The organism is Methylobacterium sp. DB0501 (assembly GCF_011043735.1).
In the GTDB taxonomy this organism is placed as follows: Bacteria; Pseudomonadota; Alphaproteobacteria; order Rhizobiales; family Beijerinckiaceae; genus Methylobacterium; species Methylobacterium alsaeris.
On record NZ_JAAKGV010000033.1, the window covers coordinates 1 to 48,488 of the forward strand.

52 protein-coding genes, 5 tRNA genes and 1 pseudogene are annotated in these 48,488 nt (G+C 70.3%); 36 read left to right on the plus strand and 22 right to left on the minus strand.

The annotated features are described in order from the left end of the window. The 4 genes from G4G93_RS31960 to G4G93_RS31975 form a co-directional block, all read left to right on the plus strand. Positions 1 to 600, plus strand: a 600-nt coding sequence (locus tag G4G93_RS31960) for a DNA translocase FtsK (RefSeq protein WP_165091232.1), incomplete at its 5' end; no start/stop codon positions are given. 148 nt (positions 601 to 748) lie between these two features. Next, entirely contained in the window at positions 749 to 1,702 is a 954-nt protein-coding gene (locus G4G93_RS31965) for an outer-membrane lipoprotein carrier protein LolA (protein ID WP_165091234.1), read from the plus strand. Between the two features lie 30 nt (positions 1,703 to 1,732). Then, positions 1,733 to 2,542: an exodeoxyribonuclease III gene (locus tag G4G93_RS31970; protein WP_165091237.1), complete on the plus strand. Its 810-nt coding sequence runs from the start codon at positions 1,733 to 1,735 to the stop codon at positions 2,540 to 2,542. A gap of 108 nt (positions 2,543 to 2,650) precedes the next feature. Then, the gene (locus tag G4G93_RS31975) at positions 2,651 to 4,036 is read left to right on the plus strand and encodes a TAXI family TRAP transporter solute-binding subunit (protein WP_165091240.1); all 1,386 of its coding nucleotides are present in this window, start codon (positions 2,651 to 2,653) and stop codon (positions 4,034 to 4,036) included. Positions 4,037 to 4,048: 12 nt separating this feature from the next. Here the strand turns inward: G4G93_RS31975 and G4G93_RS31980 are convergent, their stop codons facing one another. The 7 genes from G4G93_RS31980 to sdhC all read right to left on the minus strand — a co-directional run bounded on the left by G4G93_RS31980 (position 4,049) and on the right by sdhC (position 8,977). Beyond that, positions 4,049 to 4,663 (minus strand): AprI/Inh family metalloprotease inhibitor, encoded by a 615-nt coding sequence (locus tag G4G93_RS31980; RefSeq protein WP_165091242.1) that lies wholly within the window; start codon positions 4,661 to 4,663, stop codon positions 4,049 to 4,051. Positions 4,664 to 4,849: 186 nt separating this feature from the next. Further along, a complete protein-coding gene (locus G4G93_RS31985; protein WP_165091245.1) occupies positions 4,850 to 5,632 on the minus strand; it encodes a succinate dehydrogenase iron-sulfur subunit in 783 nt (260 codons plus the stop codon). Positions 5,633 to 5,636: 4 nt separating this feature from the next. Further along, the gene (locus G4G93_RS31990) at positions 5,637 to 6,017 is read right to left on the minus strand and encodes a DUF5615 family PIN-like protein (protein WP_165091248.1); all 381 of its coding nucleotides are present in this window, start codon (positions 6,015 to 6,017) and stop codon (positions 5,637 to 5,639) included. After that, a complete protein-coding gene (locus tag G4G93_RS31995; RefSeq protein WP_048432913.1) occupies positions 6,014 to 6,247 on the minus strand; it encodes a DUF433 domain-containing protein in 234 nt (77 codons plus the stop codon). The genes G4G93_RS31990 and G4G93_RS31995 overlap by 4 nt, the downstream gene beginning before the upstream one ends. 31 nt (positions 6,248 to 6,278) lie before the next feature. Then, positions 6,279 to 8,105 carry a succinate dehydrogenase flavoprotein subunit gene (gene sdhA / locus G4G93_RS32000; RefSeq protein ID WP_165091250.1) on the minus strand — a complete coding sequence of 609 codons (1,827 nt, stop codon included), beginning with the start codon at positions 8,103 to 8,105 and terminating at the stop codon, positions 6,279 to 6,281. Between the two features lie 22 nt (positions 8,106 to 8,127). Continuing rightward, positions 8,128 to 8,541 carry a succinate dehydrogenase, hydrophobic membrane anchor protein gene (sdhD, locus tag G4G93_RS32005; RefSeq protein WP_165091252.1) on the minus strand — a complete coding sequence of 138 codons (414 nt, stop codon included), beginning with the start codon at positions 8,539 to 8,541 and terminating at the stop codon, positions 8,128 to 8,130. Between the two features lie 16 nt (positions 8,542 to 8,557). Next, positions 8,558 to 8,977, minus strand: a complete 420-nt coding sequence (gene sdhC / locus G4G93_RS32010; RefSeq protein WP_165091255.1) for a succinate dehydrogenase, cytochrome b556 subunit — start codon at positions 8,975 to 8,977, stop codon at positions 8,558 to 8,560. Positions 8,978 to 9,273: 296 nt separating this feature from the next. Here sdhC and G4G93_RS32015 point away from each other — a divergent pair, with 296 nt between their 5' ends. Both G4G93_RS32015 and mntR read left to right on the plus strand, forming a co-directional pair. Next, positions 9,274 to 10,164, plus strand: a complete 891-nt coding sequence (locus tag G4G93_RS32015) for a LysR substrate-binding domain-containing protein (protein ID WP_165091258.1) — start codon at positions 9,274 to 9,276, stop codon at positions 10,162 to 10,164. Between the two features lie 143 nt (positions 10,165 to 10,307). Then, the gene (gene mntR, locus G4G93_RS32020; RefSeq protein WP_165091261.1) at positions 10,308 to 10,766 is read left to right on the plus strand and encodes a manganese-binding transcriptional regulator MntR; all 459 of its coding nucleotides are present in this window, start codon (positions 10,308 to 10,310) and stop codon (positions 10,764 to 10,766) included. A gap of 22 nt (positions 10,767 to 10,788) precedes the next feature. Here mntR and G4G93_RS36650 read toward each other — a convergent pair whose 3' ends face one another. The 4 genes from G4G93_RS36650 to G4G93_RS32040 form a co-directional block, all read right to left on the minus strand. Next, a complete protein-coding gene (locus tag G4G93_RS36650; RefSeq protein WP_312892313.1) occupies positions 10,789 to 12,075 on the minus strand; it encodes a methyl-accepting chemotaxis protein in 1,287 nt (428 codons plus the stop codon). A 116-nt stretch (positions 12,076 to 12,191) separates the two neighbouring features. After that, positions 12,192 to 13,355: a MaoC family dehydratase gene (locus G4G93_RS32030; protein ID WP_395409614.1), complete on the minus strand. Its 1,164-nt coding sequence runs from the start codon at positions 13,353 to 13,355 to the stop codon at positions 12,192 to 12,194. 34 nt (positions 13,356 to 13,389) lie between these two features. Continuing rightward, entirely contained in the window at positions 13,390 to 13,728 is a 339-nt protein-coding gene (locus G4G93_RS32035) for a DUF167 family protein (RefSeq protein ID WP_165091266.1), read from the minus strand. Between the two features lie 5 nt (positions 13,729 to 13,733). Continuing rightward, positions 13,734 to 14,021, minus strand: coding sequence for a YggT family protein (locus tag G4G93_RS32040; RefSeq protein WP_048452221.1), 288 nt, complete (start codon positions 14,019 to 14,021; stop codon positions 13,734 to 13,736). 110 nt (positions 14,022 to 14,131) lie between these two features. On the opposite strand from G4G93_RS32040, the gene G4G93_RS32045 reads away from it, so the two are divergent. The 11 genes from G4G93_RS32045 to G4G93_RS32095 all read left to right on the plus strand — a co-directional run bounded on the left by G4G93_RS32045 (position 14,132) and on the right by G4G93_RS32095 (position 23,108). Next, positions 14,132 to 14,207 (plus strand) — tRNA-Ala (locus G4G93_RS32045). Positions 14,208 to 14,318: 111 nt separating this feature from the next. Then, positions 14,319 to 14,394, plus strand: a tRNA-Ala gene (locus G4G93_RS32050). 589 nt (positions 14,395 to 14,983) lie between these two features. Next, positions 14,984 to 15,295, plus strand: a complete 312-nt coding sequence (locus G4G93_RS32055; RefSeq protein ID WP_165091268.1) for a metal-sensitive transcriptional regulator — start codon at positions 14,984 to 14,986, stop codon at positions 15,293 to 15,295. A 140-nt stretch (positions 15,296 to 15,435) separates the two neighbouring features. After that, complete coding sequence (locus G4G93_RS32060; RefSeq protein ID WP_165091271.1) at positions 15,436 to 16,803, plus strand: ABC1 kinase family protein; 1,368 nt, start codon at positions 15,436 to 15,438, stop codon at positions 16,801 to 16,803. A gap of 327 nt (positions 16,804 to 17,130) precedes the next feature. Then, entirely contained in the window at positions 17,131 to 17,424 is a 294-nt protein-coding gene (locus G4G93_RS32065; protein WP_165091273.1) for an aa3-type cytochrome c oxidase subunit IV, read from the plus strand. A 197-nt stretch (positions 17,425 to 17,621) separates the two neighbouring features. After that, positions 17,622 to 18,764, plus strand: a complete 1,143-nt coding sequence (locus tag G4G93_RS32070) for a Re/Si-specific NAD(P)(+) transhydrogenase subunit alpha (RefSeq protein WP_165091276.1) — start codon at positions 17,622 to 17,624, stop codon at positions 18,762 to 18,764. A gap of 30 nt (positions 18,765 to 18,794) precedes the next feature. Further along, positions 18,795 to 19,244 (plus strand): proton-translocating transhydrogenase family protein, encoded by a 450-nt coding sequence (locus tag G4G93_RS32075; protein WP_048432898.1) that lies wholly within the window; start codon positions 18,795 to 18,797, stop codon positions 19,242 to 19,244. Between the two features lie 4 nt (positions 19,245 to 19,248). After that, positions 19,249 to 20,649, plus strand: a complete 1,401-nt coding sequence (locus G4G93_RS32080) for an NAD(P)(+) transhydrogenase (Re/Si-specific) subunit beta (protein ID WP_165091278.1) — start codon at positions 19,249 to 19,251, stop codon at positions 20,647 to 20,649. A 220-nt stretch (positions 20,650 to 20,869) separates the two neighbouring features. After that, a complete protein-coding gene (gene recJ, locus G4G93_RS32085) occupies positions 20,870 to 22,663 on the plus strand; it encodes a single-stranded-DNA-specific exonuclease RecJ (RefSeq protein WP_165091279.1) in 1,794 nt (597 codons plus the stop codon). Positions 22,664 to 22,787: 124 nt separating this feature from the next. Next, positions 22,788 to 22,872: transfer RNA gene (locus G4G93_RS32090), tRNA-Tyr, on the plus strand. Positions 22,873 to 23,023: 151 nt separating this feature from the next. Beyond that, positions 23,024 to 23,108: transfer RNA gene (locus G4G93_RS32095), tRNA-Tyr, on the plus strand. 60 nt (positions 23,109 to 23,168) lie between these two features. Here G4G93_RS32095 and G4G93_RS32100 read toward each other — a convergent pair. Then, entirely contained in the window at positions 23,169 to 23,855 is a 687-nt protein-coding gene (locus G4G93_RS32100) for a sigma-70 family RNA polymerase sigma factor (RefSeq protein ID WP_165091280.1), read from the minus strand. 80 nt (positions 23,856 to 23,935) lie between these two features. On the opposite strand from G4G93_RS32100, the gene G4G93_RS32105 reads away from it, so the two are divergent. Further along, a complete protein-coding gene (locus G4G93_RS32105; RefSeq protein WP_165091281.1) occupies positions 23,936 to 24,358 on the plus strand; it encodes an ArsR/SmtB family transcription factor in 423 nt (140 codons plus the stop codon). Here the strand turns inward: G4G93_RS32105 and G4G93_RS32110 are convergent. Further along, positions 24,352 to 24,648, minus strand: a complete 297-nt coding sequence (locus G4G93_RS32110; RefSeq protein ID WP_165091282.1) for a hypothetical protein — start codon at positions 24,646 to 24,648, stop codon at positions 24,352 to 24,354. The genes G4G93_RS32105 and G4G93_RS32110 overlap by 7 nt on opposite strands. Positions 24,649 to 24,844: 196 nt before the next feature. Here G4G93_RS32110 and G4G93_RS36530 point away from each other — a divergent pair, with 196 nt between their 5' ends. Further along, on the plus strand, positions 24,845 to 24,976 hold the full coding sequence (locus G4G93_RS36530) for a hypothetical protein (RefSeq protein WP_281409765.1): 132 nt from the start codon (positions 24,845 to 24,847) through the stop codon (positions 24,974 to 24,976). Between the two features lie 57 nt (positions 24,977 to 25,033). Here G4G93_RS36530 and G4G93_RS32115 read toward each other — a convergent pair whose 3' ends face one another. Beyond that, complete coding sequence (locus tag G4G93_RS32115; RefSeq protein ID WP_165091283.1) at positions 25,034 to 25,177, minus strand: hypothetical protein; 144 nt, start codon at positions 25,175 to 25,177, stop codon at positions 25,034 to 25,036. Between G4G93_RS32115 and G4G93_RS36850 the strand changes: the two are divergent. Further along, positions 25,176 to 25,253: pseudogene (locus tag G4G93_RS36850) on the plus strand (hypothetical protein); the annotation flags it as partial. The gene G4G93_RS32115 and the pseudogene G4G93_RS36850 overlap by 2 nt on opposite strands. Before the next feature lie 135 nt (positions 25,254 to 25,388). On the opposite strand, the gene G4G93_RS32125 reads toward G4G93_RS36850, so the two are convergent. Beyond that, positions 25,389 to 25,703: a cupin domain-containing protein gene (locus G4G93_RS32125; RefSeq protein WP_165091284.1), complete on the minus strand. Its 315-nt coding sequence runs from the start codon at positions 25,701 to 25,703 to the stop codon at positions 25,389 to 25,391. 77 nt (positions 25,704 to 25,780) lie between these two features. Further along, the gene (locus tag G4G93_RS32130; protein ID WP_165091285.1) at positions 25,781 to 26,791 is read right to left on the minus strand and encodes an SDR family oxidoreductase; all 1,011 of its coding nucleotides are present in this window, start codon (positions 26,789 to 26,791) and stop codon (positions 25,781 to 25,783) included. Positions 26,792 to 27,059: 268 nt separating this feature from the next. On the opposite strand from G4G93_RS32130, the gene G4G93_RS32135 reads away from it, so the two are divergent. Together G4G93_RS32135 and G4G93_RS32140 are read left to right on the plus strand one after the other, a co-directional pair. Then, positions 27,060 to 28,073, plus strand: coding sequence for a zinc-dependent alcohol dehydrogenase family protein (locus G4G93_RS32135; RefSeq protein ID WP_165091286.1), 1,014 nt, complete (start codon positions 27,060 to 27,062; stop codon positions 28,071 to 28,073). 99 nt (positions 28,074 to 28,172) lie between these two features. Further along, on the plus strand, positions 28,173 to 29,393 hold the full coding sequence (locus G4G93_RS32140; RefSeq protein WP_165091287.1) for an NAD(P)/FAD-dependent oxidoreductase: 1,221 nt from the start codon (positions 28,173 to 28,175) through the stop codon (positions 29,391 to 29,393). 411 nt (positions 29,394 to 29,804) lie between these two features. Here G4G93_RS32140 and G4G93_RS32145 read toward each other — a convergent pair whose 3' ends face one another. Continuing rightward, positions 29,805 to 30,098, minus strand: a complete 294-nt coding sequence (locus G4G93_RS32145) for a multiprotein-bridging factor 1 family protein (RefSeq protein WP_165091289.1) — start codon at positions 30,096 to 30,098, stop codon at positions 29,805 to 29,807. A gap of 244 nt (positions 30,099 to 30,342) precedes the next feature. Between G4G93_RS32145 and G4G93_RS32150 the strand changes: the two genes are divergently transcribed. The 6 genes from G4G93_RS32150 (at position 30,343) to G4G93_RS32175 (ending at position 35,703) form a co-directional block, all read left to right on the plus strand. Beyond that, positions 30,343 to 30,843, plus strand: a complete 501-nt coding sequence (locus tag G4G93_RS32150; protein WP_395409625.1) for an META domain-containing protein — start codon at positions 30,343 to 30,345, stop codon at positions 30,841 to 30,843. Between the two features lie 209 nt (positions 30,844 to 31,052). Then, on the plus strand, positions 31,053 to 32,183 hold the full coding sequence (locus G4G93_RS32155) for an ABC transporter substrate-binding protein (RefSeq protein WP_246737156.1): 1,131 nt from the start codon (positions 31,053 to 31,055) through the stop codon (positions 32,181 to 32,183). A gap of 247 nt (positions 32,184 to 32,430) precedes the next feature. Continuing rightward, positions 32,431 to 33,312 carry a branched-chain amino acid ABC transporter permease gene (locus G4G93_RS32160; RefSeq protein ID WP_165091292.1) on the plus strand — a complete coding sequence of 294 codons (882 nt, stop codon included), beginning with the start codon at positions 32,431 to 32,433 and terminating at the stop codon, positions 33,310 to 33,312. 5 nt (positions 33,313 to 33,317) lie between these two features. Beyond that, the gene (locus G4G93_RS32165; RefSeq protein WP_165091293.1) at positions 33,318 to 34,157 is read left to right on the plus strand and encodes a branched-chain amino acid ABC transporter permease; all 840 of its coding nucleotides are present in this window, start codon (positions 33,318 to 33,320) and stop codon (positions 34,155 to 34,157) included. 5 nt (positions 34,158 to 34,162) lie between these two features. Next, complete coding sequence (locus G4G93_RS32170; protein WP_165091295.1) at positions 34,163 to 34,972, plus strand: ABC transporter ATP-binding protein; 810 nt, start codon at positions 34,163 to 34,165, stop codon at positions 34,970 to 34,972. Continuing rightward, positions 34,969 to 35,703 (plus strand): ABC transporter ATP-binding protein, encoded by a 735-nt coding sequence (locus G4G93_RS32175; protein WP_165091296.1) that lies wholly within the window; start codon positions 34,969 to 34,971, stop codon positions 35,701 to 35,703. The genes G4G93_RS32170 and G4G93_RS32175 overlap by 4 nt, the downstream gene beginning before the upstream one ends. A 174-nt stretch (positions 35,704 to 35,877) precedes the next feature. Here G4G93_RS32175 and G4G93_RS32180 read toward each other — a convergent pair whose 3' ends face one another. Further along, on the minus strand, positions 35,878 to 37,956 hold the full coding sequence (locus G4G93_RS32180; RefSeq protein WP_246737157.1) for a transglycosylase domain-containing protein: 2,079 nt from the start codon (positions 37,954 to 37,956) through the stop codon (positions 35,878 to 35,880). Positions 37,957 to 38,307: 351 nt separating this feature from the next. On the opposite strand from G4G93_RS32180, the gene G4G93_RS32185 reads away from it, so the two are divergent. Both G4G93_RS32185 and G4G93_RS32190 read left to right on the plus strand, forming a co-directional pair. Next, positions 38,308 to 39,597: a hypothetical protein gene (locus G4G93_RS32185; RefSeq protein WP_206290148.1), complete on the plus strand. Its 1,290-nt coding sequence runs from the start codon at positions 38,308 to 38,310 to the stop codon at positions 39,595 to 39,597. 370 nt (positions 39,598 to 39,967) lie between these two features. Further along, complete coding sequence (locus G4G93_RS32190; protein WP_165091298.1) at positions 39,968 to 41,602, plus strand: ABC1 kinase family protein; 1,635 nt, start codon at positions 39,968 to 39,970, stop codon at positions 41,600 to 41,602. 107 nt (positions 41,603 to 41,709) lie between these two features. On the opposite strand, the gene G4G93_RS32195 is transcribed toward G4G93_RS32190, so the two are convergent. Continuing rightward, a complete protein-coding gene (locus G4G93_RS32195; RefSeq protein WP_165091300.1) occupies positions 41,710 to 41,907 on the minus strand; it encodes a hypothetical protein in 198 nt (65 codons plus the stop codon). Positions 41,908 to 42,491: 584 nt separating this feature from the next. Between G4G93_RS32195 and G4G93_RS32200 the strand changes: the two genes are divergently transcribed. The 6 genes from G4G93_RS32200 (at position 42,492) to G4G93_RS32225 (ending at position 46,590) form a co-directional block, all read left to right on the plus strand. Continuing rightward, complete coding sequence (locus G4G93_RS32200; protein WP_165091302.1) at positions 42,492 to 43,031, plus strand: cupin domain-containing protein; 540 nt, start codon at positions 42,492 to 42,494, stop codon at positions 43,029 to 43,031. Between the two features lie 318 nt (positions 43,032 to 43,349). After that, positions 43,350 to 43,694 carry a hypothetical protein gene (locus tag G4G93_RS32205; protein WP_165091304.1) on the plus strand — a complete coding sequence of 115 codons (345 nt, stop codon included), beginning with the start codon at positions 43,350 to 43,352 and terminating at the stop codon, positions 43,692 to 43,694. Positions 43,695 to 43,787: 93 nt separating this feature from the next. Further along, positions 43,788 to 43,877: transfer RNA gene (locus tag G4G93_RS32210), tRNA-Ser, on the plus strand. A 773-nt stretch (positions 43,878 to 44,650) separates the two neighbouring features. After that, the gene (locus tag G4G93_RS32215; RefSeq protein WP_165091305.1) at positions 44,651 to 45,181 is read left to right on the plus strand and encodes a DUF2059 domain-containing protein; all 531 of its coding nucleotides are present in this window, start codon (positions 44,651 to 44,653) and stop codon (positions 45,179 to 45,181) included. 26 nt (positions 45,182 to 45,207) lie between these two features. Continuing rightward, entirely contained in the window at positions 45,208 to 45,564 is a 357-nt protein-coding gene (locus tag G4G93_RS32220; protein WP_246737158.1) for a hypothetical protein, read from the plus strand. Positions 45,565 to 45,660: 96 nt separating this feature from the next. Next, the gene (locus G4G93_RS32225; RefSeq protein WP_165091306.1) at positions 45,661 to 46,590 is read left to right on the plus strand and encodes an HNH endonuclease; all 930 of its coding nucleotides are present in this window, start codon (positions 45,661 to 45,663) and stop codon (positions 46,588 to 46,590) included. 128 nt (positions 46,591 to 46,718) lie between these two features. On the opposite strand, the gene G4G93_RS32230 is transcribed toward G4G93_RS32225, so the two are convergent. From G4G93_RS32230 to G4G93_RS32240, 3 genes are all read right to left on the minus strand, one after another. Continuing rightward, complete coding sequence (locus G4G93_RS32230; RefSeq protein ID WP_165091307.1) at positions 46,719 to 46,931, minus strand: hypothetical protein; 213 nt, start codon at positions 46,929 to 46,931, stop codon at positions 46,719 to 46,721. Positions 46,932 to 47,042: 111 nt separating this feature from the next. Continuing rightward, positions 47,043 to 48,176, minus strand: a complete 1,134-nt coding sequence (locus G4G93_RS32235; protein WP_165091308.1) for a patatin-like phospholipase family protein — start codon at positions 48,174 to 48,176, stop codon at positions 47,043 to 47,045. A 25-nt stretch (positions 48,177 to 48,201) separates the two neighbouring features. Next, positions 48,202 to 48,488: integrase core domain-containing protein (locus G4G93_RS32240; RefSeq protein ID WP_165091309.1), on the minus strand; the 287-nt coding region annotated here is incomplete at its 5' end.

Here is a 48,488-nt window from a genome sequence, read left to right on the forward strand (position 1 = left end):
ATGGCGCGTGCGGCCGGCCTGCACCTGATCATGGCGACGCAGCGCCCGTCGGTGGACGTGATCACCGGCACGATCAAGGCGAATTTCCCGACCCGGATCTCGTTCCAGGTGACCTCGAAGATCGACTCGCGGACCATTCTCGGCGAGATGGGCGCCGAGCAGCTCCTGGGCCAGGGCGACATGCTGTTCATGGCCGGCGGCGGCCGGACGACCCGGGTGCACGGGCCGTTCTGCTCGGACGACGAGGTCGAGCAGGTGGTGGCCCATCTCAAGCGCCAGGGCCGCCCGTCCTACCTCGACGCCGTCACGGCGGACGATGAGGTCGAGGAGGCGGCCGCCAGCCCGGACACCCCGGTCATGGACCAGGGCAGCTTCGGCGACCCGGCCGCCGACCTCTACGACCAAGCGGTGGCGGTGGTCCTGCGCGACAAGAAGGCCTCGACGAGCTACATCCAGCGCCGGCTGCAGATCGGCTACAACCGGGCGGCCTCGCTGATGGAGCGGATGGAGCGCGAGGGCATCGTCGGCCCCGCCAACCATGCCGGCAAGCGCGAGATCCTGATCGAGCCTGCGCCGCAGGCGGGAGCCGAGGATTCGTGAGCGGCCCCGCCGTCGCATATTCGCCACAGGGGGCGGCTCTATCGTGGCGCCCGGCCCCTGCGGCACACCAGCCCGTCGGGCAGGCGCGGCGTCGGTCCACCGGCGCGGGCCTGCCTGTCCCCGTCCGCCAACACGGAGAATCCTGCCGATGAACGGCCGTCCTCGCTCCGGCCCGCTCCGCGCGGCGTCCCTCGGCGCCGCGCTCTCGGTCGCCGCCCTCGCGATGCCGGCCGTGCTCGTCGCCTCCCCGGCCGAGGCGCAGGTCTCGTCGTTCCTCGACGGCCTGTTCGGCCGCAAGGATCCGGTCCCCGACGCCGCACCCGAGGCGGTCCCCGCCCCGGCGGCGCCCGCCGGCCCCGGCGCCTCCGCCAAGGCGCCGCTGCCGCCGCGTCGGCCCTCCTCCCTCGGCGGGACCAGGAGCGCCGCGCCGGAGCCCGTCGAGACCGCGGCCGTGCCCGCCACCCCCGAGGCGGCACGGCCGGCCCCGCAGGTCGCCGCCGCCACCACCGCGGCCGCCGTCGATCCGGCCAACCCGGCTTCGGTGATCGAGCGCGCCAATGCCTATTTCAACACCGTGTCGACCCTGACCGGCAACTTCGTCCAGATCGGCGCCGACGGGCGCAAGATCGGCGGTAAGCTCTATCTCGCCAAGCCCGGCCGCCTGCGCTTCGACTACGACCAGCCTTCCTCCCTGGAGGTGATCGCCGACGGCACCTCGGTGGCCGTGCGCGACCGCAAGCTCGCGACCCAGGACCTCTACTTCATCTCGCAGACGCCGCTGAAATTCCTGCTGCGCGACAAGATCGACCTCGCCCGCGACCTCACCGTCACCGACGTAGCGGCCGAGCCCGGCGGCATCCGCATCGTGCTCGACGATCGCTCGACGCTCGGCGGCACCTCGCGCATCGCGCTCTACTTCGACGACTCGATGAAGACCTTGAGCCAGTGGCGGATCACCGACCCGCAGGGCTACCAGACCACCGTGCTGCTCTCCAACCTCCAGCGTGGCCGCGCCGTCGACGGCATGATGTTCGTTATCAATTACGGACGGGCGGTCGACAAGGAGCTGGAGGCCAGGATGCAGCAGGCCCGCCCCAACTGATTCTCTTTCGAGTTCGCGAGTACCCGACCGTTGCACCTCACCGTCAGCACCTGGAACATCAACTCGGTCCGCCTGCGCATCGACCTCGTGCGCCGCTTCCTCGACGAGGCGAAGCCCGACGTGCTCTGCCTCCAGGAGACCAAGTGCCCGGACGACCGCTTCCCGCTCAAGGAATTGCAGGGCTTCGGCTACCCGCACGTCGTCTTCGCCGGGCAGAAGGGCTATAACGGCGTCGCGATCCTCTCGCGCCTGCCCCTGGTGACGCGCGAGGTGATGAGCTTCTGCGAGCGCCAGGACGCGCGCCACATCTCGGCTCTGCTCGGGCCCGAGGCGGGTGCCGCCGCCGGCATCGCGATCCACGACTTCTACGTCCCGGCCGGCGGCGACGTGCCCGACCCCAAGCTCAACGACAAGTTCGCCCACAAGCTCTCGTTCATGGACGAGCTGCGCGCCTGGGGCGGACGCCGCCCGTCGGGCCCGGCGATCCTCGTCGGCGACCTCAACGTGGCGCCGCTCGAGCACGACGTCTGGTCGCACAGGCAGCTCCTCGACGTGGTGAGCCACACCCCGATCGAGACCGAGCGCCTGGAATCCCTGCGCGGCGAAGCCGGCTGGATCGACACGATGCGCCACCTGCGCCCGCCGCCGGAGAAGATCTACACCTGGTGGAGCTACCGCTCCCCCGACTGGGCCGCCGCCGACAAGGGCCGGCGCCTCGACCACATCTGGGTCACGCCGGACCTCGCCGGCACCGTGAAGTCGGTCACCGTCGCGCGCCATACCCGCGCCTGGGAGAAGCCGTCCGACCACGTGCCGGTCACGGTCGAGCTGGAGCTTTAACCGCGCTTCCGCTGCGACACGCGGGCCGCGCAACCCGGGCTGCCCCTTCCCTGTTAGCTCAGATCGGGGCCATCGGGCCTCGTTGACGAGGGAGGGCGTGTCCGCGCGATGACGACAGCGTTCCGGCCCGAGCGGATCTTCCTGGTCACCAGCCTGGTGCTGACCGTGGCGGCGGCGGTGGCGCTCTACGTCCTGCAGGCGACCACGCTCACCATCGCGGTGGCGCCCCGGGACGGCACCGAGCCGGCGCTGATGCGCGCCTATGCGGAGGCCCTGAAGAGCACCCACAAGGGTGTGCGCCTCAAGATCCTGCCCTTCGACGACGTGCGCGAGAGCGCCAAGGCGCTCGAGCAGGGCAAGGCCGACCTCGCGGTGGTGCGGCCGGACGTCGACCTGCCGGCCAACGGCCTGACGCTGGCGATCCTGCGCGACCAGGCGATGCTGATCGCCTCGCCGGCGCCCTCGGGCATCACGACCTTTCCCGCCCTCGCCCGCAAGCGCCTCGGCATCGTGGCCCATCGCGACGCGGATCTGTGGCTGCTCAAGAGCCTGATGAGCTATTACGGCCTGACCCTGCAGGAGAATGCCGCCGCGACCGGGCCGGTCCCCGCCGGGCAGGTGCGGCTGGTGCCGATGGCCGAGGAGGACCTGGCCGCGGCCTTCGCGCAGAAGCGCATCGACGCGGTGGTGGCGGTGATCGCCCCGGCCGCCCCGATGGCGCTGCGCCTCGTCGGGATCGTCCAGGCGGCGAGCCGGGCCCGCAAGGTCGATTTCGTCGGGGTCGAGGACGGGCCGGCGATCATCGAGCGCCTGCCCCGGCTCCAGGCGGTGACGGTACCGGCCGGCCTGTTCGGCGGCAGCCCGAAGGTGCCGGAGGAGGAGGTGAAGACCGTCGGCGCCTCGTACCGGCTGATGGCCCGGGCCTCGATGAGCCGCACCGTGGCGGCGGACGTGACCCAGCATCTGTTCGAGCTGCGCTCGCGCCTCTCGGACGCGACGCCGGCGGCCGATTACATCGCGGCGCCCGCCTACGAGACCACCGCCGAGGCGACGAGCGCCCGGCTGCCGATCCATCCCGGCGCGATCGATTATTTCGAGCGCGAGCAGCAGGGCTTCATCGAGCGCTACGGCGACTGGATCTACCTGCTGGCGGTGCTCGGCGGCGGCTTCGGCTCGGCGCTGGCCTGGCTGCGCCAGCGCCTGCGCCGCCTGCGGCGCGAGCGCATCGACGTGGTGATGGACCGCCTGCTCGAGGTCCTGGCCGAGGCCCGGAAGGCCGATCCCGCCGGCCTCGACGCCCTGACCGGCGAGGTCGATGCGCTCGCCGCGGATGTGGTCCGCTACACCCGCGAGCGCGAGACCGACACCCGCACCATGGCGGCGGTGATGATCGCGATCGAGACCGCCCGTTCCACCATCGCGGATTGCCGCCGGCTGGTGGGCCAGGCGGAGCCGCCCCGCCGCCAGGCCTTCCGGCTCAGCGCCGCCGAGTAGTTGCCGGGACGCTCAGCGGACCATCGCCAGCGGCGCGCCGGACTTGGACAGGGCGCCGTCCATCGCACCGCCGGCCGGGCGCAGGCGTGCCGCGACCGTGCCGCCGGGCTGGTAGAGATAGACCTCGCCGTCGCGATAATCCCAGGCGGTGACCTTGGCGAGATCCTTGTTGGCGCAGCCGGTCGAGGATGCCTTATAGAGATCGAGGGCCGGGGTGCTCGCCAGGTTGACGCGGCAGCTCGCGCCGGTCGCGTCCTTGGCGGTCCAGCCGCCGACGACGGCCGAGCGCCCGCCGCCGGACACCACCGGGGGCGCCGGCGGCGGCGCGATCGCGGCCTGCTGCTGCACCGGGGCTGGGCTCGCCTCCGCCATGATCGGGCCGGACGGGTTGGCGACGACCGGGCCGGGCGCGGCGGCGGCGCCCGGGGGCGGCGCCAGCGGCGCCGAGGTCACCGGGCCGGAGGACAGGCCGGGGCCGAGATCGGGTTCCTCCGGCAGCGGCCGGGCACTGCGCGGCGCCGGCCGCGCGGAGGCGTTGAGCCCGGAGTCGAAGCGCGACGAGGAGCAGGCGCCGGCGCTCGCGGCGAGGGCCAGGGCGGCGACGGTGCAGAGGATCTGACGCGGCATCGAGGGGTCCTGCGAGGGCCTTTGGGCGGGCGGCGTATGTCGGGGATCGGTGATCCCCGGGAAATACGATCCCGCGAAGGCGTGCGCAGGGGGTTCCCCAATGACAAAGGCGCCCGAAGGCGCCTTTTCGAGCGGGTGTGGCCGACAGGACCCAGTCGGCCGTACCGCAGGTGCGTTCGAGGTGGATCAGACCTCGCGGGCCACCATCATCTTCTTGATCTCGGCGATGGCCTTGGCCGGGTTCAGGCCCTTCGGGCAGGTATTGGCGCAGTTCATGATGGTGTGGCAGCGGTAGAGCCGGAACGGGTCGTGCAACCCGTCGAGGCGCTCGCCGGTATGCTCGTCGCGGCTGTCGATCAGCCAGCGATAGGCCTGGAGCAGGGCCGCCGGGCCGAGGAAGCGGTCGCCGTTCCACCAGTAGCTCGGGCACGAGGTGGTGCAGCAGGCGCACAGGATGCACTCGTAGAGCCCGTCGAGCCGCGCGCGGTCCTCCGGGGTCTGCTGCCACTCCTTCTCGGGCGAGGGCGTCTCGGTCTGGAGCCAGGGCTCGATCGCCGCGTGCTGGGCGAAGAACGAGGTCAGGTCCGGCACCAGATCCTTCAGCACCGGCATGTGCGGCAGCGGATAGATCTTGACCTGGGCAGACTTGCAGTCGTCGATGCCGAGCGTGCAGGCCAGCGTGTTCTGCCCCATGATGTTCATGGCGCAGGAGCCGCAGATGCCCTCGCGGCACGAGCGCCGGAAGGTCAGGGTCGCATCGACCTTGTTCTTGATCCACAGCAGCGCGTCGAGGACCATCGGGCCGCAATCGTCGCGATCGACGTAGTAGGTGTCGATCCGCGGATTGGCGCCGTCATCCTGGTTCCAGCGGTAGATGCGGAACTCCTGGACGTTCTTGGCCCCGGCCGGCTTCGGCCAGGTCTTGCCCTCGGTGTACTGGGAGTTCTTGGGGAGGTTGAACTGGGCCATCTGTCTATGCCTGATCGGTGCGGTCGAGCCCGAGGGGACGAAGGCGTACCCGTCCGGTCTCGATGGTGAGGAGGGCTCCGGCGAGCAGGTCCGCCCGCGCCCCGTCGATCGCGCGCGCGACGAGGGTGCCGACGCGCCCGGGCAGCGTGGATCCCGTGCGGAGCTGGATGACGCTCGGCGCGGTCGCGTCCGACCGCGCCAGGGCGATCCCGAAATCGAGATCGGCCGTCATGACGGCGCGGCCGGAAGCCCGCGCCCAATCGATGATGTCGGTGTCGGGAGCGTCCTCCACGCCGACACTCGACCGGTGGACAGTGTCGTGTCCCAGCGTCTGAAGGTATGGAACCCAGTCGGGCGTGAGGTTCATGTCGACCACGATCCTCACGCCGCGGGCTCGAGAGCGATCTCGCGCTCCTGCGCCATCCAGGCCGCGTAGCGGAGGGCCTCCAGCACGTCTTCGCGCTCGAGATAGGGATAGGCCGCGAGCAACTCGTCGATGCCGACGCCCTCGCCGAGATTCCCCAGGATCATCGCGACCGTCACCCGCTTGCCGCGGATGCAGGCCTTCCCGGCCATGACGGCCGGGTCGCGGGTGATCCGGGGGAACTCGGTCATCGATCCCTCCACGTCGGCGCTGTGGCCGGCCTCAGTACACGCGGGCCTTCGGCTCGATATACGCGATGTCGTTCGACATCGTGTAGGTGTGGACCGGCCGGTAATCGATCGCGACCTTGCGGGCGTCGGGGTCGAGCCAGGCCAGGGTGTGCTTCATCCACTGCTTGTCGTCGCGGTCCGGGAAGTCCTCGCGGGCATGCGCGCCGCGGGATTCGGTCCGGTTGGCGGCCGATTCCATGGTGACGACGGCCTGGCCAATCAGGTTGTCGAATTCCAGGGTCTCCAACAGGTCGGTGTTCCAGACCAGCGAGCGGTCGGTCACCTTCACGTCCTCGGCGCCGGCCCAGACCTTGTGGATCAGGCCCTTGCCCTCCTCCAGCACCTCGCCGGTGCGGAACACGGCGCAGTTGTTCTGCATTGTCTTCTGCATCTCGAGGCGCAGCTCCGCCGTCGGCGTGCCGCCATTGGCGTAGCGGAAGCGGTCGAGGCGACCGAGTGCCTTGTCGGCGGAATCCTTCGGCAGTTCCGGCAGGCGGCCGCCCTTCTCCACCGTCTCGGCGCAGCGCAGGCCCGCGGCGCGGCCGAACACCACGAGATCGATGAGCGAGTTCGAGCCCAGCCGGTTGGCGCCGTGGACAGAGACGCAGGCCGCCTCGCCGATCGCCATCAGGCCCGGCACCACGTGATCCGGGTTGCCGTCCTTCAGGGTCAGCACCTCGCCGTGATAGTTCGTCGGGATGCCGCCCATGTTGTAGTGGACGGTCGGGATGACCGGGATCGGCTCCTTGGTCACATCGACGCCGGCGAAGATCTTCGCGCTCTCCGAGATGCCGGGCAGGCGCTCGTGCAGGATCTTCGGGTCGAGGTGGTCGAGGTGGAGGAAGATGTGGTCCTTGTTCTTGCCCACGCCGCGACCGGCGCGGATCTCCATGGTCATGGAGCGCGAGACCACGTCGCGGGAAGCCAGGTCCTTGGCCGAGGGGGCGTAGCGCTCCATGAAGCGCTCACCCTCGGAATTCGTCAGGTAGCCGCCCTCGCCGCGCGACCCTTCCGTGATGAGGCAGCCGGCGCCGTAGATGCCGGTCGGATGGAACTGAACGAACTCCATGTCCTCGAGCGCGAGGCCCGCCCGCAGCACCATGGCGTTGCCGTCGCCGGTGCAGGTATGGGCCGAGGTCGCCGAGAAATAGGCCCGGCCGTAGCCACCGGTGGCCAGCACCGTCATGCCGGCGCGGAAGCGGTGGATCTCGCCGGTGGCCTGGTCGATGGCGATGACGCCGCGGCAGCGCCCCTCCTCGTCCATGATCAGGTCGAGGGCGAAATACTCGATGAAGAAGTTGGTCTGCGCCTTCACGGCCTGGCCGTAGAGGGTGTGCAGCATGGCGTGGCCGGTGCGGTCGGCCGCCGCGCAGGTGCGCTGGGCGGTGCCCTTGCCGTAATCGGTGGTCATGCCGCCGAACGGGCGCTGGTAGATCTTGCCCTCGGCGGTGCGCGAGAACGGCACGCCCCAATGCTCCAGCTCGTAGACCGCGGCCGGCGCGTTGCGCACCAGGTATTCGATCGCGTCCTGGTCGCCGAGCCAGTCCGACCCCTTCACGGTGTCGTACATGTGCCAGCGCCAGTCGTCCGGGCCCATGTTGCCGAGGGAGGCCGAGATGCCGCCCTGCGCCGCCACGGTGTGCGAGCGGGTCGGAAAGACCTTGGTGATGCAGGCGGTGCGCAAGCCGGCCTGCGAGCAGCCGACGGTGGCGCGCAGGCCCGCGCCGCCGGCGCCGACGATCACCACGTCGAAGGTGTGGTCGATGATGGTGTACGCCTTGCCGTTCTGGGCCGGCGCGGCGGAAGCGGTGGAGGCCATGGGCGAGGTTCCCGTTCTGGCGTTACGCGAAGGCCCGCAGGCTCACGCGCACGATGGCGTAGAGGCAGGCGACCGCGACGACGACGCAGTAGAAGTTGTTGGCGATGACCGCGGCGATGCGCAGGCCCTTGTCGTGGACGTAGTCCTCGATGACGATCTGCAGGCCCATCCGCATGTGGTTGGTGACCGAGAGGACGCCGAGGATCAGCAGGATCGCCACCAGCGGATGCGACACCAGGGCGACCGCCTCAGGATAGGGCCGGCCGGCCATCAGGGCGACGATCACCACGAAGGCGAGGACGAGGGGCACGTTGGACACCGCGGTGACGCGGTGCATCCACCACTCGCGGGTGCCGTGATGCGCCGCGCCCAGGCCGCTGACGCGGGCCCGCGCGGTGCGGATCGAGGGACGGATGTCGGGGCGGTTGTCGGCCATCGGTTCGTCGTCCTTGTCAGCGCGCCACCAGGGCGACGAGCCAGATCAGCACCGTCAGGGCGACCGAGCCGATCAGGGTGAAGCGGGCCATCGCGATGCGGGTGCCGGGCTCCATGCCGCGGCCGAAATCCCACACCAGGTGGCGGATGCCGCCGAGCATGTGGTGCAGCAGGATCCAGGTATAGACGAACAGGATCAGCCGCCCGAGGATCGAGCCGAAGAACCACGCGACCGGGCCGTAGGCGCCCGGGCCGGCGGCGAGCGCCACGAGCCACAAGGCGAGCAACGCCGTGCCGCCGTAGAGCGCCACGCCGGTGATGCGGTGGGCCACCGACATCGCCATGGTCCAGGTCCAGCGGTAGATCTGGAGATGGGGCGAGAGCGGTCGGACGACCGGTCTGCCGGCGGGGTTCGTGGGCCTTGCGGTGTCCGCCATCGTGATCCTCGGATTCCCTGGTCTGTACCGGCTCTAAACTGGGTCACCTACCGGCTCCGCCGTGCGCGTGCAACGTGGCCGCTGGTCCAGGCAAGTGACAGACGCGTCGCTCTGTTTCCTTGGAACGCGTCCAATTCGCAATGCGGTTCTCGTTGACCCAGGCTTCGTCAACCGCGAAGGATCCTCGCGCCCCTGGTCATCGCGGGGCGGCGCGATCTACCTTCGCGGCCGGCGAAACGATCGGTCGAGGACAGGATGTCCGGCCGCCCGTCGTCGACTGCGCGGGAGGCGCCGCCATGCATTTCGATCTCGTCGACCTCAGCCTGTTCCGCCACGTGGTCGAGGCGGGCTCGATCACCCACGGGGCCGCCCGGGCGAACCTGGCGCTCGCCGCGGCGAGCCACCGCATCCGCAGCATGGAAGCCTCGCTCGGCGCCGCCCTGCTCACCCGGGCGCGGCTCGGCGTCACCCCGACGCCGGCCGGGCGCACCCTGCTGGCCCATGCCCGGCAGATCCTCGGCAACGTCGAGCGGCTGCAGGGGGACCTCGCCGCCTTCGCGGGCGGCGCGGCGGGACAGATCCGGGTGCTCTCCAACACCAACGCGCTGACCGAGTTCCTGCCCGAGGTGCTCTCGGCCTATCTCGCCGAGCATCCGGGGGTGAGCGTCGACATCGAGGAGCGGTTGTCGGACGAGATCGTCGGCCTCGTCGCCGAGGGCGCGGCGGATCTCGGCCTCGTCGCCGGCACGGTGGAGACCGGCAGCCTCGCGACCTATCCGTTCCGCCGCGACCGCTTCGTGCTGGTGGTGGCGGCGGATCATCCCCTGGCGGCACGCCCCTCGGTGACCTTCGCGGAGGTGCTGGGCCACGACCTCGTCGGGCTCGACCGGGCGAGCGCGCTGACCCGCTTCCTCGCCGGAAAGGCCGGGCGCAGCGGCCAGCCCCTGCGCCTGCGCGTGCAGCTGCGCGGCTTCGACGCGGTCTGCCGCCTCGTCGAGTGCCGGGTCGGCCTCGGCATCGTGCCGGAGACGACCGCGCGCCGGGCCGCCCGCACCATGGCGATCGCCACCGTGGCGCTGGAGGATCCGTGGGCGGTCCGCGACCTGACGATCTGCCTGCGCGATCTCGCCGCCCTGCCCCCCTTCGCCCAGGACTTCATCGCCCACCTGCGGGCGCCCGGGGAGTGAGGGGCGCCCGCTTCCCTTGCTCCGCGGCCCTCAGGCCAACGGCCCGGCGCGCCAGCCCCCGTCGTGGGGCCCTGCACACCCGGCCGATCCTCGGGTAAGAGTGCGACATCCCGAGCCGATCGACGAGGCGACGACCCCATCCCATGCACGATCCCGCGCACCCGCCCGAGCCCGCCTCACTGGTCGATGCCGAGGCGCATTCCGCCGGCTTCCGGCAGGTGCGCGAGGCGCGCCGGCTCGAGCTGGTCGAGGATTACGTCGAGCTGATCGCCGACCTGATCGGTGACGGCGGCGAGGCGCGGCAGGTCGACATCGCGGCCCGCCTCGGCGTCGCGCAGCCGACGGTGGCCAAGATGCTCAAGCGCCTGGCCGAGGACGGCCTGGTGCAGCAGCGGCCCTATCGCGGCGTGTTCCTCACCGAGGCCGGCCGCACCCTCGCCGCGGAGGCGCGGGAGCGCCACCGCATCGTCGAGTCGTTCCTGCTCGCCCTCGGCGTGAGCCCGGACGTGGCGCGCTGCGACGCCGAGGGCATCGAGCACCACGTCAGCCGCGAGACGCTCGAGGCGTTCCGCCGCTTCACCGCCGCCCGGACCACGGCCTGAGCGGCGGGACGCGTCGAGCTCGTCAGGCCGCCCGGACGCTCTTCAGGAAGGCATCCGTCTGCGCGCTCAGATCGCGCGAGCGGTCCGAGACGTCGGACGAGGCGGCGATCACCCGCTCGGCGGTCTTGCCGGTCTCCTCGGCGGAGGCCGACACGCTGGCGGTGCCGCTCATCACCTCGCCGGCCCCGGAGGCGGCCTGCGAGACGTTTCGGACGATCTCCTGAGTCGCGGCGTTCTGCTCCTCGACCGCCGCGGCGATCGCCGTGGTCACGCTGCTGATCTCGCGGATCCGCGCCCCGAAGCCGCCGATCGCCGACACCGCCTGTGCCGTCGAGTCCTGGATCCGGGTGATCTGCGAGGAGATCTCCTCGGTCGCCTTGGCGGTCTGGTTGGCGAGTTCCTTGACCTCCGCGGCGACGACCGCGAAGCCCCGCCCCGCCTCGCCGGCCCGCGCCGCCTCGATCGTGGCGTTCAGCGCCAGCAGGTTGGTCTGCCCGGCGATCGACGAGATCAGGCTCACCACGTCGCCGATCTTGCTCACCGCGCCACTCAGCTCCTGCACCAGGCGCGCGGTTCCGTCGGCCTCGACCACCGCCGCCTCGGCCAGGGCCGCCGAGCCCTGGACCTGGCGGCCGATCTCGGTGACGGAGCTGCCCAGCTCCTCCGAGGCCGCCGCCACCGTACCGATATTGGTCGAGGTGTGCATGGCCGAACTCGCCACCGCGTTCGAGCGGGCGCTGGTCTGGTCGGCGGTCCCGGCCATCGCGGCGGCGGCCGTCTGCATCTCGGCGGCGGCCTTCGACAGGCTCTCGAACAGGGCCGAGGAATCTCGGGCGAAGCCCGCGACCATCGCGTCGATCCGCTTGGCCCGCGCCTCGTCGTTGAGCTTGATCTCCATCTCTTCCTGGATGTCGACCAGCGAACCGCAGATCCGCAGCGGGACGCCGTTCGCGTCGTAGGCCGCGCCGCCGGTGGCCCGGAACCAGCGCGGCTTCCCGTCCGGCATCACGATCCGGTACTTGACGTCGTAGGCGCCCTGGTTCTTGACGTCTTTGATCGCCGCCGCGAAGGCAGTCATGATGCGGTCGAGGTCTTCCGGGTAGATCCGGCTCGACCAGGATTCGAGCTTGTCCGGATATGACTCGGCCGTCGTGTAGCCGACCACGCGGCGGAATTCCGGCGTCCAGGTGACCCGGGTCTTCGGATGCGTGAGGTCTCCCTGGTGTGGGATGACCTCCCACAACCCGACGCCGGCGCGCGTCGCAAGCAGTTCGAGGAATCCATCCTTGCGGGAGAAGCGCGTCAGCATAGGGTCACCGGTCGTCCTGTTCCGCGACCTGTATACGAGAGGACGGTAAAGGCGCCGTTACGTCACCGCACCGGCGCCTTGGCCAGGCGCACCCGGCCGCCCGGGCTGGGCCGGCGTCAGCGCGGCATCAGGGCCCAGTAATCGAGGTCGAGGATCACCGCCGGGTCGTAGCCGTCGCCGGTCCTGTCCGGATGGGCGCCGCAAGCCTGATTCTTGGTCGCGACCGTGCGCAGGCGAAGCGCCCCGACGTCGCGACGCCCCGGCAGGTCGGCCACCGCCAGCACCTCGCTCCAGGCATAGACCGTGTCGCCGGAGAACAAGGGCGCGACGTGGCGCCCGGCATTGATGCCGGCGATCGAGAAGGCGTTGCCCAGCCCGTTGAAGCTGAGGGCCCGGGCGAGCGAGATGACGTGGCCGCCATAGATCAGCCGCTTGCCGAAGCGGGTGTCCTTGGCGGCGTAGCCGTCGAAATGGACCTTGGCGGTGTTCTGGAACAGCCGGGTGGCGATCTGGTGCTCGGCCTCCTCGACGGTCATGCCGTCGACGTGGTCGATGCGCTCGCCCACCGTGTAGTCGCCGAAGCGGTGCGGGCTGCCGGCGAGGCCGAGGTCGTAGCCTTGCGCGTCCAGGGGCGGCAGGCCGGCGGCCAGGTCCTCCGGCGCCACCGCCTTGGCCAGCGCCGGCACCGCCTCGTCCGTGATCGTCGCCTCGGGGTCGCGCTTGCGCACCAGCACCCAGCGGCAATAGCTGAGCACCGCCTCCCCTGCGGCGTCGTACCCCGTGGAGCGGACATAGACCACGCCGGTCTGCCGGTTCGAGCTCTCCTTGAGGCCGATCACCTCCGAGACCGAGTTCAGCGTCTCGCCCGGATAGACCGGCCGCAGGAACCGCCCCTCGGCGTAGCCGAGATTGGCGACCGCGTTGAGCGAGATGTCCGGCACGGTCTTGCCGAAGACGACGTGGAACACCAGCAGGTCGTCGAGGGGCGCCCGTGCGTAGCCGAAGGCCGCCGCGAAGGCATCGGAGGATTGCACCGCGAAGCGCGGGCCGTAGAGCGCGGTGTAGAGCGCCACGTCGCCGACGGTCACGGTGCGCGGCGTAGCGTGGCGAATGGTTTCCCCGAGGCGGAAATCCTCGAAGAAACGGCCCGGATTCGTCTTCATCGTCGCCCCTCTGCGAAGAGTCTTCGCCTCTCGTGCGAGAGCCTGCCGGGCGAAGGCGCCGGGCAGGCTCCGGATCGTGTCGGGCCGGGAGCGGGCTTTGCCGTCCGGCCGGTGCATCGCGGGAGAGATGAGGGGCAGCCCCGCCGGCCGGTCAAGCCCTACCGGCGGGTGGGCCGCCGATCAGGCTCGCGAGCCTGTCCGCCAGGGCCGGCCCGTCGCCGGCGACGCGGAACAGCTTGATCCGGGCGGTCGCCCCGGTGGCGAGGGTCACTGCCGAGGCCGGCAGCCCGAGGGCGCGCCGCAGCACGTCCCGGACCGCCGCGTTGGCGGCGCCGTCCTCCGGCGCCGCCCGTACCCGCACCTTCAGCACGGGCAATCCGTCGTCCCGGGTCTCGACGCCGTCGAGCCCGTCGCGCCCGCCCCGCGGGGTGGCCCGGACCCGGACCTCGATCCCCGAAGGCGTGACCCGCCAGGGCGCGGCTTTCGCCACCCCGATCACGCCATGCCGGCGAAGATCTCGAACATCAGGTTGCGCAGGAAGAACAGGCCGAGGACCAGGATGATCGGCGAGATGTCGATGCCGCCGAGGTTCGGCAGGATGCGCCGGATCGGCCGCAGGGCCGGCTCGGTCACCCGGAACAGGAACTCCCCGATCTGCGACACGATCGGGTTGCGCACGTTGACCACGTTGAAGGCCACGAGCCAGCTCAGCACGGCACTGGCGATGAGCAGGTACACGTAGAGCGTGATGATGTTGTCGATGAGCCAGAGAATCGAGCGCATGCGCGGTCCGTGCGAGCCCGGGGCGCCCGGCGCGCAGTCGCGACGCGGCGAGGCCACCAAGGGAATTGACAGGCTGAGAAAGGGCGGCCTAAAAGGCACCCGCCTCGGACGGGGCTGTAGCTCAGATGGGAGAGCGCCGCAATCGCACTGCGGAGGTCAGGGGTTCGAATCCCCTCAGCTCCACCAGGCCTGCCTCGCGTGGTTAACGCAGGGTTGGTCGGGTGGCGGGGCAGGTGGCACGGAGCCACCGGGTAAGACAGGTCGCGTCAAGCGACACGATCGATACCCGCTTTCGGCGGGGCTGTAGCTCAGATGGGAGAGCGCCGCAATCGCACTGCGGAGGTCAGGGGTTCGAATCCCCTCAGCTCCACCAAATCTTCCGGTTGGTGGCAGTTTTACTGAGATATGATTTGACCGGGCATCGGCGAAGGCCAGGCCTTGGCGTCCATGCGTCCGGTCATGACCGGCGCGCGGGACGCGGCCGCCTCGCCCGATGCCGTCGGCTGCTTCGAGGTGCCGGGCCGCCCTCCGCCGCGTGCGAAGACGAGCATCCCGCACCGCGTAAGAGAACGCCTCCGCCACGCTCGATCCGCTCCACCGGCATGACGGCCCTGCCCGCGAGTTGCGACGGCGGCCCTTCGACCGCTGCACGTCTATCGCAGTTCCCCTTCAACGCCTTCGAGCCCCTCGGCGAGGAGCCGGTGCCCGGGCCCGTGGGCCCGGACTCAGGCGCCTGGAACGATCAGATGTCTGCGGCCCCGGTCACCAACGGCAAAGACCTCGTCATCGGGACGGGCCGCGCGCGGGGCGCGCCCCGAGATTGAGCTTGACCTGCGCGCCCCTGATAGGGGATCGATTGCCGTTCCTTAGGGACAGGGCGGCATTCGATCACCAGACCCGACGTCGCCCGGGCCGACCGCGCCCTCCCGGGTGAGCGGCCCCTCGGTCGGGGAAGGCACATCATGGATTACCAGTACGTCGACGGCCGGCTCCAGATCCGCCGGACCGAAGAGGAAAAAAAGCCGATCCTCCAGCGCCTCAAGCGCATCGAGGGGCAGGTGCGCGGCCTCCAGGCCATGGTCCAGGAGGACCGCTACTGCCTCGACGAGGTGCAGCAGATGAACGCCATCACGGCGGCGGTGCGCGAGGCGGTGCTGCAGCTCATCAGCACCCATCTCGACGCCTCCGTCGCCTACGCGGTGCGCGCCGAGGATCATGACGGCGCCGTCGAGGAGATGGTGCGGGTGCTGCGCGCGGCCCTCCGGCAGACCTGACGGTTCGGGCTGACGGTGGTCGGAGGGAGCGGGACCCCGCGCTGTCCGGTCGCCCTGGCGGTGCCGGGACCCGGGCTTATCTAGGCCCCATGTCCGCTGCGCGCGACTCCGCGCGCCTCCTCGCACGAGCCTTGCCCTCCATGTCCGCCTCCGACAGCGAAGCCAATCGCTTCTCCGCCCGCGCCGCCCGCTACGCCAAGGTCGGCGCCAATGTGGGCGGTGTCGCCGCCCGGATGGCCGGTGCGCGGCTTCTCGGCCGCAAGGGCGAGGACATGTCGAGCGCCGCGGCCCTCGCCCAGGCGCTCGGCGGCCTCAAGGGCCCGATCATGAAGGTGGCGCAGCTTCTGGCCACGGTGCCGGACCTGCTGCCGCCCGAATACGCCTCCGAGCTGCAGAAGCTGCAATCCGAGGCGCCGCCGATGGGGGCCGCCTTCGTCAAGCGCCGCATGGCTGCCGAACTCGGGCCCCAGTGGCAGGGCCGCTTCGGCAAGTTCGAGCTGCGCCCGGCCGCCGCCGCCTCCCTCGGCCAGGTCCATCGGGCCGAGGCGCTGGACGGCACGCCGCTCGCCTGCAAGCTGCAATATCCGGACATGCAATCCGCCGTCGAGGCGGACCTGAAGCAGCTCGAGCTCGCCTTCGCCCTGCACCGGCGCATCAGCTCGGTCATCGACACCCGCGAGATCGCCAAGGAAATCGGCGACCGGGTGCGGGAGGAGCTGGACTATACCCGTGAGGCCAAGCACGCCGCGCTCTACGCCGAGATCCTGGGCGGCGTCGAGACGGTGCGGGTGCCGCTCGTCCATCCCGACCTGTCGACGAGGCGCCTGCTGACCCAGGGCTGGCTCGAGGGTGAGAAGATCCTGAACTTCACCGCCGGACCGCTGGAGGTGCGCAACCGCCTCGCCCACGCGATGTTCCAGGCCTGGTGGCATCCCTTCAGCCGCGCCGCGGTGATCCACGGCGACCCCCATCTCGGCAACTACACGGTGTTCTCGGAAGACGACGAGCCGCAAGGCATCAACCTGCTCGACTACGGCTGCATCCGCATCTTCCATCCCCGCTTCGTCGGCGGCGTGGTCGACCTCTACAAGGGCCTGCTCCACGGCGACGAGGCGCGCATCGTGCATGCCTACGAGAGCTGGGGTTTCCGCAATCTCACCCGCGAGCTCGTCGACATCCTCAACATCTGGGCGCGCTTCATCTACGGCCCGCTGCTCGAGGACCGGGTCCGCACGGTGGCGGACGGCGTCAAGCCGGGCGAGTACGGCCGGCGCCAGGCCTTCGAGGTCCATCGCGCCCTCAAGGAACGCGGGCCCGTGACCGTGCCGCGCGAATTCGTGTTCATGGACCGGGCGGCGGTGGGCTTGGGCGCGGTGTTCCTGCACCTGCGCTCCGAGCTGAACTATCACCGGTTGTTCGAGGCGCAGATCGACAGCTTCTCCCTCGACGATCTCGCCGCGCGCCAGCACGCCGCCCTGGAGAAGGCCGGCCTGCCGCAGCCGGCCTGACGGCAGGAGCCCCACGGCGCGGTGCACCGTCCTGATCCGACAAGCGGCGCGGTGCGCCGCCCGGGATCTAGAAAGAGGCGCGGTGCACCGCCATGCACCCTCGAATCGGAAAAAGGTGCGGATCCGCACCTTCGGCCTTCGCGCCGCGGCAGCCCCGGATCATGGTCCGGGCCGCCTTCTGCGCCGAAGACACGAGTTCCCGCAACGATTTGCGGTTCGCCCGGGCACGACCGCTCCCCACGCTCGGCCCGCATATCGGCTGATTGCCGGGACCTTGGGCATGCGCTAAAGCCCGGCCAACGAGCACAAGACGGGGTCTACCGCATCATGGCCAACATCGATCACGCCACCGACTCCGCCTACAGCCCGGAGATGGACGGCCCGACCCACGAGGCCACCTATCGGGGCTTCGTCACCTTCGTCGAGATCGCCACCGGCGTCGTGATCTGCTGGGTGCTGTCGCTCGCCGTCGGCGGCGTGCGCGAGGCCTGGGTCACCGCCATCGTCGGCGTGGTGCTCGGCGGCCTCGCCGGTGCCATCGGTGCCCTCTCCCCCGGGATCGGCTGGCGCGCCCCCGCGGCCGTGGCGGTGCTGCTCGCCCTGCTGCTCGCATTCTACTAGGGGGCGGGCGGCCTGCCCGCCCTTTCCTCGTCGCGCATATAAATTGTGCGTGACTTAATCGTTAAAGATTTGTAACTGAAGCCGTTCCCTCGCGCGAGGGGACGGCTTTACAGTTGTGGGGCAGGCGTGGCCTTGTACATGCCGACCCATAGGGGGGATCGGCGCACCGCGCCGGGTATCGACCAAAGGAAGTCTGAATGCGGATCGCGGTCCTATCCGAGACCGATCCGGCGGAGCCGCGGGTCGCGGCGGTCCCGGAAACGGTGAAGAAGTACAAGGCTCTGGGGGCAGAGGTGACGGTGCAGTCCGGTGCGGGCCTGAAGGCCGGCGTGCCGGATGCGGAGTACGAGGCCGCCGGCGCCTCGATCGCGCCCGACGCCAAGGCCGCGGCCGAGGGCGCGGACATCGTCCTCAAGGTGCGCCGCCCCGCCGCCGACGAGCTGCCGGCGCTCAAGCGCGGCGCGATCGTCGTCGCCATCATGGACCCCTACGGCCACGAGGCCGAGGTCAAGGCGATGGCCGATGCCGGCGTCGCGGCGATCGCCATGGAGCTGATGCCCCGCATCACCCGCGCCCAGGTGATGGACGTGCTCTCGAGCCAGGCCAACCTCGCCGGCTACCGCGCGGTGGTGGACGGCGCCGCCGTCTACGGCCGAGCGCTGCCGATGATGATGACCGCGGCCGGCACCGTGCCGGCCGCCCGCATCTTCGTGATGGGCGCCGGCGTCGCCGGCCTGCAGGCCATCGCGACCGCCCGCCGCCTCGGCGCGGTGGTGACCGCCACCGACGTGCGCCCCGCCGCCAAGGAGCAGGTCGAGTCGCTCGGCGCCAAGTTCGTCGCCGTCGAGGACGAGGAGTTCAAGCAGGCCGAGACCGCCGGCGGCTACGCCAAGGAGATGTCGGCCGAGTACCGCAAGAAACAGGCGGAACTCGTGGCGAGCCACATCGCCAAGCAGGACATCGTCGTCACCACCGCGCTGATCCCAGGCAGGCCGGCGCCGAAGCTCGTCACCGCCGACATGGTGGCGGCGATGCGGCCGGGCTCGGTCCTGGTCGACCTCGCGGTCGAGCGCGGCGGCAACGTCGAGGGCGTCAAGGCCGACGAGGTCGTCGAGACCGAGAACGGCGTGAAGATCGTCGGCTACGCCAACGTGCCGGGCCGTCTCGCCGCCACCTCGTCGAGCCTCTACGCCCGCAACCTCTACGCCTTCGTCGAGACGCTCGTCGACAAGGCCGCGAAGGCGCTGGCGGTGAAGTGGGACGACGAGCTCGTCAAGGCGACCTGCCTGACCCGCGACGGCGCCGTCGTCCACCCGAACTTCCAGCCCAAGGCGGCCTAAGGCCGCTCGCCCGCAATCGGAGGAGACCTCATGGCTACCCTTCCCCCCGACCAGGCGGCCGAGCAGGCGCGTGCCGCCGCCGCCGCCGCCCGCAACGCGGCCGACATCGCCGCCCGCGCCGCCGACCAGGCGGCGATCATCGCCGACAGCGTCGGCCACGGCGTCGCCGCCGCGACCCACGGCGCCATCGACCCGACGGTGTTCCGCCTCGCGATCTTCGTGCTGGCGATCTTCGTCGGCTACTACGTGGTCTGGTCGGTGACCCCGGCCCTCCACACCCCGCTGATGTCCGTCACCAACGCGATCTCCTCGGTGATCGTGGTCGGCGCGCTCCTCGCCGTCGGCGTCCCGCTGATCGAGAAGGGCACCGGCTGGGCCCGCTTCTTCGGGTTCATCGGCCTGGTCTTCGCCAGCGTGAACATCTTCGGCGGCTTCCTCGTCACCCAGCGCATGCTCAGCATGTACAAGAAGAAGGCCTGAGGCGATGTCGGAGAACGTCTCCTCGCTCCTCTACCTCGTCTCCGGCGTCCTGTTCATCCTGGCGCTGCGGGGCCTGTCCCACCCGACCACCTCCCGGCAGGGCAACCTGTACGGCATGATCGGCATGGGCATCGCCATCCTGACGACGCTGGTCGGCCATGCGCCGTCCGGCGTCGGGGCATGGTTCCTGGTGCTGCTCGGCCTCGGCATCGGCGGCGGCGCCGGTGCGGTGATCGCCAAGCGCGTGCCGATGACGGCGATGCCGCAGCTGGTCGCGGCCTTCCACTCCCTCGTCGGCCTCGCGGCCGTCGCGGTGGCGGCCGGCGCCCTCTACGCGCCGCAGGCCTTCGGCATCATCGAGAACGGCGCCATCCACAAGCAGTCGCTGTTCGAGATGGGTCTCGGCGTCGCCATCGGCGCCATCACCTTCACCGGGTCGGTGATCGCGTTCCTGAAGCTCGACGGCCGCATGTCGGGCAAGCCGATCATGCTGCCGCAGCGCCACCTCATCAACATCGTGCTGGCCGTGGTGCTGGTCGCGTTGCTGATCGGCTTCATCGGCGGCGGCAGCAAGGCGCTGTTCTGGCTGATCGTGATCCTGTCCTTCGTGCTCGGCGGCCTCCTGATCATCCCGATCGGCGGCGCGGACATGCCGGTCGTGGTCTCGATGCTCAACTCGTATTCGGGCTGGGCGGCCGCTGGCATCGGCTTCACGCTGGGCAACCTCGCGCTGATCATCACCGGCGCGCTGGTCGGCTCGTCGGGCGCGATCCTGTCCTACATCATGTGCCACGCGATGAACCGCTCGTTCATCTCGGTGATCCTCGGCGGCTTCGGCGGCGACGCCGCGGCGGCCTCCGGTGGCGGCCAGGTCGAGACCCGGCCGGTCAAGCAAGGCTCGGCCGACGACGCGGCCTTCATCATGAAGAACGCCGAGAAGGTCATCATCGTGCCGGGCTACGGCATGGCGGTGGCGCAGGCCCAGCACAGCCTTCGCGAGATGGCCGACCAGCTCAAGAAGGCCGGCGTCGACGTCAAGTACGCCATCCACCCGGTGGCGGGCCGCATGCCGGGCCACATGAACGTGCTCCTCGCCGAGGCCAACGTTCCGTACGACGAGGTGCACGAGCTGGAGGACATCAACGGCGAGTTCCCGCAGGCCGACGTGGCCTTCGTGATCGGCGCCAACGACGTCACCAACCCGGCCGCCAAGACCGATCCGCAATCGCCGATCTACGGCATGCCGATCCTCGACGTGGAGCGGGCCAAGACCGTGCTGTTCATCAAGCGCGGCATGGGCTCGGGCTATGCCGGCGTCGAGAACGAGGTGTTCTTCCGCGACAACACCATGATGCTGTTCGGCGACGCCAAGAAGGTGGTCGACGAGATCGTCAAGAACTTCTGACGGTCGGCCCGTCGGGGCCGACGCGCCGGAGCTTCGCTCCGGACCGGGAAAGCGGGGCCTCGTGCTCCGCTTTTCGCGTTTCCGGAGGCTCGCGCGGCTGAACCCTCCCCCCTCTGCGGGGAAGGGTTGGGCGCCCTTCCGCGAGCCCGCGCATCACGCGCCCATAGGTGTCGCCCGGCTGCGGCAGCATCCGCCCGCGAATCCCGCTACACTCCTGTCCGTGTCCACGCTCCTCGACCTGCCCCGCCCGCTTCTCGACGTTCACCGCTCCGCCCTCGGGCGGCCCTGGCACGAGCGCTGCGCCTCGGCGCAGGCGCAGAGCCTCGCGGTCGCCATCGCGCAGGGCCACGGCCTGCCGGAGGTGCTGGCCCGGGTGCTGGCCGGCCGCGGGGTCGACCTGCACGCCGTGCCGGGCTTCCTGGAGCCGCGCCTGCGCGACCTCCTGCCCGACCCCGCCGTGCTGGTCGACATGGAGGCGGCGGCCGACCGGCTCGCACTGGCGATCCAGAGGCGCGAGAAGGTCGCGATCTTCGGCGATTACGACGTCGACGGCGCGGCGAGCGCCGCCCTGCTGGCCAGTGCCCTGCGCGACCTCGGCGTGCCCTACCGGCTCCACATCCCCGACCGCATCACGGAAGGCTACGGCCCCAACGTCGCGGCGGTGCGGATGCTCGCCGAGGAAGGCGCCACCCTCCTCGTCACCGTCGATTGCGGCACCGCCGGCCACGAGCCGCTCGCCGAGGCCGGCCGCCTCGGGATGGACGTGGTGGTGCTCGACCATCACGGCGCACCCGAGGTGCTGCCCCAGGCCCGTGCGGTGGTGAACCCGAACCGCCTCGACGACCTGTCGGGCCTCGGCCATCTCTGCGCCGCCGGCGTGGTCTTCCTCACGCTGGTGGCGCTCAACCGGCGCCTGCGCCGGGACGGCCTCGCCATCCCCGACCTGATGGCCGGGCTCGACCTCGTGGCGCTCGCCACCATCGCCGACGTGGTGCCGCTCCACGGCCTCAACCGCGCCTTCGTGCGCCAGGGGCTGGCGGTGATGCGCGGGCGCGGCCGGCGGGGCCTCGCCGCCCTCCTCGACGCGGCCGGCCTCGGGGAAGCGCCGCAGGCCTGGCATCTCGGCTTCCTGCTCGGCCCCCGCATCAATGCCGGCGGGCGCATCGGCGATTCGACGCTGGGCGCCCGCCTGCTGCTCTGCGAGGACCCGATCGAGGCCGCCGGCATCGCCGCGCAGCTCGATGCGCTCAACCGGGAGCGCCAGGCGATCGAGGCCGCCGCCGTGGCCGAGGCCGAGGCCGAGATGGGGATGCGCCTCGAGCGCGATCCCAACCAGCCGGTCCTCGTCGCCGGCAGCCCGGACTGGCATCCTGGCATCGTCGGGCTGATCGCGGCGCGGCTCAAGGAGCGCTTCGGCCGCCCGGCCTTCGCCTTCGCGCTGCGCCAGGACGGCACCGCCACCGGCTCGGGCCGCTCGATCCCCGGCGCCGATCTCGGCCGGGCGGTGCGGGCCTGCGTCGAGGCCGGGTTGGCGGCCAAGGGCGGCGGTCACGCCATGGCGGCGGGCGTGACCCTCGCCGCCCTCGACCTCGACCGCTTCCGCGAGGCGCTCTCCGGCGATCTCGCGGCGTCCGTGGCCGAGGCGCGCCTCGGCGAGGCGCTGCTGATCGACGGCCTCGTCTCCGCCGGCGGCGTGCAACCGGACCTGGCCGACGCCGTCGAGCGGGCCGGTCCCTTCGGCCAGGGCGCGCCGGAGCCAGTCTTCGCCCTCGCCCGCCACCGTGTCGCCGATGCGCGGGTCGTCGGGACCGGCCACGTCAAGGCGCAGCTGCGCGGCCGGGACGGCGTCGCGGTCGGTGCCATCGCGTTCCGGGCCGCGGAATCGCCGGTCGGGCGGCTGCTGCTCTCGCATATCGGCCGTGACATCCACGCCGCCGGCACCCTCTCCCGCGACCGCTGGCGCGGCGCCGACCGGGTCGAGCTGCGGCTGTGCGACGTGGCGGAGGCCGGCTGAGCGACCGCGTGCGATCGTCGACTTTGTCGCCCGAACCGGGTCTGTATCCGGCTTGACACCCCCCGGCGGCCCCACCATAAGGGCCCCGTCGCCGAGAGGCGGCCCCTGCCGGCGACGGCAGCGTGGGGGAATGTCCCGAGCGGCAAAGGGGGCGGACTGTAAATCCGCTGGCTATGCCTTCGTAGGTTCGAGTCCTACTTCCCCCACCACTTTGTCTTTCAGTTTCGTTCCACGATTTCCGGTGCCGTGAGGCTTTCCATCGTGGGAATCGCTGGGGTTGTGCTCACCTTGACAGGTGCAGGCCTCCCCATCATAAGGACCCGCCGCCGACGCGGCGGCCCCTGCCGGCGACGGCAGCGTGGGGGAATGTCCCGAGCGGCAAAGGGGGCGGACTGTAAATCCGCTGGCTATGCCTTCGTAGGTTCGAGTCCTACTTCCCCCACCATTTCTGCTTTGCATGTCCGGCAGCAGGCAGCGGGGCGCGACGATTGTCGCGCCCGCGGGATCATTGCTCCGTCACTTCTCCCAAAGCCGCCAGCAACGCCGCCCGGGCCCGGCTCACCCGACTCTTCACCGTGCCGACCTGGCAGCCGATCCGCAACGCCGCCTCCTCGTAGGTGTAGCCCTCGGCACCGATCAGCAGCAACGCCTCGCGCTGGGCTTCGGGCAGGGCCTGCATTCGTTCCTGGACCACCCGCAGGGTACTTGCATGATCCTGGTCGGCCGGCGCGGACAGTTGACCGGCCAGGATCCCGTCACCGTCCTCGACTTCCCGGCGCCCCTTCCGCAATTCCGTGTAGAACTGGTTGCGCATGATCGTGAACAACCAGGCGGTGAAGTTGGTGCCGGCCTGGAAGCGGTGCTGGTTGGCCCAGGCCCGGGCGCAGGTTTCCTGGACCAGGTCGTCGGCCCGCACCACGTCATGCGACAGGGAGAGACCGAAGGTGCGCAGGGCCGGCAAGACTGTCATCAAAGCGTTGCGGAAGTCGAAGCTGATCGCCTCCCCTCGTGCCGCCAGGGCTGCCTCGAAACGGGTCAGAAGTTCGGCGAGGCGCGCCGGCAGCACGGCTTGGTCAGTCGTGCGGAAATATTCCTGCAGAGGTTTCCTGAGATGATCTTGGATGATGTGGGTGGAGAGCGCGCCGGAGGGCGGTGGCAACTCGGACGGGAGCGCGGTCGAATCGGTCTTCATTATCGCCGGCGGGCCCCTGATTGCGACGGAATTCCCTCTTTTTAGCGGTTCGAATTTCGATGGCAATAGAAGCTTGACCGATGCTCGATGAAACCGGCGCCCTCGCGGCCCTCATCGCCCTGGCGCAGGAGACGCGGCTGCGCGCCCTGCGGACCCTGCTGCATGCCTTTCCCGAGGGGATGCCCGCCGGACGGCTCGGCGCGGCGCTCGGCTGCGCTCCCTCGACCCTGACCTTCCATCTCCGGCAACTGCAGGAGGCCGGTCTGGTCGAGTCGCGTCGCCAGGGCGCATCCGTGATCTACACCGCGCGCCCCGCGGGCCTTGCAGGCCTGACCACCTACCTGACCGAGGCCTGCTGCAACGGCCGGCCTGACGCCTGTCTCCCCGATGCCGGCCGGCCGGCCTCCGCCTCGCGCTGCGGCGAGGGGGCGCCGGCCTGCGCCGGGCCGGTCCCCGGCGAGGGACCACCCGGCGGACCGGGGGCGTCCGGTCCCGGTCAGTAGCGGTCGTAGGACCGCCGCTCCTCCCGGTAGCGCATCGCCCGATAGGGCCGGTCGTCGCCCCAGCGCTCCGCCTTGCGGCGCCAGCCATGCGCCGGCGCCCAGGCCGGCGGACCGCCGCGGACCTCGCCGTAGCCGCCCCGGCCCCAAGAGCTGCCCCGGCCCCAAGTGCCGCCCCGGCTCCAAGAATCGCGAGCCCAAGGGGGATCGGCCTGCGCGGCGGTGGTGGCACCGAACAGACCGGCCGCCGCGGCCATAGCGGTGAAGGCGAGGGGAAGAACGCTCCTGCGCATCGACACATCTCCAGTGAACCGCGGAAGCGCGGCTCGATCTACGCCAGCAACGGCGGTCTTGCGGAAACCGTTCCGCAATCTCGGGCTTCGATTTCTTAGCAATGTGTTTCCGGATGATTGCCGAACGACGCGCCGAGGGCGCGGGACCACTTCGCCGCGAATGCCGTTTTCTGGTCACCTTCGACAGCAGACCGCCATGAAGCAGGTCACGATCGCCCTGCTCGCCGCCGCGACGCTCGCCTCGACGACGCTCGCCTCGACGACGCTCGTGGGCACGGCCTGGGGCGACGGAGCGGACCGGAGCCGCGTCCCGCTCGCCCGGCCATGAGATGCAGGAGCGCGGCAGCGTGAAGGGCAGCCCCGGGGCATCCGGTTACGCGCCCGGTCACGAGATGAAGTCCGACACGACCGGCACCACCTCGCGCAGCGGCACCGGGGACATGAAGGCCGGCACTTCCGGCTCCACCACCCGCCGCTGACCGGCCCGGCCACGGCCCGAGGGGCGCGATTCCACCGGCAAGAGCGGCATCACCCGGCGCCCCGACCCCCGCCTCTGCCGCGTCGCCGCCCTGTCCGCCCCGAGCGAGTGCCGCCAGCGGTACTTCCGGCGCCACGTCGGCCACCTGCCGACCGTCGGCGGGATGGTGCAGTTCGACCGCTCCCGAGACAGGGGGCCGGCCGACGAACGCCACCGCGGTGAGGCTGCGGGCGACGATCGACGACGCGGCCGTCCCCGGCGCTCAGTCCGCCGCGGTGAACAGGATCACCTCCGCCCCCTCCCGCGACCGGCCCCGGTGCTCGGCGCCGACCGGCACCACGCAGCACTGGCCGGGGCCGAGATGGAGCGTGTGGTCGCGGAACTCGACGCTGAAGTCGCCGCTCCACACGATGGCGGTCTCGGTCGTCCGGTCGTGGCTATCCCAGCGGCCCTCACCGCCGCCGGCGACCCGCACCAGCCGCACCGCGACCCCGCCGAGCAAGGTCGTGCTCTCGCGCTCGCCCCGCTCGGCCAGGCGGCGGAACCCTTCGGCGAAATCCAGGCCGCCGTGACTCATGCCGTCCTCCCTGAGGTCCGAAAGGCTGCCCGAAGGCCCGCCGGCTGTCGAGCGGGCCGCCGGCGGGCCCTCCCGTCTCACCCGCGCCCGCTGCGCCGCGCCGCCGCGAGCGCCGCGCCGCCGATCAGGCCCGCCGCCGCGATCATCCCGATATGCAGCCACATCGGATCGGCGGCGACGACGCTGCTCTTGGCCCGCGCGTCGAACCGGCCGTGGGCGCCGTGGTCGCGCTTGGCGTCGACCGGGTCGAACAGGTTGTCGGGTCGTCCCGTCCGTGCGGCCTGCGACGTCATCTCGCCCCGGTAGCCGTGGCGGGCGAGGTAGTGGTCGGTGAGGGCGGGTGCCGCCTGCGCGCCGAGGATCGCCAGCCAGGACGGCGTGCCGATCCAGAGTTCCCGCGGCGCGTCGTGAGCGGCGCGGACGATCTCCTCGGCGATCGCCTCGGGCTGGAAGATCGGCGGCACCGGTTCGAGGCGGCGCGGCAGGCGCGAGCGGGCCCAGTCGAATTGCGGCGTGTTCACCGCCGGCAGCTGCACCATGGTGAGGCGGACGTGGCTGCGGTGGTGCAGCAACTCGGTGCGCAGGCTGTCGACGAAGCCGCGGACCGCCGCCTTGGCGGCGCAATAGGCCGATTGCAGCGGAATCGACCGGTAGGCGAGCGCCGAGCCGACATGCACGATGGTGCCGCGATCGGAGGCCTTCATATGCCGCAGGGCCGCGAGGGTGCCGTGGACCTGGCCGAGATAGGTCACGTCGGTGACGCGCTGGAATTCCTCCGCGGTCATCTGCTCGACCTCGGCATAGACCGTCACCATCGCGTTGTTGATCCAGACGTCGATGCCGCCGAACTCCTCGACGAAGGCCTCCGCCGCCCGGTCGACCGCCTTCGCGTCGGCGACGTCGGCGCGGTAGCCGAGCGCCCGTCCGCCGACCGCCTGGACCTCCTCGACCGCCGCGGCGATCCCCGCCCGGCCCCGCGCCACGATGCCGACGTTCCAGCCCCGGCGCCCGAAGGCCACCGCGACCGCGCGCCCGACCCCGGCGCTCCCGCCGGTCACCACCACGGTGGGGCGCGAATTCCCGCTCATGCGACTGCTCCCGATGACATTGCGTCAGCCCCGACAACGCGCCCGGGGCGCTTCGGGTGCAGGGCCTCGCGGAGACGGGCGATGCCGGCACCGTGGGGCAAGAGATCGGGGGCAAGAGATCGGGGGGCAAGGCATCGAGGAGCGGCCCGACCGCTCCGGCGGGGCGGCGCGCCCGAAAATCCGCGCTCCCGCCTCGAATCCCCCCGTTCCCGTTCTACCTCCGTCTCCGCATCCGTCGCCCGCCGCGGCGACCGGTCAGGAGGAGTGGATGAAGGCCTTCGTCGTCCGACAGCCCGGCGGCCTCGACCGTCTGGAGATCGCCGAGCGGCCCGATCCCGGGCAGCCCGGCCCCGGCGAGATCCGGGTCGCGATCCACGCGACCTCGCTCAACTTCCACGATCTCCTGGTGGCGAGCGGGCGCTCACCCGCCGCCGACGGCCGGATCCTGATGTCGGACGGGGCCGGACTCGTCGAGGCCACGGGCGAGGGCGTCACCGATTTCGCGCCGGGCGATGCGGTCGTTTCCTGCTTCTTCCCGCACTGGGCGGACGGGCTGCCGCAGAGCCCGGTCGGCAATTTCGCCCAGGTACCCGGCGACGGGGTCGACGGCTTCGCCCTCACCCACGCGGTACGGCCGGCGGGCGCCTTCACCCGCGCGCCGCGGGGCTGGAGCCATGCGGAGGCCGCCACCATCACCACGGCCGGCCTCACGGCGTGGCGGGCCCTCGTCGGCGACGGCGGGCTCAAGGCCGGCGACATCGTGCTGGTGCTCGGCACCGGCGGCGTCTCGATCGCGGCGTTGCAGATCGCCAAGGCGATGGGCGCGGCGGTGATCGTCACCTCCTCGTCCGACGCCAAGCTTGAGCGGGCGCGGACCCTGGGCGCCGACCACACCCTCAACTACCGCACCCACCCCGACTGGGGCCGGCAGGTGCGCGACTGGACCGGCGGGCGCGGCGTCGACCACGTGGTGGAGGTCGGCGGGCCCGGAAGCCTGGCGCAGTCGATCGAGGCGGTCCGGGTCGGCGGCCACATCGCGCTGATCGGCGTGCTCACCGGCCGGGGCGGCGAGGTGCCGACCTCGGCGCTGATGGCCAAGCAGGCCCGGCTCCAGGGCCTGATCGTCGGCAGCCGGCGCCAGCAGCAGGATTACGTCGCGGCCCTCGACCGCACCGGGATCCGTCCGGTGATCGACCGCACCGATGCGTTCGAGCAGCTGCCCGAGACGTTTCGCCATCAGGAGAGCGGGAGCCATTTCGGCAAGCTCTGCGTCGCCTGGTAATTCCGGCATGATGATCCCGCGCCGCGGCACGAGGCTCGTCCGGCTCGCCCGCGCGGCTTTAGCTCGACGCCGTCGCGGCTTCCGGGGTATGTCGATCCGATGAACGGAATCGTGGTGGTCGGCACCGGCCAGGCCGGCTTTCAACTCGGCGCCTCCCTGCGGGAGAACGGCTATGCCGGGCCGGTCACCCTCGTCGGCGACGAGGCCGGCCTGCCCTACGGCCGGCCGCCGCTGTCGAAGGCCTACATGCTGGCCAAGACCGACGCGGCGGGCCTCCGCCTACGGCCGGACGCCTTCTTCGCCGAGCATCGGCTGACCCTGCGCGCGGGGGAGCGGGCAGTTGCGATCGACCGGGCGGAGCGCCGGCTCCACCTCGCCTCCGGGGAGGCGCTCGCCTTCGATCACCTCGTCCTGGCGACGGGATCGCGCAACCGGCCGCTGCCGGTGCCCGGCGCCGATCTCCCGGGCGTCCACCAGCTGCGGACGCTCATCGACGCCGACGCCCTGAAGGCGGCGCTCGCCGAGGCTACGTCGGTTGCGGTGGTCGGGGCCGGCTTCATCGGGCTCGAATTCGCGGCGGTCTGCGCCCAGAAGGGTGTTTCCGTCACGGTGATCGAGGGGCTGGAGCGCCCCCTCGCCCGGTCGGTCTCGGCCGGCATGGCGGCCCTGATCGAAGCCTCCCACCGCGCAGCCGGCGTCGCATTCCTGTTCGGGAGCGCGGTCGCGCGGATCGCCGGGCCCGACCGCGCCCGGGCGGTCGTCCTCTCCGACGGGTGCGAGGTCGCGGCCGACCTCGTGCTCGTCGGCATCGGCGTGGTGCCGAACGCCGATCTGGCGGCCTCGGCGGGTCTGCGGGTCGAGAACGGAATCGCCGTCGACGCGATGCTGGCCACCGAGGATCCGGCGATCTCGGCCATCGGCGACGGTGCCAGCTTCCCCTCGCCCCACGCGGAGGGCGCGCGGGTGCGCATCGAATCGGTGCAGAACGCCGTCGACGGCGCCCGCTGCGTCGCCGCCCGCCTGACCGGCCGGCCCGCCGCCTTCACGGCGGTGCCGTGGTTCTGGAGCGACCAGGGCCCGCTCAAGCTCCAGATCGCCGGCCTGTGCCAGCCGCACGATCTCGCGGTGCGCCGGGGCGATCCCGAGCGGGGGGGCGTCTCGGTGTTCTGCTACCGGGGCGGGCGCCTCGTCGGCGTCGAATCGCTCAACCGCCCGGCCGACCACATGATCGCCCGCCGCCTGCTCCAGGCCGGCCGGAGCCCGACCCCCGATCAGGCGGCCGATCCCGGCTTCGACCTCAAGGCCCTCGCGCTCGGCTGAACGCCCATGCTACGCCGCGTGCCATCTCACCGGAGGTGTGCCCGATGTCGTCCGCTCCAGCCGTCGGTATCCAGGCCAGGGGGCCCGGAGGCACGCTCGAAGGCACTTGGCAGCCGGCGGCGCCCGGCGCGCCGGTCGTCCTGATCGTCCGGGGTCCCGGCCTGGACCCTGTCGAAGGCGGCGGCGTACGATTGAACGCGTCGCGGCGTCCGGAGCGACCAGGGCCCGTTCGAGGTCGTACCCGCTTCGAACACGAACCGGGTTCGCCCGCAGCGAAACAGCAGCGGCGCGGCTCTCGCGCTCGTAGCGCGCACCGATCGCGGTCGTCTGCGACGTCGAGTGCCACAGGGCGCCGCCGGCAAGGAGGCAGAGGAGACCGTCTGCGAGAGGCGGCGGCAGCCCCGCGCCCGCTCAGCGATCGTTCTCGGTGGTGAGCTCGCTCGGATGGATGCCCTTGTCGGGCGCATCCTCCGGCCGCAGCCGCGCGTCAGGATAGGCGCCGTCCGTCAGTTCCACGCCGGCGGCCACGAGAGCGCCGCGGATCGCGGTCCGCTGCTGGGGCGAGGCCGGGTAGCGGCCCGCCTCGAACGCGCGGATGTTCGCCGCGTCGACGTTGGCGCGCAGGGCCAGCTCGTCCTCGGACCAGCCGAGCAGGTCCCGTGCCCGGCGCAGCTGCGCCGCCGTGATGTCGTCTCCACCGTTCACTGAGAGCCGTCCCCCGCTGCCTCGTGGATCATCTGCGCCGCACGCGACGCCTTGGCTAACGGCGAGGCCCCGCTTTCGTTGCCACACCGGCAAGCTTTCGCGAGTCCTGCCACATTACGGCCAAGCTTGCCGCATAAATGCAACAGTCGTCGGCAAGATGCCGAACCGAGGCGGCCGCTCCCGCGGCCAGGGTTGCGGGCGCGGGACGGCCTCTCTAGGGTCTGCGACCAACACGACAATACGGATGGGGAATGCGATGAAGGCGATGCAGGTTGCGCTGGCCGCCGGTGCCGTCGCGCTGTTGGCGTCGGCGACGCAGGCTTCGGCGCAGAACATGCTCGGCTACGGCCAGAAGAACCGGGACAAGGCCAACGCGCCGCAATACATCCCGCCGCCCAAGGCGCAGGAGAAGGTCTTCCCGCTCGATTCGACCTGGACCGCGGTGAGCCTCAACGGCAAGCCGTTCGCCGGCGGCGAGCGGCCGAGCTTCATCATCGACAAGCAGTACCGCGCCCGCGGCTTCGGCGGCTGCAACACCTTCGCGGCGACCGCCTTCCCGCTCAAGGAGCAGCACCTGGCGGTCGGCCCGCTCGCGCTGACCAAGCGCAACTGCGACAAGGCGGTCGGCGCCTCGGAGATGCAGTTCCTGACGGCGTTGCGCACCTCGGGCCAGTGGGACCTCGTCGGTTCCCAGCTGGTGATCAAGAGCCAGGCCGGCGAGCTGCGCTTCGACCGCGCGCTCTGATTATCCTTTCGCAGCATGTCGGGACGGCCCTGCCTCCGGGCGGGGCCGTTCGCGCATGTGCGTGGGGCTCGGAATCGATTTACCGCCGCCGTCCAGTGCTTTAAGGCCCTCTTCGATCCGACGCCGGAGGCTTGGCCGTTTGATGCGGCTCCGGCGTCCGCGCGGACCAACCAGAACAGCGGATGCGAGGAGGAACCGGGATGCGGGCGATGTCGAGGAGAGTGCTGCTCGCGGCGGCGTTGCTGGGCGGCAGCCTGGTCGGGGCGCAGGCTCAGGACAAGTCGCCGGTGAAGCTCGGCGCGATCGAGATCCTGACCGGCCCGAACAGCCGCTACGGGATCGCCATCCAGCGCGGCTTCGACCTCGCGCTCGCCGACATCAACAAGGCCGGCGGCGTGCTCGGCGGCCGGCCGCTGGCCATCGCCTACGAGGATTCGGCCGGGGCCAAGGAGCAGGCGCTCAACGCCGCCCGCAAGCTGATCGGCCGCGACAAGGTTCCGCTGATCCTCGGCCCCACCCTGTCGAACGAGATGTTCGCGGCCGGCCCGGTCGCCAACGAGCGCAAGGTACCGATCGTCGGCACCTCGACGACGGCCAACGGCATCACGGCGATCGGCCCCTACGTCTTCCGCACCTCGCTGCCCGAGGCCGACGTGATCCCGGTCACGCTCAAGACCGCGCAGGCGAAGTTCGGCATCAAGCGCGTCGCCGTGATGTACGGCAACGACGACGCCTTCACCAAGTCGGCCTACGACGTGATGAAGGCCTCGCTCGAGAAGCTCGGCATCGAGACCCTGACCACCGAGACGTTCGGCTCCAAGGATTCCGACTTCTCGGCTCAGCTCACCAAGATCAAGGCGCTGAACCCCGACGCGATCGTGCTGTCGGCGCTGGTCGAGGCGGCGTCGGGCATCGAACTCCAGGCGCGCCAGCTCGGCATTCCCGAGAAGGTGTTCTTCATCGGCGGCAACGGCCTGAACTCGCCCAAGCTCGGCGACATCGCCGGCAAGGCGGCGGACGGCACCCTCGTCGGCAGCCCGTGGTTCGTCGGCAAGCCGGACGCGGCCAACCAGGCCTTCGTCAACGCCTTCAAGGACAAGTACGGCGGCGATCTGCCCGACCAGTTCGCGGCCCAGGCCTACGACACCCTGTTCATCGTCGCCAAGGCGATCGACGCGGCCGGCGCGCCCGACTCCGAGAAGATCAAGGATGCGCTGATCAAGGTGAAGTACACCGGCGTCATGGGCCCGTTCTCCTTCTCGGAGACTCGCGACCCGGCGGATACCTCCGGCGTGGTGGTGCTGGTGATGAAGGGCGGCAAGTTCCAGCTGCTGCAGTAACGATCCCGATCGTTGCAAGCCGAGGCGCGGTCCTCGCCTTTCCCCGCCCGCGGGGAGAGGCGATGCGCACGGCTTGAAGCGTGCGACGACACCCCCCGCAACGACACGTGCTTGCGGTCGGACGCCCTCGCCCCCACCGATTGACCCGCCGCGCGATAGCGGCCACGTCGCACCCTCGTCATCCTGTTCGGCCCGACAGCCGAAAGCCGTGGGCGCCGGGCGCGCCAATAGATTCCAAGCCCCCACCATGCTTGAGCAGCAGCTCGTCAACGGCGTCGTGCTCGGCGCGACCTACGCCCTCTTCGCCATCGGCTTCACGCTGATGTTCGGGGTGATGGGCGTCATCAACCTCACCTACGGGGTCTACTTCGCCCTCGGCGCCTTCGCGGCGCTCTGGAGCACGCAAAGCCTCGGCCTGCCGATCTGGGCGGCGCTGCCCGTCGGCGCGCTGATCGCCGGGCTGATCGCGGTCGTCCTCGACACGCTGCTCCTCACCCGCCTGCGCAAGGCGAAGGCGCCGGAACTCGCGTCGCTGATGGTGACGCTCGGCGCCACGCTCTTCCTCTATGCCGGCATGGCGGCGGCCCTCGGCACCGAGATCCGGCGCTTCCCCGCGGAGGTGTTTTCCGGCGGCGCCTACAGCCTCGGCGACGTGCGGGTCGGCACGACCCAGATCCTGATCCTCGTCGCGGCGATCGTCCTGATGCTGGCCCTGCTCGCCCTCGTGCGCGGCTCGCGGATCGGGCTTGCCATCCGGGCGGTGGCCGAGAACCCGGACGCCGCCGCCCTGATGGGCATCAACGGCGCCCTGATGCTGCGGGTGGTGTCGTTCCTGTCCGGCGCCATCGGCGGCGCGGCGGGCGTGCTCGTCGGGCTCAACTTCAACGCCATCCAGCCCTTCATGGGCGAGCACATGATGCTGCGCGGCTTCGCGGTCATCATCGTGGGCGGGCTCGGCGACCTGCGCGGCGCCCTTCTCGCCGGCCTGCTCCTCGGCCTCGCCGAGGTGCTCACCGCCGCCTACCTCTCTTCGACCCTCAAGGACATGATCGCCTTCGCGCTCCTCGTCGCCACCCTGTGGTTCCGTCCGCTCGGCCTGTTCGGCCGCGCCGCCGCCAAGCGGGCCTGACCGTCATGTGGGAAACCCTCGACGATTTCTACTGGACCTACCAGAGCCTGATCCACGCGGTCGGGGTGAACGGCATCCTGGCCCTCTCGGTCTACGTGGTGCTGGCGGTAGGCCAGCTCTCGCTGGGACAAGCCGCCTTCATGGGCGTCGGCGCCTATACGGGCGCCCTGCTCACGGTAAAGTTCGGCGTGCCGTTCGGCGTCGCGATGGTCGGCGCCGCCCTGGTGCCGGCCCTGCTGGCGCTGGTCGTCGGCGGGCCGACGCTGCGGCTCACCGGCGTCTATCTCGCGATCGCGACGATCGGCCTCGGCGAGATCACCCGCATCGTGTTCCTCAACTGGGACTATGCCGGCGGAGCGCTCGGGCTCTCGAGCATCCCGGAGCGCGGCGGGGTCGCGGCGATCTACGGCACGCTCGCGGTGCTGCTCGTCGGCCTGACGCTGGTGGCCCGCTCCCGCGTCGGCCGCGCCATGGAGGCGATGCGCGAGGACGAGGCGGCGGCCGGCGTGATGGGGGTGAACCTGCCGCGCTACCGGCTGGTGGCGCTCGTCGTCTCCTCGGCGATGGCCGGGGTGGCGGGGTGCCTCTCGGCCCACGTCTCCTCATTCATCGGCCCCAACGAGTACGGCTTCGAGGCCGCGGTGACGATCCTGAGCTACGCGCTCCTCGGCGGCATCGGCTCGCCGCTCGCGCCGGTTCTGGGCTCGACCATCCTGACCCTGCTGCCGGAGGTGCTGCGCCCGCTCGCCGATTTCCGCCTGATGGTGAACGGCCTCATCATCGTGCTCGCCGTCCTCTTCATGCCGCGGGGCATCCTGCCCTGGCGCATCGCGCGGACGGGCTGACGACCATGACTCAGCACGATCGGGCGCTCCTCACCGTCCAGGGTCTGACCCGCCGCTTCCAGGGCCTCGTCGCGGTCGATTCGGTCGACTTCGCGGTCCGGCCCGGCACCGTCCACGGTCTGATCGGCCCGAACGGCGCCGGCAAGACCACTCTGTTCAACCTCGTCTCCGGGGTGCTCGCGCCGAGCGCCGGCAGCGTCCGTCTCGGCGACCAGCCCCTCGACGGGCTGGCGCCCTACCGGCGCACGGCTCTGGGGCTTGCCCGCACGTTCCAGAACATCCGCATCTTCTCCGAGATGACGGTGCTGGAGAACGTGATGACGGGCCTGCACACGCGCCTGTCCTCCACCTGGGGCATCCTGCTGCGCGGCTCGGGCTTCCGGGCCGAGGAGCGCCAGGCCAAGGCCAAGGCGCGCGACCTCCTGGCCTTCGTCGGCCTGTCCGAGGCGGCCGACATCCGCGCCGGCGACCTGCCCTACGGCGACCAGCGCCGGCTCGAGATCGCCCGGGCGCTCGCCTGCGAGCCGCGCCTCGTGCTCCTCGACGAGCCCGCCGCCGGCATGAACCCGGCCGAGACCCATGCCCTCCTCGGACTCCTGCGCCGCCTGCGCGACGAGCGCGGCCTGACCCTGCTGCTCGTCGAGCACGACATGCCCCTGGTGATGAGCCTGTGCGACCGGCTGACGGTCCTGAATTTCGGCCGCCGGATCGCCGACGGCACGCCGGCCGAGGTGCGCGCCCACCCGGCGGTGATCGAGGCCTATCTGGGCACCGGCAGCCACGAGGTCAGCGTGAGCCGGGGAGCTTTGTCGTGAGCGAGCGTGCCTCAGCCGAACTTCTCGCGGTCGATGGTCTGCGCCTCGGCTACGGCCGGGCCGACGTGGTCCACGGCATCGGCCTCTCGGTCCGGCGCGGCAGCATCGTGTCGCTGATCGGCTCGAACGGCGCCGGCAAGACCACGATCCTGCGCAGCCTGTCGGGCCTGATGAAGCCCCGGGCCGGGCGGGTGCTGTTCGGCGACGAATCCCCGGTCGACATCGCCGGCGAGGCGGCGCACCGCATCGCCCGGCGCGGCATCGTGCAGGTGCCGGAAGGCCGCCAGGTCTTCGCCAACATGACGGTGGCCGAGAACCTGCGCCTCGGGGCCTACCATGTCCCGGGCCCGGAGGCCGCGCGCCGGCAAGCGGCGGTCGAGGCGCGCTTTCCCCGGCTCGCCGAGCGGCTGCGCCAGCAGGCGGGCTACCTCTCGGGCGGGGAGCAGCAGATGCTGGCGATGGGGCGCGCCCTCATGGCCGAGCCGGTCCTGCTCCTCCTCGACGAGCCCTCGATGGGCCTCGCTCCCCTCATCGTCGACGAGATCTTCTCCATCATCGCGTCCTTGCGGGCGGAGGGACGCACCATCCTGCTCGTCGAGCAGAATGCCAGCGCGGCGCTCGCCATCGCCGATTACGCCTACGTGCTGGAGACCGGCCGCATCCGCCTCCAGGGCCGGGCGGCGGAGATCGCCCGCAATCCGGAGGTGACGGCGGCGTATCTGGGGGTGTGAGACGAAGTCCGGATCCCTTCGGACGTCGTCTCACCGGCCCGCGCGGTGGAGCCGGAGGCTCCCCACGCCTGAGCGACGCCGACTTTCGCATGGCGAACGCGATCGCGCAGCAATCGCCGAGCCATCGATCGACAGTCGTATGATACCAAGGGTCGTTTCCGACGACCGCCGATATCACTGCCAGAGACCCGCCTTGCGCGCCTTCGCGCTCGCCTCCGCCGCCTGCAATTCCGGCGGAGCCCCCGGCGCCGCCCGGCCGGCGCCGTTGAACAGCACGACCTCGGACAGGTCCTGATCGCCGGCGCGGCAGCGGTAGAGATCGGCGGCGCCCGCCGGCTGGCAGGTCACCTCGCGCCGGCGCAGGTACTGGCGGAATTCGCGGGCGAGCGCGCCGCCCTGCCCCTCGACGCCGGCGAGACGCACCGCCTGCCCGTCGAGGCGCAAGCGGCCGGTATCGATCACCCGCGGAATTCCGCGCAGCGCCGGGGATGCGGAGGGGCGCTCGCCCGGATTCTGCCAGGCCGGGCGGGACGCCGTCCGGGGGATGCCGCTCGTCTCGCGGGCGGCCTCGCGCGGCTCTGCGGCCAGCGGCGCCGGTCTGGCCTTGGCGACCTGCGCCGCGACGTCCTGGAACAGAGCCTCCGGCCCGTCGCCGGCCCCGTTCTCGGGCGCACCGCCGGAGAGGTAGGTGCCGACCAGAAGATCGCCGGCCGTTCCGACATACAGCCCGTCCCGGTTCGCGTCCTCATCGGCGCCCACCGGCGGCCGGGCGAGGCCGGTGAGCAGCGTGAGGAGCGCCGTCCGCCGCTCCGCCGCCGGCATCGGCCCGGCGACGAGGCGGTCATAGACCGGGCGGCCGTCACGGCCGAGATGGCGCAGGCTGGCCGACGCCGCGCGGCGGGCCTCCGGCGAGTCGGCGAGGGGCAGGCCACCGGCGACCACCGCCTGCACCCCGCCATCCGGCCCGAGGACCAGGAGGCCAGCCCGGGTGCCGCCGCGCCCGGCGGCGTCGAGGCGGCGCTCCACGGCCTTCTCGGCCGCGTCCTGCAAGCTGCGGTCGAGGGTGGTGCGGATGACGGCCTCGCGCGGCGTCTCCCGGCCGAGGCGGCCGGCGGCCTCCGTCAGGACGAGGTCGGGGAAGCCGCTGCGGGTCGCCGGCGTCGCGCCGACCGGGCTGAGAGCGTCGAGCGCCCGCCCGGCCTCCGCGCTCTGCGCGGCCGAGAGCGTCCCCATCATCACCATGCCGTCGAGGACGTCGCGGCCGAGCCGCCGCACGGCCAGCACATCGCGGTCGGGCTGCAGGTCGGGCGCGAGCGACAACCCGGAGAGATAGGCCGCCTCGGCGGTGGTCAGGGCGGCGGCCTCCTTGCCGAACAAGGTCCTGGCCGCCGCATCGATGCCGGTGAGGCCGTGACCGAAACGAGCAAGATTGAGCGCCCGGGCGAGGATCCGCGGACGGTCCTCCCGGGCCTGGAGCCACAGCACTAGCATCGCCTCGCGCACCCGGTCGGCGAGGCTGCGCGCCTCGCCCGGCGCGGCCCCGATGAGGTCGCGGCGGACGAGCCGCTGGGTCAGGCGCGGGCTGCCGGCCCGCGGGCCGTCGCTGATCGTGCCGCGAAACGCCTGGCCGATCACCGCGGCGACGCCCGAGGCGTCGAGGCGGTAGGTGTCGTCGAACCACGGATCCTGCGCGGCGAGGAAGGCCTGGCGCATCGTCGGCGCCACCGCGTCGAGGGCGAGCGGCCGCCCCTGCCGGGCGCCGCGGCGGGCGATCGGCGTGCCGTCCTCCGCCTGCACGGTGAGGGTGGCGTCCGGGATGCGCGGACCCGTCAGCGGCGGCAGCGTTGCGGCGCACCAAGCCAGGAAGAGCGCGCCCGCGCCCAGCGCGCTCACGGTCGTGAGCAGGAAGGCGCGCCCCCAGGGCAGCGCCCCCGCCCGTCGCGCCGTGCCGGCGACGCGGGCCGCCAGCGGATGGGCGCCGAGGCGTCCGGCCGCCTCCTGCCAGGCCGGCACGACCCGGCGCAAGGGCGCGGCGGCCGCCGACAGGACCGGCTCGAGGTGGCCCGCGGCGGTGCTGCCGGCCCGGGCCGCGCCGGCGCGCAACTGCGAGACGCTCTCCAGGACGCTCTCGGAATACGGTTTCCGCCCCGCGGCGAGGTGAGACGGAGGCGGCGTCTCCCCGGGCTGCGCCTCCCGGGACCCCGGCGGCGGGCTGGCGAGGTCGAGCCAGTCCCGCCCAGGCTGCGTCGTCATCGGCTCCGCCACCATCCTGCGCGATCACCTCCGGTTCCGGTGCCGACGTGCCCACCGTCCGGCACGCGGACGGCCCGGGCCGCGCAACGGCTACGGTCCCCAGCAACGTTGGCCCTAGGGAAACAGTTCCGGGGAAATCCGGTGTCGCGACGCCTCTGCCGGCGGCGGACCAGGTCCCTCGTCCCGGCCGGTCGTGATGCCGCAAGTCTTCATTCGCAAGCTTGACCTTATCCGAACCTGCTGCGTCGGAGTATCCGCGAATAGTTCGGAACGATCATTTGAAGTCGGCGTTTTGAAGCATCTTCAAGGCGCAACGGGTTCAGATCCCGGCGCAGAGGGAGGCGACCGAACATGAACAGACTGACAGTTGGACTGGCCGCGCTGCTCCTCAGCACTTCGGCTTACGCGCAGACCGCCGGCAGCCCGGCCGCGGGCGGGGCCCAGGGCCGCGGCGGCGAGATGAGCCAGTCCGGCCCGAAGGCGGGGCCCGCTGCGGGCACGCAGGCCCGCGGCGAGATGGGCAAGGGCGAGATGGGCAAGGCCGACGGCCAGGTCGGGATGCGCGCCGAGCAAGGCCGCCAAGGGGCCGGCCAAGGTGCCGGCATGGACCGCAAGGACACGGCCGATCGTAACGACCCGTCCGACCGCAAGGACATGGCCGACCGCAAGGGCGACCGGGACGGGATGCGCGGGGGCGACCGCGACAACCGCCGGGCGATGGACGAGCGCCGCGACGGCGACCGTCGGCTGGACCGCCGGGACGAGCGTGCCGAGCGCTTCGAGCGTCGCGAGGGCCGGGCGGGCTTCCGCAGCGAGGCGCGCGAGGACCGGTTCACGACCGTCGGCGGCCGCCGCTACGTCACGATTTCCGGTCGACGGGTGCTGTACGGCTCGCCCGAATACCGCCGCCTCGTCGTGGTCGAGCAGCGCGAGCAGCGCGTCCGCCCCGGCCGGGTCGAGTACGTGACGATCTCCGGGCGCCGGGTGAGGGTCGGCTCGCCCGAGTATCGCCGTCTTGTGATCCGCGAGAAGAGCGGCCCCCGCCGCTACGTCGTGGTGCGCGGCCAGCGGGTCATCTACGGCTCGCCGGAATACCGTCGCCTGATCGTGTCGGAGCGCACCGGCCCCGACCGCTACGTGACGATCTCGGGCCGGCGCGTCCTCATCGGCTCGCCCGAGTATCGCCGCCTGTCGGTCAGCGAGCGCTCCAGCGTCACCGGCAGCGTCCGCAGCCGTGAGGACGTGCGCAGCAGCGAACGCCGCGAGGACCGCCTGACCCGTGGCGAATCCCGCCGCGACGGGATGACTGACCGCGAGCGCAACCGCGACCTGTCGCGGGGCGAGATGAAGGACGGCAAGGACCGTCGCGAGATGGGCGAGCGTCACGGCGCCCGGCCCGAGCAGGCGGCGGGCAACCAGCCGGGCCGCAATGCCGGCGAGCGCGGCATGAACGAGCGTCAGGCCAACGACCGCCAGATGGGCGGCCGTGGCACCGGCCCCGAGACCACCGGCAGCACCCAGCGCGGCGCGCGTCCGGGCCAGGAGGGCGGCGCCAGCAAGGCGATGCCGGAGGGCGGTCCCAAGGCCGGCCCGTCGACGTCCGGCCAGCCGGCCGGCGCGGGTGCCGGCGGCCGGATGTAATCCGCCGTCACGTCGCCTGACCGAACGCTGAGAGAGGCCGGTCCCGGGGCAACCCGGGGCCGGCCTTCTCGCATGCAACCTCGCCTGCGCCCGGCGCCCGCGTCCGGACCGCGACCCCGGATGCGATTGTGCTGGTCCGGGTGTTGCGCTACCGCCGTAAGCCCTCGCCGGCCGCCCCTTTCCCGCCCGGTTGGCGCCGTAGGGAGGCGCCGACCGCGCCGCGGGGAATAGGATGGCCCGGACGGACCGGGGTCGAGAGGACCAGGATGCCGATGCGTGCGCCCATCCCCATCGTCGGCCCGGGCGTTTCCCGCGCCCGGCCCGCTCCGGCCGGCTTCACCCATTCCAGCCGAGCAGAGTCGACGCGCAGATGCTGAAAACCGCCATCGTCGCGGCGCGCGACCGCCAGCGCCTCCAGGAAATCGCCGGCATCCTGATCGGCTTCGGGGTCAACAAGGTCGTCGACCGCCTCGGCCTGCGGGCGATCCCGCGGCTCGCCTGGCGCAGCGCCCCGGCCGTCGACCTCACGCGCCTGTCGCAGCCCGAGCGCCTGCGCCGGGCGATCGAGGCCCTCGGCCCCACCTTCATCAAGCTCGGCCAAGTGCTGGCGAGCCGCGCCGACCTCTTGGCGCCGCAATGGACCGAAGAGCTCGGCAAGCTGCACGACAAGGTCGCGCCCCTGCCCTGGGAGGTGATCCGGCCGCAGCTCGAAGCCGATCTCGGCGCCCCGCCCGCCGAGATCTTCTCGGAGTTCGACACCAACCCGATCGCCTCGGCGTCGATCGCCCAGGTCTACCGCGCCAAGCTCGAGACCGGCGAGGAGGTGATCGTCAAGGTCCGGCGGCCGGGGCTCCAGAAGATCATCGAGGCGGACCTGCGGCTCCTGTCGCACGCCTCGCGCATCGTCGAGACCGAGTGGCCCGAGATGGCCCGCTACCGGCCGACCGAGCAGATGCGCCACATCGCCAACGGCCTGCGCGAGGAACTGGACCTCGCCAACGAGGGCCGCAACTGCGAGCTGCTGGCGGCGCTCTTTCCCGACCGCGACGACGTCGTGTTCCCGAAGGTCTACTGGGAATACACCTCCGAGCGGGTGCTGGTGCAGGAATTCATCCACGGCATCCCGCCGACGGACACCAAGCGCCTGGAGGAGGCCGGGCTCGACCGCAAGGTGCTGGCCCAGCGCGGGGTCGACGCCTTCCTGCAGATGGCGATGATCGAGGGCCTGTTCCACGCCGACCCGCATCCGGGCAATCTGCTGGCGATGCCGGGCAACCGCATCGCCTTCATCGATTTCGGCATCGTCGGCCGGCTGTCGCAGCGCCGCCGCTCGCAGCTCCTGATGCTGATCGGCGCGATGCTTCAGGAGGATGCCGACGGGCTGATGGCGGTGCTGCTCGACTGGACCGGCGCCAGCAACCCGGACCTGACCAAACTCGAGGCCGCCTCGCAGGCCTTCGTCACCCGCCACAACGGCGCGACGCTCAATCTCGGCCTCGTGCTCACCGACTTCATGACCATGGCGCGCGAGAACGATCTGGCGATGCCGACCGACCTCGCCATCCTGTTCAAGGGGCTGGTCACGGCGGACGGCGTGATGCGCCAGCTCGATCCCGCCTTCGACCTGTTCGCGGCGGCCGGCCCGACCGTCAGCCGCCACATGCGGTCGCAATTCTCGGTCAAGGACCTGAAGGGCCGGTTCCAGGGCCTGGCGACCGGCCTCTACGGCGCGGCTTCCGAGCTGCCCACGCTGATCCACCTGATGCTGGTGCGCCTCAAGCAGGGGCGGGTCACGGTGGAGATCGAACTCAAGGGCATGGACAAGCTGACCCGCGGCATCGAGCGCGCCGCCGCCCGGGTCGCGGTCGGCCTCGTGGTCGCGGCCTTCGCCACCCAGCTCGCGCCGCGGCTGATGGAGCACGGCACCCCGGCCTTCGCCACCATCGGCATCCTGGTGCTGACGATCGGGATCGGCTGGATCCTGCTGCTCGCCAGGAATCGCTGATCCGGCGGATCGCTGATCCGGTGTATCAGCGATCCGGCAACCACTGACGCGGCCAGGGGCCGCCCGGAAGGACGGCCCCTGGCCTTGCGTCGCGTCTGTCGTTCCGCTCAGGCGGCGAGGCGGCGGCCGCGCCGGCGCGCGTGCAGGTCCTGCGCCGCCCTCGTGGCGTGGCGCGGGCTGCGGAACACTTGGCCCTCCAGGGTGTGGAAGTCCGGGTGGGCGGAGAAGAAGCGGAAGCCGTCGGTCTCGGGAACGACGATGCCGGCGGAGGTCTCGCCGACCTCGACGATGCGGGCGGGCTGCATGGGCGAATATCTCCGGTCGCGGTCGCACGGGGGCGCCGCGGAAATCACGTCACGGGATTGTCAAGCAAGAGTTGGGCCGGTCTTCGGCGGCCCGGGCGGACGGCGCGCGTCAGGCGCGGCGGCCGCCGCGGCGACAGGACGCGCGACGGAGGAAGGCCGGAACGGGGCGGCCGGGGAAGGGCATGCGGCAACGCAGCATCGCTGTGTGTCTCCGGTTCTCCGGGTTGGCCCGTCGGCGCCGCGCAGGCGCCGGGGTGCTTTAGCGTTTGGTCTCGCGGCGCAATCAGCCTCAAATCACCGCGGCGGCGGGGCCGATGGCCGGCCCCGATCGCCAGGACACCATCGGCCGATCGGGGCCGGCTGTCAACGGGAATGTTCTTTTTATGGAACAGTTTGAAAGACAAGAAGCTTCCAGCAGCGCGCAAAGACGGAGCATGAACGTTGCGCCCCGGCTTATTTCAACGTCAGAGGCTCGTGTGCGATCAAGTATCGTTCTATAAAACAAACGACACGCGATGCCGCCGCACTGGCGCGTCGCCGCGCCGTGGCGCAGGATGCGGGCCTGCCCTTTCCGGAGAGCCGTGATGACGGACGAGCCGCACGACCATTCTCATCCCCAGGACCATTCTCACGATCACCCCGCGCGAGATCATCACGGGGACGAGGCGACGCGCTGGAAGCATGACGGCGTCCGGGTGATCACCGGCGACAAGCTCGACCCGAACACCGCCCAGACGCCGGGCATGTTCCGCCAGGCGGCGATCAACCACGCCCGCGTCGGGGCACAGAAGATCTGGGCCGGCACCGTGGCGATCGAGCCCGACGCCAAGACCGGCGTGCACCACCACGGTGCCCTCGAGAGCGTGATCTACGTGGTGCGCGGCCGCGCCCGGATGCGCTGGGGCGAGCGCCTCGAATTCGTCGCCGAGGCGGGGCCCGGCGACTTCATCTACGTGCCTCCTTTCGTTCCGCACCAGGAGATCAACGCCTCCCCGGACGAAGCGCTGGAATGCGTGCTGGTGCGGTCCGACAACGAGGCGGTGGTGGTCAACATCACCGATATCGAGCCCGTCGAGCGACCGGAGGCGGTGTACTGGGTCGATCCGATCCACAGGCATCCGTGACGCCGCCCTACCCCCACGCGGAGGCCGGAGGGGCAGGACAACGCCGGAGTCTAGTTTCGGTTCCATGTGTGCGGTTTGAAACAGCCCGCAGTCTCCCGCAGGCGGGTGTCGCAGGTTTCGCTCCGATCTCGCGCCTTCTGCATTGCGTCCGGGACGACCCGGCGAAACCGGGGTCGGAACCGGTCCCCGCAACGACGGTGGCCCCGGCGCATCAGGTCTCGGGACGACTTTGATGCCGACGATTTCGCGCCTGCGGTTAATCCGTTGTTAATCACGCCGGGCGACTCTGAGGGCAATCCAGAACTCTCGAGGACCCTCATGCCCGCGCAGCAGGCCCGCCCGCCTTCCCCTGACGATTGCCCGGTTTCCCTCGACGTGCTCGGCACGCTCTATCGCGGCGACGCCGAGGTGGTGGAGACCGTCCTCGCCGACATCCCGTCGCGCACCCGCGCCCGCCTGGCGGCGTATCTCTATGGCAAGAGCCACCTCCACGCCCTGGGCCTGCGCGTCGCCTCGGCCTGCAGCGAGACCGATCTGGTGCGGGTGGCCGGAACGGCCGGGGCGGTCCTGTTCGCCCAGTCCCGCACCGCGCCCCGCGCCGCCGAGGTCCGTCACCCCGGTCAGCGCCGCATCAGCCTGGCAGGCAGCCGCTCCGTCGCCTGACGCGCACCCGGCGATACGATTTCTCGCCGATCCCGCTTGTGGTTCGGCGAGAACCCATGCTAATGCCCCGCCTGCGCTGGCGACGGCGCCCGCGGAGAGGTGGCAGAGCGGTTGAATGCACCGCACTCGAAATGCGGCATGGGCGCAAGTCCATCGGGGGTTCGAATCCCTCCCTCTCCGCCAGCCCCTGTGTAACGCACACCATAGTTTGTCCTTTTTGGGTGCGTTTTAGTCCACGATCTCAGCATAGTTTGGCCACTGCGCACAAGCCCTCTTGAAATATAAGGGCTTTTTCCGACAGGGTATCGCGCCTCGCTTCGAGGCCGCTGACAGCGAATTCACACAATCCCTGAACTGGCCGCACTTGTTCTGACATCTCAAGCTGCGACGCAATCGACGCGCCCTTACCGCTGGGGTGCGACACGGCCGAGCGATGCACTTGCTGTCCTGAACGATTGGCCGGCGCTGGCGCATGTTGCAGAAGAGTCGCACTTGCATTGCAGCCACGCTCGTTCGGCTACGGCGAACTTTCGATGTCGGAAGGCCCTGCATTGTGCGCGTCCAAGAAGGCTTCTGTCCGCCGACGGTGGAGCGTGCCCCAGGCGATATCCGAGCCTATGACCAGGCAAAGCGCCGGCTTCAGGCTGAACCTCATGACAGTGACGACCACGTCTCTCGTTCTCGCGACTCGTAAGGAGGCCAACCCGGCCTCCTCATCGCTGCGCAGCAAGCCTACCAGGATCCTCTGAGACGAGAAGACGCCGACGTTGGCGAACCCGCTACAAGGCTGCGGAGGTCACTATCTCGGCCTGCCGTCCATGGAGATCGACGATCGCCGACAGCGGCGGTATGACGGCGCGTCCCGAGGTTGGATCACGACCGGAGGGGCTAATGTCTCGACCTGACTGCCGGAGATGCGCAAAACGCCCTCTCCTCCTCTGACGCGAGGTTCCGCGATGCGCATTCTCGTTTCCGCCCTCGCCCTCGGCCTCTCCCTCGCCGGCCCCGCTGCTGCACAGGCCCCCGCCCGTCCGCTCCCGGCGACGACTGCTCCCGACGCGGCGACGGTCGCAGCGGCGCGCGAGGTCGTCGCGAAAATGCAGGGCGACCGCGACGCTGCGCTCGCCTCGATGGGTGGCCCGATGGTGGGGCTCATCCAGCAGATGGGCGTCAAGGATCCCGAGCGGGCGCAGGTCATGGTGCGCGAGGTCATCTTGCCGGTGATGACCGCCCACTACGACGAACTCCTCGACATCCAGGCCCGCAGCTTCGCCGGGGTGCTCGGCGCGAACGACCTCAAGGCCGTGTCGGCGTTCTATGACACCCCCGCCGGCAAGGCGTTGGCGAAGGCCCAGCCGCAGCTCGCGCAGGCGCAGCTCACAGGCATGACGCAATGGATGGGTGCCCTTGCCCCGGAGATCCAGAGCAAGCTCGTCCAGGCGATCAAGGCGCACGGCTGGGACAAGGCTGCGCCGACCGCCCGCTGATCGCTACCGGCCCGGAGACCTGCAGCATGCGATTTGCCGCCGTCATCCTGACCCTCGGGGTCGTCGTACCCGTTCCAGCCATGGCCGGCGGGCCCATCGAGGCCGGCACGACGACCGTACGCACCGAGAGCTTCGCACGCCCACCCTATTCGGGGGCGACGTACTACATCTACGAGCGCGACGGGCGCACGATCTGCACCAAGCTCGCTGTCTGCAACAAGTACGATCAGTGCACCACGCGGAACGTACCAGGGGTTTTCCGGGATGGAGAGGACGCCGACGGGAGCGAGTCCGCCTCCACGAGTCCGGCCGTCGCCATTCCGTCGACGTCCCTGGTCAAGCACGTGTGCCTGACCCGCTTCGGCCTCGCCGGCCAGCGATGACCGTCACCCGCCATCGAAGAGGTCGCAGACAATCTTTGATTGGACGGGTGTCGGGGATGCCTTGTCAGATCGAGGCGCTCGGGCAACTCTACGCCCATGGTTCGCCTCTATATCGGCATCACCGATCAGGATTGGTTCGACGCACTCTCAGCCGCGCCGCCGGATGAGGTCAATTTCTGGCAACCAAGTGGCAATCGGATGTTCCGTGCGCTACGTCCAGGCGAGCTGTTCCTGTTCAAACTGCACGCACCCCGCAATGTGATCGCCGGTGGTGGCGTGTTCTCTCATGCATCGCTCGCCCCCCTGTCGATGGCCTGGTCAGCCTTCGGGTCCAAGAACGGCGTTGCGAGCCTCGATGACATGCGCCGACGGATCGCGCGCTATCGCCGGGATGTCTCCCTGCTCGACCCACGGCAGGACCCGGTGATCGGTTGTCGCGTGCTCACCCAACCGTTCTTCTGGCCTGAGGAACTCTGGCTGCCGATCCCCACGACATTCTCGCTGCAGACCCAGCAAGGGCGCGGGTACAACACAGAGGATGCTGATGGGCGTGCGCTCTGGGAGGCCGTCGTGGAGCGGATCTCAATGGCCGCGCGAACGTCAGCGCCAGAGGCCACCACGCTACCACGATACGGCGCGCCGGCCCTGGTACAACCGCGGCTTGGCCAAGGGGCGTTCCGCCTGGCTGTGACGGACAGCTACGAGCGACGTTGTGCGGTGTCGGGTGAGCGTACGCTGCCAATCCTAGACGCCGCACACATCCACCCCTTCGCTGATGGCGGCACGCATGAGGTGGCCAACGGCCTACTGCTGCGCACGGACATTCACCGGCTGTTCGATCTTGGCTACGTCACCGTATCAGAGGATTACCATTTCGAGGTGAGCAGACGGCTCAAAGCTGACTTTGACAACGGGCGGCACTACTACGCCCTGCACGGGCAGCCGTTGAGGTCACCGCGGCGCGGTGCAACCAAGCCCTCAGACGAGGTTCTGCTGTGGCATCGCGAGCATCGCTATCGCGGTTGAATTACCAGCCCTGTCGCTCCCATCGCGCTGTGATGCCACGGCCTGGATCTGCTTCCCCTGCTCAGCCGCCATCACTCACACCTACCCGATTTACCGGGCCGTCATACCCGGAGGCGGCCTCGCCCCTGCTACCCATCCAGCAAGCGACGCAGTTCCAAGTTCCAGATCACCGATGAAGCCGCCACGATCTCGATCCGGTGGATGGCTGGGATGTTCATCGCCTTCTGCGAGAGCGGCCGCACCCCGCTCAGCAACGGCCTCGCGACCGACTGCATCGCCCGTGCGGCCGCCGCATGCTGCCGGATCGTAATCACGACCCCAAATCCCGATCGCTTCACCACCGACGCGCTCCACGTCCTCAGGTCATCAGGGGAGAGCGAGGCTCGATCATTAATTTTTTTATTATAAATTAATAGTCCGAAAAAGTGGCTTACGAGCCAAAATCCATTCTTTTATTTGGTGGCCGAATCAATGAGCGATTTGATATCTTCAGCAACCGCTTTTCGGGTTTTGCGAGCGGAAACATAATAACCTAATTGAGGTAGCGCGACCCAGTCGCCAGACGGTGGCTGATCTTCTTGCAAAGCAAGTCGCTCCAGGCCGCTATTATCGCGCTCCATCCAAAGATCAACTAGCGCGTCTCCTATTGCAGCGAGAACATCTTCTACATCTGCATCAAGAAGGAGCGCATCGTTCTGTTGATCAAAATCCAGACAGAGTGATGCTACAGGGTCGGAGCGGTTTAGAGGGATAGAATCCGACCACTCTAAAGATTTTGCAAACATTGGAATACAGTATACATGCGTCACGCGCGTCGGACGAACCGCGTGAATGATCTTCGTCGCAGACGCTCGTCTGGCAGAATCGTCAAGGTCAGTGACGCGCATTAGCACGGGTTCGCGATAATCAAGACAAAGGGTTTGGCTTGCACTGCCTCGACGAAATATCAAGACATCGTCTGCATCATCTTCATAAAATGCACTGTAAACCACACGAGCAAATTGGTCGTCTGTTGGCTGTATAATATAAGCCCGGACGATACCAGCTGAATTAGTGATATTACGCACTACATCGCAGATCTTGCGCAATCTTTTTTCCATTTTAACAGGGTCACTTGGTCCTAGCTGGCTTGAGAAATAGTCAGCTACCCGTGTTCGGCCGGCCCTATAAAGTTGAGCACGCTTATCCATAATCTCGTGGAAGTCGGTGGATTTTATAGGCGTCTTCACTTGCATCGGGTGAAGATCGTCGATGCGTCTACTTTCCAGGTCGCCGCGCCCCCACATTGCCGCAGAAACAATACGTCTGACTACCTGGATTAGTCCGGGCTCTCCGTCGCCCGGCCACAGCGTTGCTTCGTCAACAAACTCATCAACAACTCGGAATCCGAACGTCGGAATAACTGTTGGTAGTTTAGCTCTTTCCTTATCCAGGGTCCAAGCTGGAAAGTTTGAGAGGAGACCACCATCGACGAAGGCCTCTCCTTTGATGCGCCTTGGCTTAAACACAAGAGGGTAGCAAGCTGATGCCATCGCCGCTTCCGCTACTCCCATCGTAGGATGCGATGCAGTGTCGAAAACGGTCATCTTTCCGGTCGATTGTTGTTGCCCCCTAAAGACCGGACGGGGTCTCCTGGGTTGATCGGGTGATGAACTCGCGCGGCGAGCGGTAGCCGAGCGCGCGATGAGGATGAAAGTCGTTATAGTGCGCCAGCCAAACGGGGAGCTGGCGCAGCACGCTCGCGGCATCCGGTAGCACCGAGACACGCACGTAGTCGCGTTTCAAGGTTCGCACGAACGCTTCGGCCATGCCGTTGCTCTGCGGGCTCTCCAGCGGCGTCGTCTTCGGTATCAAGCCGAGTTCGCGGGCGAAGCGGCGGGTATCGCGGGCCACGTAGC

Bases quoted from the DNA above. Each gene is read 5' to 3' on its own strand.
- G4G93_RS31965 (WP_165091234.1), top strand. From the start codon at position 749: ATGAACGGCCGTCCTCGCTCCGGCCCGCTCCGCGCGGCGTCCCTCGGC.
- G4G93_RS31975 (WP_165091240.1), top strand. From the start codon at position 2,651: ATGACGACAGCGTTCCGGCCCGAGCGGATCTTCCTGGTCACCAGCCTG.
- G4G93_RS31980 (WP_165091242.1), bottom strand. From the start codon at position 4,663: ATGCCGCGTCAGATCCTCTGCACCGTCGCCGCCCTGGCCCTCGCCGCG.
- G4G93_RS31985 (WP_165091245.1), bottom strand. From the start codon at position 5,632: ATGGCCCAGTTCAACCTCCCCAAGAACTCCCAGTACACCGAGGGCAAG.
- G4G93_RS31995 (WP_048432913.1), bottom strand. From the start codon at position 6,247: ATGACCGAGTTCCCCCGGATCACCCGCGACCCGGCCGTCATGGCCGGG.
- sdhA (WP_165091250.1), bottom strand. From the start codon at position 8,105: ATGGCCTCCACCGCTTCCGCCGCGCCGGCCCAGAACGGCAAGGCGTAC.
- sdhD (WP_165091252.1), bottom strand. From the start codon at position 8,541: ATGGCCGACAACCGCCCCGACATCCGTCCCTCGATCCGCACCGCGCGG.
- sdhC (WP_165091255.1), bottom strand. From the start codon at position 8,977: ATGGCGGACACCGCAAGGCCCACGAACCCCGCCGGCAGACCGGTCGTC.
- G4G93_RS32015 (WP_165091258.1), top strand. From the start codon at position 9,274: ATGCATTTCGATCTCGTCGACCTCAGCCTGTTCCGCCACGTGGTCGAG.
- mntR (WP_165091261.1), top strand. From the start codon at position 10,308: ATGCACGATCCCGCGCACCCGCCCGAGCCCGCCTCACTGGTCGATGCC.
- G4G93_RS36650 (WP_312892313.1), bottom strand. From the start codon at position 12,075: ATGCTGACGCGCTTCTCCCGCAAGGATGGATTCCTCGAACTGCTTGCG.
- G4G93_RS32030 (WP_395409614.1), bottom strand. From the start codon at position 13,355: ATGCACCGGCCGGACGGCAAAGCCCGCTCCCGGCCCGACACGATCCGG.
- G4G93_RS32040 (WP_048452221.1), bottom strand. From the start codon at position 14,021: ATGCGCTCGATTCTCTGGCTCATCGACAACATCATCACGCTCTACGTG.
- G4G93_RS32055 (WP_165091268.1), top strand. From the start codon at position 14,984: ATGGATTACCAGTACGTCGACGGCCGGCTCCAGATCCGCCGGACCGAA.
- G4G93_RS32060 (WP_165091271.1), top strand. From the start codon at position 15,436: ATGTCCGCCTCCGACAGCGAAGCCAATCGCTTCTCCGCCCGCGCCGCC.
- G4G93_RS32065 (WP_165091273.1), top strand. From the start codon at position 17,131: ATGGCCAACATCGATCACGCCACCGACTCCGCCTACAGCCCGGAGATG.
- G4G93_RS32070 (WP_165091276.1), top strand. From the start codon at position 17,622: ATGCGGATCGCGGTCCTATCCGAGACCGATCCGGCGGAGCCGCGGGTC.
- G4G93_RS32075 (WP_048432898.1), top strand. From the start codon at position 18,795: ATGGCTACCCTTCCCCCCGACCAGGCGGCCGAGCAGGCGCGTGCCGCC.
- G4G93_RS32080 (WP_165091278.1), top strand. From the start codon at position 19,249: ATGTCGGAGAACGTCTCCTCGCTCCTCTACCTCGTCTCCGGCGTCCTG.
- G4G93_RS32100 (WP_165091280.1), bottom strand. From the start codon at position 23,855: ATGAAGACCGATTCGACCGCGCTCCCGTCCGAGTTGCCACCGCCCTCC.
- G4G93_RS32105 (WP_165091281.1), top strand. From the start codon at position 23,936: ATGCTCGATGAAACCGGCGCCCTCGCGGCCCTCATCGCCCTGGCGCAG.
- G4G93_RS32110 (WP_165091282.1), bottom strand. From the start codon at position 24,648: ATGCGCAGGAGCGTTCTTCCCCTCGCCTTCACCGCTATGGCCGCGGCG.
- G4G93_RS36530 (WP_281409765.1), top strand. From the start codon at position 24,845: ATGAAGCAGGTCACGATCGCCCTGCTCGCCGCCGCGACGCTCGCCTCG.
- G4G93_RS32115 (WP_165091283.1), bottom strand. From the start codon at position 25,177: ATGCCGCTCTTGCCGGTGGAATCGCGCCCCTCGGGCCGTGGCCGGGCC.
- G4G93_RS32125 (WP_165091284.1), bottom strand. From the start codon at position 25,703: ATGAGTCACGGCGGCCTGGATTTCGCCGAAGGGTTCCGCCGCCTGGCC.
- G4G93_RS32130 (WP_165091285.1), bottom strand. From the start codon at position 26,791: ATGAGCGGGAATTCGCGCCCCACCGTGGTGGTGACCGGCGGGAGCGCC.
- G4G93_RS32135 (WP_165091286.1), top strand. From the start codon at position 27,060: ATGAAGGCCTTCGTCGTCCGACAGCCCGGCGGCCTCGACCGTCTGGAG.
- G4G93_RS32140 (WP_165091287.1), top strand. From the start codon at position 28,173: ATGAACGGAATCGTGGTGGTCGGCACCGGCCAGGCCGGCTTTCAACTC.
- G4G93_RS32150 (WP_395409625.1), top strand. From the start codon at position 30,343: ATGGGGAATGCGATGAAGGCGATGCAGGTTGCGCTGGCCGCCGGTGCC.
- G4G93_RS32155 (WP_246737156.1), top strand. From the start codon at position 31,053: ATGTCGAGGAGAGTGCTGCTCGCGGCGGCGTTGCTGGGCGGCAGCCTG.
- G4G93_RS32160 (WP_165091292.1), top strand. From the start codon at position 32,431: ATGCTTGAGCAGCAGCTCGTCAACGGCGTCGTGCTCGGCGCGACCTAC.
- G4G93_RS32165 (WP_165091293.1), top strand. From the start codon at position 33,318: ATGTGGGAAACCCTCGACGATTTCTACTGGACCTACCAGAGCCTGATC.
- G4G93_RS32170 (WP_165091295.1), top strand. From the start codon at position 34,163: ATGACTCAGCACGATCGGGCGCTCCTCACCGTCCAGGGTCTGACCCGC.
- G4G93_RS32180 (WP_246737157.1), bottom strand. From the start codon at position 37,956: ATGACGACGCAGCCTGGGCGGGACTGGCTCGACCTCGCCAGCCCGCCG.
- G4G93_RS32185 (WP_206290148.1), top strand. From the start codon at position 38,308: ATGAACAGACTGACAGTTGGACTGGCCGCGCTGCTCCTCAGCACTTCG.
- G4G93_RS32190 (WP_165091298.1), top strand. From the start codon at position 39,968: ATGCTGAAAACCGCCATCGTCGCGGCGCGCGACCGCCAGCGCCTCCAG.
- G4G93_RS32195 (WP_165091300.1), bottom strand. From the start codon at position 41,907: ATGCAGCCCGCCCGCATCGTCGAGGTCGGCGAGACCTCCGCCGGCATC.
- G4G93_RS32200 (WP_165091302.1), top strand. From the start codon at position 42,492: ATGACGGACGAGCCGCACGACCATTCTCATCCCCAGGACCATTCTCAC.
- G4G93_RS32205 (WP_165091304.1), top strand. From the start codon at position 43,350: ATGCCCGCGCAGCAGGCCCGCCCGCCTTCCCCTGACGATTGCCCGGTT.
- G4G93_RS32215 (WP_165091305.1), top strand. From the start codon at position 44,651: ATGCGCATTCTCGTTTCCGCCCTCGCCCTCGGCCTCTCCCTCGCCGGC.
- G4G93_RS32220 (WP_246737158.1), top strand. From the start codon at position 45,208: ATGCGATTTGCCGCCGTCATCCTGACCCTCGGGGTCGTCGTACCCGTT.
- G4G93_RS32225 (WP_165091306.1), top strand. From the start codon at position 45,661: ATGGTTCGCCTCTATATCGGCATCACCGATCAGGATTGGTTCGACGCA.
- G4G93_RS32235 (WP_165091308.1), bottom strand. From the start codon at position 48,176: ATGACCGTTTTCGACACTGCATCGCATCCTACGATGGGAGTAGCGGAA.